45 protein-coding genes (1 of these 45 cut by a window edge) are annotated in these 44,961 nt (G+C 73.6%); 28 read left to right on the top strand and 17 right to left on the bottom strand.

Features of this window, described 5'->3' with window-relative positions; all coding sequences use genetic code 11:
* A partial coding sequence (dnaE, locus tag BDZ31_RS16570) for a DNA polymerase III subunit alpha (protein ID WP_183343446.1) occupies nucleotides 1–1,829 on the top strand: 1,829 nt, incomplete at its 5' end.
* A gap of 57 nt (nucleotides 1,830–1,886) precedes the next feature.
* Here the strand turns inward: dnaE and BDZ31_RS16565 are convergent.
* Nucleotides 1,887–2,744 (bottom strand): deoxyribonuclease IV, encoded by an 858-nt coding sequence (locus BDZ31_RS16565; RefSeq protein ID WP_183343445.1) that lies wholly within the window; start codon nucleotides 2,742–2,744, stop codon nucleotides 1,887–1,889.
* A gap of 9 nt (nucleotides 2,745–2,753) precedes the next feature.
* Between BDZ31_RS16565 and gltX the strand changes: the two genes are divergently transcribed.
* Both gltX and BDZ31_RS16555 read left to right on the top strand, forming a co-directional pair.
* Nucleotides 2,754–4,091, top strand: coding sequence for a glutamate--tRNA ligase (gltX, locus tag BDZ31_RS16560; RefSeq protein WP_183343444.1), 1,338 nt, complete (start codon nucleotides 2,754–2,756; stop codon nucleotides 4,089–4,091).
* A 140-nt stretch (nucleotides 4,092–4,231) separates the two neighbouring features.
* Nucleotides 4,232–5,329 (top strand): HDOD domain-containing protein, encoded by a 1,098-nt coding sequence (locus BDZ31_RS16555; RefSeq protein ID WP_183343443.1) that lies wholly within the window; start codon nucleotides 4,232–4,234, stop codon nucleotides 5,327–5,329.
* On the opposite strand, the gene BDZ31_RS16550 is transcribed toward BDZ31_RS16555, so the two are convergent.
* The 4 genes from BDZ31_RS16550 to BDZ31_RS16535 all read right to left on the bottom strand — a co-directional run bounded on the left by BDZ31_RS16550 (nucleotide 5,326) and on the right by BDZ31_RS16535 (nucleotide 7,649).
* Entirely contained in the window at nucleotides 5,326–5,991 is a 666-nt protein-coding gene (locus BDZ31_RS16550; protein ID WP_183343442.1) for an ABC transporter permease, read from the bottom strand. The genes BDZ31_RS16555 and BDZ31_RS16550 overlap by 4 nt on opposite strands.
* Complete coding sequence (locus BDZ31_RS16545; RefSeq protein ID WP_183343441.1) at nucleotides 5,988–6,818, bottom strand: ATP-binding cassette domain-containing protein; 831 nt, start codon at nucleotides 6,816–6,818, stop codon at nucleotides 5,988–5,990. Before BDZ31_RS16545 ends, BDZ31_RS16550 begins: the two co-directional genes overlap by 4 nt.
* Nucleotides 6,815–7,159, bottom strand: a complete 345-nt coding sequence (locus BDZ31_RS16540) for a PadR family transcriptional regulator (protein ID WP_183343440.1) — start codon at nucleotides 7,157–7,159, stop codon at nucleotides 6,815–6,817. Before BDZ31_RS16540 ends, BDZ31_RS16545 begins: the two co-directional genes overlap by 4 nt.
* Before the next feature lie 94 nt (nucleotides 7,160–7,253).
* Nucleotides 7,254–7,649, bottom strand: coding sequence for a VanZ family protein (locus BDZ31_RS16535; protein WP_221243106.1), 396 nt, complete (start codon nucleotides 7,647–7,649; stop codon nucleotides 7,254–7,256).
* A 27-nt stretch (nucleotides 7,650–7,676) separates the two neighbouring features.
* Between BDZ31_RS16535 and BDZ31_RS16530 the strand changes: the two genes are divergently transcribed.
* Both BDZ31_RS16530 and BDZ31_RS16525 read left to right on the top strand, forming a co-directional pair.
* Nucleotides 7,677–8,069: an RrF2 family transcriptional regulator gene (locus tag BDZ31_RS16530; protein WP_183343439.1), complete on the top strand. Its 393-nt coding sequence runs from the start codon at nucleotides 7,677–7,679 to the stop codon at nucleotides 8,067–8,069.
* A 132-nt stretch (nucleotides 8,070–8,201) separates the two neighbouring features.
* Nucleotides 8,202–9,818, top strand: a complete 1,617-nt coding sequence (locus tag BDZ31_RS16525) for a multicopper oxidase family protein (RefSeq protein ID WP_183343438.1) — start codon at nucleotides 8,202–8,204, stop codon at nucleotides 9,816–9,818.
* Nucleotides 9,819–9,826: 8 nt separating this feature from the next.
* Here BDZ31_RS16525 and BDZ31_RS16520 read toward each other — a convergent pair whose 3' ends face one another.
* Nucleotides 9,827–10,402 (bottom strand): GNAT family N-acetyltransferase, encoded by a 576-nt coding sequence (locus BDZ31_RS16520; protein WP_183343437.1) that lies wholly within the window; start codon nucleotides 10,400–10,402, stop codon nucleotides 9,827–9,829.
* Complete coding sequence (rsgA, locus tag BDZ31_RS16515; protein WP_183343436.1) at nucleotides 10,399–11,448, bottom strand: ribosome small subunit-dependent GTPase A; 1,050 nt, start codon at nucleotides 11,446–11,448, stop codon at nucleotides 10,399–10,401. The genes BDZ31_RS16520 and rsgA overlap by 4 nt, the downstream gene beginning before the upstream one ends.
* Before the next feature lie 63 nt (nucleotides 11,449–11,511).
* Here rsgA and add point away from each other — a divergent pair, with 63 nt between their 5' ends.
* A complete protein-coding gene (gene add / locus BDZ31_RS16510; protein WP_183343435.1) occupies nucleotides 11,512–12,525 on the top strand; it encodes an adenosine deaminase in 1,014 nt (337 codons plus the stop codon).
* Nucleotides 12,526–12,554: 29 nt separating this feature from the next.
* On the opposite strand, the gene BDZ31_RS16505 is transcribed toward add, so the two are convergent.
* Together BDZ31_RS16505 and BDZ31_RS16500 are read right to left on the bottom strand one after the other, a co-directional pair.
* Nucleotides 12,555–13,025 (bottom strand): hypothetical protein, encoded by a 471-nt coding sequence (locus BDZ31_RS16505; protein ID WP_183343434.1) that lies wholly within the window; start codon nucleotides 13,023–13,025, stop codon nucleotides 12,555–12,557.
* Nucleotides 13,026–13,428: 403 nt separating this feature from the next.
* Entirely contained in the window at nucleotides 13,429–14,106 is a 678-nt protein-coding gene (locus BDZ31_RS16500; protein ID WP_183343433.1) for an HAD family acid phosphatase, read from the bottom strand.
* Nucleotides 14,107–14,132: 26 nt separating this feature from the next.
* Between BDZ31_RS16500 and cysK the strand changes: the two genes are divergently transcribed.
* Both cysK and epsC read left to right on the top strand, forming a co-directional pair.
* Nucleotides 14,133–15,062 (top strand): cysteine synthase A, encoded by a 930-nt coding sequence (gene cysK / locus BDZ31_RS16495; protein WP_183343432.1) that lies wholly within the window; start codon nucleotides 14,133–14,135, stop codon nucleotides 15,060–15,062.
* Nucleotides 15,063–15,122: 60 nt separating this feature from the next.
* A complete protein-coding gene (gene epsC / locus BDZ31_RS16490) occupies nucleotides 15,123–15,869 on the top strand; it encodes a serine O-acetyltransferase EpsC (protein WP_183343431.1) in 747 nt (248 codons plus the stop codon).
* A gap of 69 nt (nucleotides 15,870–15,938) precedes the next feature.
* Here epsC and BDZ31_RS16485 read toward each other — a convergent pair whose 3' ends face one another.
* The gene (locus BDZ31_RS16485) at nucleotides 15,939–16,697 is read right to left on the bottom strand and encodes a polyprenol monophosphomannose synthase (RefSeq protein ID WP_183343430.1); all 759 of its coding nucleotides are present in this window, start codon (nucleotides 16,695–16,697) and stop codon (nucleotides 15,939–15,941) included.
* Between the two features lie 76 nt (nucleotides 16,698–16,773).
* On the opposite strand from BDZ31_RS16485, the gene BDZ31_RS16480 reads away from it, so the two are divergent.
* The 12 genes from BDZ31_RS16480 to BDZ31_RS16425 all read left to right on the top strand — a co-directional run bounded on the left by BDZ31_RS16480 (nucleotide 16,774) and on the right by BDZ31_RS16425 (nucleotide 29,311).
* A complete protein-coding gene (locus BDZ31_RS16480) occupies nucleotides 16,774–17,727 on the top strand; it encodes a polysaccharide deacetylase family protein (protein WP_183343429.1) in 954 nt (317 codons plus the stop codon).
* Nucleotides 17,728–17,818: 91 nt separating this feature from the next.
* Complete coding sequence (locus tag BDZ31_RS16475; RefSeq protein WP_183343428.1) at nucleotides 17,819–20,104, top strand: ATP-dependent helicase; 2,286 nt, start codon at nucleotides 17,819–17,821, stop codon at nucleotides 20,102–20,104.
* A 151-nt stretch (nucleotides 20,105–20,255) separates the two neighbouring features.
* Nucleotides 20,256–21,110, top strand: coding sequence for a bifunctional methylenetetrahydrofolate dehydrogenase/methenyltetrahydrofolate cyclohydrolase FolD (gene folD, locus BDZ31_RS16470; protein ID WP_183343427.1), 855 nt, complete (start codon nucleotides 20,256–20,258; stop codon nucleotides 21,108–21,110).
* Between the two features lie 11 nt (nucleotides 21,111–21,121).
* Nucleotides 21,122–21,601, top strand: coding sequence for a hypothetical protein (locus BDZ31_RS16465; protein ID WP_183343426.1), 480 nt, complete (start codon nucleotides 21,122–21,124; stop codon nucleotides 21,599–21,601).
* Between the two features lie 64 nt (nucleotides 21,602–21,665).
* Nucleotides 21,666–21,953 (top strand): Asp-tRNA(Asn)/Glu-tRNA(Gln) amidotransferase subunit GatC, encoded by a 288-nt coding sequence (gene gatC, locus BDZ31_RS16460; protein WP_183343425.1) that lies wholly within the window; start codon nucleotides 21,666–21,668, stop codon nucleotides 21,951–21,953.
* On the top strand, nucleotides 21,953–23,395 hold the full coding sequence (gene gatA, locus BDZ31_RS16455; protein WP_183343424.1) for an Asp-tRNA(Asn)/Glu-tRNA(Gln) amidotransferase subunit GatA: 1,443 nt from the start codon (nucleotides 21,953–21,955) through the stop codon (nucleotides 23,393–23,395). Before gatC ends, gatA begins: the two co-directional genes overlap by 1 nt.
* Nucleotides 23,392–24,819, top strand: coding sequence for an Asp-tRNA(Asn)/Glu-tRNA(Gln) amidotransferase subunit GatB (gatB, locus tag BDZ31_RS16450; RefSeq protein ID WP_183343423.1), 1,428 nt, complete (start codon nucleotides 23,392–23,394; stop codon nucleotides 24,817–24,819). Before gatA ends, gatB begins: the two co-directional genes overlap by 4 nt.
* A 73-nt stretch (nucleotides 24,820–24,892) precedes the next feature.
* Nucleotides 24,893–25,087, top strand: coding sequence for a hypothetical protein (locus BDZ31_RS16445; RefSeq protein ID WP_183343422.1), 195 nt, complete (start codon nucleotides 24,893–24,895; stop codon nucleotides 25,085–25,087).
* Nucleotides 25,088–25,109: 22 nt separating this feature from the next.
* Entirely contained in the window at nucleotides 25,110–25,412 is a 303-nt protein-coding gene (locus BDZ31_RS16440) for a hypothetical protein (RefSeq protein WP_183343421.1), read from the top strand.
* A 122-nt stretch (nucleotides 25,413–25,534) separates the two neighbouring features.
* Nucleotides 25,535–27,211 (top strand): biosynthetic-type acetolactate synthase large subunit, encoded by a 1,677-nt coding sequence (gene ilvB / locus BDZ31_RS16435; protein ID WP_183343420.1) that lies wholly within the window; start codon nucleotides 25,535–25,537, stop codon nucleotides 27,209–27,211.
* 72 nt (nucleotides 27,212–27,283) lie between these two features.
* Nucleotides 27,284–27,778: an acetolactate synthase small subunit gene (gene ilvN / locus BDZ31_RS16430; protein ID WP_183343468.1), complete on the top strand. Its 495-nt coding sequence runs from the start codon at nucleotides 27,284–27,286 to the stop codon at nucleotides 27,776–27,778.
* Between the two features lie 21 nt (nucleotides 27,779–27,799).
* Entirely contained in the window at nucleotides 27,800–29,311 is a 1,512-nt protein-coding gene (locus BDZ31_RS16425) for an isochorismate synthase (RefSeq protein WP_183343419.1), read from the top strand.
* A 51-nt stretch (nucleotides 29,312–29,362) separates the two neighbouring features.
* Here BDZ31_RS16425 and BDZ31_RS16420 read toward each other — a convergent pair whose 3' ends face one another.
* Both BDZ31_RS16420 and menD read right to left on the bottom strand, forming a co-directional pair.
* Nucleotides 29,363–29,659, bottom strand: a complete 297-nt coding sequence (locus BDZ31_RS16420) for a hypothetical protein (protein WP_183343418.1) — start codon at nucleotides 29,657–29,659, stop codon at nucleotides 29,363–29,365.
* 53 nt (nucleotides 29,660–29,712) lie between these two features.
* Nucleotides 29,713–31,605, bottom strand: a complete 1,893-nt coding sequence (gene menD, locus BDZ31_RS16415) for a 2-succinyl-5-enolpyruvyl-6-hydroxy-3-cyclohexene-1-carboxylate synthase (RefSeq protein WP_183343417.1) — start codon at nucleotides 31,603–31,605, stop codon at nucleotides 29,713–29,715.
* A 34-nt stretch (nucleotides 31,606–31,639) separates the two neighbouring features.
* On the opposite strand from menD, the gene menH reads away from it, so the two are divergent.
* The 3 genes from menH to BDZ31_RS16400 all read left to right on the top strand — a co-directional run bounded on the left by menH (nucleotide 31,640) and on the right by BDZ31_RS16400 (nucleotide 35,901).
* Complete coding sequence (gene menH, locus BDZ31_RS16410; protein WP_183343416.1) at nucleotides 31,640–32,377, top strand: 2-succinyl-6-hydroxy-2,4-cyclohexadiene-1-carboxylate synthase; 738 nt, start codon at nucleotides 31,640–31,642, stop codon at nucleotides 32,375–32,377.
* Nucleotides 32,378–32,535: 158 nt separating this feature from the next.
* Nucleotides 32,536–33,636, top strand: a complete 1,101-nt coding sequence (locus BDZ31_RS16405; RefSeq protein WP_183343415.1) for a ScyD/ScyE family protein — start codon at nucleotides 32,536–32,538, stop codon at nucleotides 33,634–33,636.
* A gap of 18 nt (nucleotides 33,637–33,654) precedes the next feature.
* The gene (locus BDZ31_RS16400; protein ID WP_183343414.1) at nucleotides 33,655–35,901 is read left to right on the top strand and encodes an MMPL family transporter; all 2,247 of its coding nucleotides are present in this window, start codon (nucleotides 33,655–33,657) and stop codon (nucleotides 35,899–35,901) included.
* On the opposite strand, the gene BDZ31_RS26060 is transcribed toward BDZ31_RS16400, so the two are convergent.
* Genes BDZ31_RS26060 through menB form a run of 3 tightly spaced genes read right to left on the bottom strand, consistent with a single transcriptional unit; the run spans nucleotide 35,858 to nucleotide 38,658 of the window.
* A complete protein-coding gene (locus BDZ31_RS26060; RefSeq protein ID WP_183343413.1) occupies nucleotides 35,858–36,889 on the bottom strand; it encodes an enolase C-terminal domain-like protein in 1,032 nt (343 codons plus the stop codon). The genes BDZ31_RS16400 and BDZ31_RS26060 overlap by 44 nt on opposite strands.
* A 16-nt stretch (nucleotides 36,890–36,905) precedes the next feature.
* Nucleotides 36,906–37,808, bottom strand: a complete 903-nt coding sequence (locus BDZ31_RS16390) for a 1,4-dihydroxy-2-naphthoate polyprenyltransferase (RefSeq protein ID WP_183343412.1) — start codon at nucleotides 37,806–37,808, stop codon at nucleotides 36,906–36,908.
* A 28-nt stretch (nucleotides 37,809–37,836) separates the two neighbouring features.
* Nucleotides 37,837–38,658, bottom strand: a complete 822-nt coding sequence (menB, locus tag BDZ31_RS16385; RefSeq protein WP_183343411.1) for a 1,4-dihydroxy-2-naphthoyl-CoA synthase — start codon at nucleotides 38,656–38,658, stop codon at nucleotides 37,837–37,839.
* Between the two features lie 207 nt (nucleotides 38,659–38,865).
* On the opposite strand from menB, the gene BDZ31_RS16380 reads away from it, so the two are divergent.
* The 4 genes from BDZ31_RS16380 to BDZ31_RS16365 are packed head-to-tail and all read left to right on the top strand — an operon-like array spanning nucleotide 38,866 to nucleotide 42,611.
* Nucleotides 38,866–39,462 (top strand): DUF1326 domain-containing protein, encoded by a 597-nt coding sequence (locus BDZ31_RS16380; protein ID WP_183343410.1) that lies wholly within the window; start codon nucleotides 38,866–38,868, stop codon nucleotides 39,460–39,462.
* The gene (locus BDZ31_RS16375) at nucleotides 39,459–40,355 is read left to right on the top strand and encodes a DUF2182 domain-containing protein (protein ID WP_183343409.1); all 897 of its coding nucleotides are present in this window, start codon (nucleotides 39,459–39,461) and stop codon (nucleotides 40,353–40,355) included. Before BDZ31_RS16380 ends, BDZ31_RS16375 begins: the two co-directional genes overlap by 4 nt.
* 57 nt (nucleotides 40,356–40,412) lie before the next feature.
* Complete coding sequence (locus BDZ31_RS16370; RefSeq protein ID WP_183343408.1) at nucleotides 40,413–41,732, top strand: AMP-binding protein; 1,320 nt, start codon at nucleotides 40,413–40,415, stop codon at nucleotides 41,730–41,732.
* A gap of 9 nt (nucleotides 41,733–41,741) precedes the next feature.
* Nucleotides 41,742–42,611 (top strand): class I SAM-dependent methyltransferase, encoded by an 870-nt coding sequence (locus tag BDZ31_RS16365; protein ID WP_183343407.1) that lies wholly within the window; start codon nucleotides 41,742–41,744, stop codon nucleotides 42,609–42,611.
* A 10-nt stretch (nucleotides 42,612–42,621) separates the two neighbouring features.
* Here BDZ31_RS16365 and BDZ31_RS16360 read toward each other — a convergent pair whose 3' ends face one another.
* The gene (locus BDZ31_RS16360) at nucleotides 42,622–43,530 is read right to left on the bottom strand and encodes an oxygenase MpaB family protein (protein WP_183343406.1); all 909 of its coding nucleotides are present in this window, start codon (nucleotides 43,528–43,530) and stop codon (nucleotides 42,622–42,624) included.
* Between the two features lie 115 nt (nucleotides 43,531–43,645).
* Between BDZ31_RS16360 and ilvC the strand changes: the two genes are divergently transcribed.
* Nucleotides 43,646–44,638 carry a ketol-acid reductoisomerase gene (gene ilvC / locus BDZ31_RS16355; RefSeq protein WP_183343405.1) on the top strand — a complete coding sequence of 331 codons (993 nt, stop codon included), beginning with the start codon at nucleotides 43,646–43,648 and terminating at the stop codon, nucleotides 44,636–44,638.
* 71 nt (nucleotides 44,639–44,709) lie between these two features.
* Here ilvC and BDZ31_RS16350 read toward each other — a convergent pair whose 3' ends face one another.
* Nucleotides 44,710–44,961, bottom strand: the end of a protein-coding gene (locus tag BDZ31_RS16350; RefSeq protein ID WP_183343404.1) for an MBL fold metallo-hydrolase. It continues 435 nt past the right edge of the window; the window shows 252 of its 687 coding nt (coding positions 436–687); its start codon lies beyond the right edge, outside the window; its stop codon occupies nucleotides 44,710–44,712.

Below are 44,961 nucleotides of genomic sequence, written 5' to 3'. Positions count from 1 at the left end.
GGCTGCGCAACCTCGACGTGATCGAGGACGCGCTCGACATCATCGAGCGCTCGACCGGCACCCGTCCCGACATGACGACGCTGCCGCTCGACGACGCCAAGACCTACGAGATGATGGCCCGCGGCGACTCGGTCGGCGTCTTCCAGTTCGAGTCCGAGGGCATGCGGGAGTCGCTCAAGAAGGTCAGACCGACCGAGCTCGAGGACCTGATCGCGCTCAACGCCCTCTACCGGCCGGGCGCGATGGACCAGATCCCGACGTACGCGCGCGGCAAGCGCAACCCGGACGCGATCTCCTACCCGGATGAGCGGCTGCGGCCGATCCTCGAGTCGACCAAGGGCGTGATCCTGTACCAGGAGCAGGCGATGCAGATCGCCAAGCAGCTGGCCGGCTTCTCGGGCGCCAAGGCAGACGACCTCCGCAAGGCGATCGGCAAGAAGAACCGCGAGGCGATGGCCAAGCTGAAGCCCGAGTTCATCGAGGGCTGCCGCAGATCCGGCACCTCCGAGCAGGTGATCGAGTGGCTGTGGGCGACCAACGAGAAGTCGGCCGACTACTCCTTCAACAAGTCGCACGCCGCCTGCTACGCGCTGATCGCCTACCGCACCGCCTGGCTGAAGGCCAACTTCCCGGCCGAGTACATGGCGGCGCTGATCTCCTCGGTGATGGACACGAAGGACAAGGTCCCGTTCTTCGTCGCGCAGGCCGAGCAGATGGGGATCGAGATCCTGCCGCCGGACGTCAACGAGTCCGATCACGACTTCATGGTCGTCGACGGCAACATCCGCTTCGGCCTCGATGCCGTCAAGGGCGTCGGCTACGCGGCCGTCGAGTCGATAAAGCGCGCCCGCGAGGAGGACGGTCCCTTCACCTCGATCTGGGACTTCTGCGAGCGGGTCGACGGCAAGTCGGTCAACAAGAAGTCGATCGAGGCGCTGATCAAGTGCGGCGCCTTCGAATCGACCGGCGCCTCGCGCAAGGGGATGCTGGAGGTGCTGGAGACCGCCCAGGCGGCCGGCCAGAAGGCGCAGCAGGACGCGTTGATCGGCCAGGGCTCGATCTTCGACCTCGGCGGCGGCACCGACGGCGGTGGCGCCGCGGCCGCCTTCGCGGCTCCGACCCATCCGCCGATCCCGGCCGAGGAGTTCGACCAGAACGAGCTGCTCGCCGCCGAGAAGGAGTCGATCGGCCTCTTCATCTCCGCCCACCCGCTGAAGACCGTCCGCGAGGCGATGCGCGCGAAGGTCGACTGCTCGCTCGCCGACCTGTCGGAGAGAAAGGACGGCGAGTGGGTCACCGTCGGGGGGATCATCACGCAGACGAAGAGGCTGCGCACGAAGAGAGGCGACCACATGATGTTCGCCACCCTCGACGATCTCGAGGGCCAGGTCGAGCTGCTGATCTTCGGCAGAACGCTCGCCGCCTCCGAGGAGGCGTTCGAGATGGACGCCGTCATCACCCTGCGCGGCCGCGTCGACCACAAGGACGCCTCCAAGACGACGGTCGTCGTCCAGGAGGCCGAGATCTTCGCGCCCAGCGAGGAGGAGATCGAGAAGGCGAAGGAGGAGGCGGCGAAGATCCCCGTCGGCCCGCCGCCGGTCCGCCTCCGCCTCGACGCGACGGTGCTGAGAGCGTCGGTGATCGAGGAGCTCAAGTCGGTCTTCGAGACCTTCCCCGGCGAGTCGACGGTCGTGCTGGAGATGCACACCTCCAACGGGCCGCGCGTGCTGCGGCTCGGGCCGAGCTACAGAGTCGCGCGCAACGCCGCGCTGCAGGCCGAGCTCGACCACCTGCTCGGCAGCGCCATGATGGAGACAGCTGCGGCCTGACCGCCGGTCGAGACGGGCGCGGCGCCGATCCGGCCGCCGCGCCCATGCGGCGCAGTCCTACGCGCGCGCCTTCAGCCCTCTGCTGCGCAGCCTCTTCGCGTACGCGATCTCCTCGGCGGTCGTCCCTCTCTTGTCGGGACCGGGCGTCTCGAGCACGACCGCCATCTGCTCGAAGCGCGGCTCCGACAGGAACGCGACGCAGCCCTCCTCGCCGAGCTCGCCCTCGCCGAGGTTGGCGTGGCGGTCGCGGTTGGAGCCCAGCGGCGTCTGCGAGTCGTTGAGGTGGACGGCGCCGAGCCGGTCGAGCCCGACGATCTCGTCGAAGCAGTCGAGCGTCTCCGTCAGGCCCGCGGCCGTGCGCACGTCGTAGCCGGACGCGAGCAGGTGGCAGGAGTCGAGGCAGACGCCGAGCCGGTCGCCGCCGCCGGCCGCCTCCAGCAGCGCCTGCAGCTCCTCGAAGGAGCGCCCCAGCGTGCCGCCGGCGCCGGCCGTGTCCTCCAGCAGCAGCATGCTGCGCTCCGACTCCGCCAGCGCCTCTCTGAAGACCGCGCCGGCCCGTCTGATCGCCTCGCCGACGTGGCCTCTCAGCGCCGAGCCGGGGTGGAGCACGACGTCGGCGCCGATCCCGTCGCCGACGTGCAGCGACTGCTTCAGCGACGCGAGCGACTTGGAGCGGATCTCCGGGTCCTCGCTGGCGCAGTTGATCAGGTAGACGGCGTGGATCAGGACCGCTCTGATCGGCGAGTCGGCCATCGCCGCTCTGAACGCGGCGAAGTCGTCGGGCCCGTATCTCGTCGGTCGCCACATCCGCGGCGACTGGTTGAAGATCTGGATCGACTCGCAGCCTCTCTCGACCCCGCGCCCGATCGCCTTGTCGAGGCCGCCGGCCTGCGACACGTGGGTGCCGATTAGCATGCAGACTCCATGAAAGTTCGCTTCGCTCCTTCTCCGACCGGCGCGCTGCACATCGGCGGCGCGCGCACAGCGCTCTACAACTGGCTGCTCGCACGCGGGAGCGGCGGCAGACTCGTCCTGCGGATCGAAGATACCGACCGCGAACGCTCGACCCCCGAGAACGTCGAGCAGATCCTCGACGCGCTCAGATGGCTCGAGCTCGGCTGGGACGAGGGGCCGATCTTCCAGACGGCGAACACGCCGCGCCACCAGGAGGCGCTCCAGCAGCTGCTCGACTCCGGCCACGCCTACCGCACGACCGCGACCGGCGACGACGTCAGAGCGTGGAAGGCGCAGCACGGCGACGACCGCGGCTTCCGCGGCACGCCGGAAGAGGAGGGCGCGGTCCGCCTGCGCGTCCCCGACGAGGGGGAGACCGTCGTCCACGACGCCGTCCGCGGCGACGCGACCTTCAAGCACGTGCACATGGACGATCCGGTGATCGCCCGCGCCGACGGTTCGGTGCTCTACAACTTCGCGGTCGCCGTCGACGACCTCGACGCCGGCATCACGCACGTCGTGCGCGGCGAGGACCATCTCTCCAACACCCCCAAGCAGCTGCTCGTGTTCGAGGCGCTGGGGGCGAGAGCGCCGGTCTACGCCCACCTGCCGCTGCTGCACGGCCCCGACGGCAAGAAGCTCTCCAAGCGCCACGGCGCCGCCTCGGTCCAGGAGCTGCGCGACCAGGGCTACCTGCCCGAGGCGGTCAACAACTACGTCGCGCTGCTCGGCGCCGGCTTCGACCCGGAGCGCGAGTACTTCAGCGCGGACGAGCTGGCGCAGCGGCTGAGACTGGAGCGGATCTCGAAGTCGCCGGCCGTCTTCGACGAGAGAAAGCTGCGCCACATGAACGGGCACTACCTGCGCGAGCTGCCCGTCGAGGAGCTGACGGCGCGGCTGGAGGCGTTCACCGGCCGCGACGGCCTGCGCGACGCGGTCGAGATCAGCCGCGAGAAGATCCAGACGCTCGCCGACTTCTGGCCGCTCGCCGGCTTCTTCTTCGACGGCCCCGGCGACGACGAGAAGGCGTGGACGAAGACCTTCGGCGTCGAGGGCGCCGTCGAGGGCCTGAGAGCGGCGCGCGAGGCGCTGGGGGCGCTGGAGCCGTTCACGCAGGAGACGGTCGAGGCCGCCCTGCGCGGGCTGCTGGAGGCCAACGACTGGAAGCCCAAGCACGTCTTCCAGCCGGTCCGCGTCGCGATCGCCGGGACGACGATCTCGCCCGGGATCTTCGAGTCGGTCGCGCTGCTCGGGCGCGACGAGACGCTGCGCCGCATCGACGCGGCGCTCGCGCGGTTGAGCGGCTGAGCGACTCGACACCCTGTCGAGTCGCGATTGCCTCAACTCGGGGGCCTGTGGTGCCGATAACCTGAACGGATCGGGACAGCGGGCCTCGCGTCGTCGCTGAAGCGATCCCCTCGTGCGCAGCCGCGGCGAGGATCGATCCAATGACGCCACCGACGCTCACAGCCAGCTTGACTTCATCGGTCCCCTCCGCCGACCCCGCCCTTGGCGGTCGCCACCACAACGAGGGCCACGGCCGTCGCCTGACGGCCGCGTTCGAGGCGCTGGAGGCGTTCCCCGTCCTGGCCGAGTCGCGCAACCGGGTCCTGCGCCTGTTCACGCAGGAGCGCCCGGCGACCGCGGCGGTCGTCGCCGCGGTCGAGTCCGACGTCGCGCTCGCGATCGCGACGCTGCGGCTCGCCAACCGCGTCGACGGCTCCTCGCGCGGCAGAGTCGACAGCGTCGTGAGGGCGGTCAGCGTCCTCTCGCCGGCCGCCGTCCAGGCGCTCGCCAGTCGCGCCCGCACCTTCGACTTCTTCGACCGCAGCGGCATCTGGGAGGGGACGCCCGAGCGGTTCCGCCTCCACGGCGTCGCGACCCAGCGGGCGGCCGACCGGCTCGCCGCCGAGCTCGGCTACGAGGATCGCGACCGCCTGATGGTCACCTCGCTGCTGCACGACGTCGGCAAGCTCGTGCTCTCCCACGCCTACCCGGGCTACCCGCGCCAGGTTCACGGCGAGGCGCGCACGCCGGAGGAGCGGATCCACCGCGAGCGCCGCGAGCTCGGCGTCGACCACGCGCTCGTCGGCGGCGTGCTCGCGCGCCGGTGGGGCCTGCCGAAGGCGGTCGCCTCGACGATCGAGCGCCACCACAGCGACGACGCCGACGGCGAGGCGGCGCTCGTGAGGCTGGCCGACATGCTCGCCCACTACGGCCACGGCGACGCCGTCTCTCCGAACGAGATGCTGACGACGGCGCGCGTGGTCGGGATCGGGCCGGCCGAGCTGCGGGCGGTCATGTACGACCTGCCCAACCCGTCGACCAACGGCCGCCAGCGGGCACTCGACCCGTGCCCGCTGTCGACGCGCGAGACCGAGGTGCTCAGGCGGCTCGGCCAGGGGAAGGTCTACAAGCAGATCGCGCACGAGCTGGAGCTGTCGACCAGCACCGTGCGGACCCACCTGCACAACATCTACGGCAAGCTCGGCGCCGTCGACCGCGCCCAGGCGGTCCTGATCGCCACCGAGCGAGGCTGGATCTAAGCGCCGATCCGCCGCCGGCTCGCGATCGCGGTGACGAGCGCGCAGAGCGCGACCGTCGCGCCGGCGTGCACGAGCGCGGCCGCGAGCGACGCCGAGGACGACGAGCCCTCGATCGCGCGCGTCATCAGCTCGCGCGTCGACCAGAACGGGAGCAGACGCGCAGCGCCGGCCTCGGGGTCGACGACCATCTGCAGGCCGGCGACGATGAACAGCAGCAGCGCGCCCTCCAGCTCGCGCGGGGCGAGCGCGCCGAGCGCCGAGCCGGTCGCGACGCCGGTGATCGCCGTGACCGCCAGCGCCAGCGCCAGCGAGCCGGTCGTCCCGATCGGGCGGTCGACCGCGACGAGCGCGACGTAGCAGCCGGCGAGCACGAGGCCGAGCAGCGCGATCGCGCCGACGCGGCCCGCGACGAGGTCGCGCCACGACCAGCCGCTGACCCGCAGGCGCGGCTCGGTTCCGCGCGCGTCGAGCGCGGCGAACAGCGCGATCGTGCTCGCCGCCCACGCGAGGCCGACGCCGAGGAAGCGGACGGCCTGCCACGGCTGCCCGTGGCGGGCGAGGTAGAAGGCGAGCGGAAGCGCGAACAGCAGCGCCAGCGACGCGCGCCGGCGGGAGAGCCCGCGCAGCGTCATCTCGCCGACGGACAGCAGCGCGGCGCTCATGCGGCGCTCCGCAGCGGCGCGCTGGCGCGGCCGAGCTCGACGACCGCGTCGGCGCGCTCGAGCGCGTCGCGGGCATGGGCGACGACGAGCGCCGCGCGGCCGCGGTCGCGCCAGTCCCACAGCAGCTCCCAGAAGCGCTGGGCGCTGTCGAGGTCGAGGCCCTGATAGGGCTCGTCGAGCAGCAGCAGGTCGGGCTCGCCGAGTGCCGCGAGCACGATGCTCAGCTTCTGCCGCGTGCCGCCGGAGAGGGCGGCGGCGACCGGCGCTCGCGCCGCGTCCCAGGCGAGCTGGTCGGCGAGGCGCACGCCGTCGCGGATCGCCGCCGCGCGCGACAGCCCGCGCGCCCGCCCGAACAGGACGAACTGCTCCGACGGCGTCAGATGCGGGGCGACGCCGCCGTGCTGGGGCGCGTAGCCGACGCTGCCGTCGACCGCGACGCGTCCGCCGTCGGGGCGCTGCAGGCCGGCGAGGATCCGCACCAGCGTCGACTTGCCGCAGCCGTTGGGGCCGATCAACAGCACCGCCTCGCCGTCGCGGACGGTCAGGTCGACGCCGTCGAGCACGGTGCGGCCGCGATAGCGCTTGTGCACGCCGGCGACCCGCGCGCGGACGCGGCCGGCGGCGGGACCGGCCGACGCGGCGGGCGCGAGCGCGTCGGCCATCAGGCGGGCGTAGGCGGCCGGGGCGCCGAAGGCGGCGAGCGGGTCGGCGGCGGCCTCGCCGAGATGGCTCTCGGCTTCGACGACGATCGCGGCGGCGTCGGCGGAGGGGACGTCGAGCGCGGCCAGCTCGTGCGCCAGCTGCTCGATCCACGTCGCGGTCCTCATCGCGCCGCCTCCGCGCCGGCCAGCGCCGCCTCGACGCTGCCGGCGAAGGCGCGCCACGCCGCTCGCTCCTCGGAGAGGGCCGCGCGACCGGCCGGCGTCAGCACGTAGTACTTGCGCCCGGGCCCGCCGTCGCCGGCACGCCACTCGGCGCGCAGGTGGCCGAGCTTCTCGCGTCGCAAGAGCGCTGGGTAGAGCGAGCCGCCGGGGATCGCGCCGAAGCCGAGCTCCTCCAGCCGGCGCGCCAGCTCGTACCCGTACGCCTCGCCCTCGTCGAGCAGCGCGAGCAGGCAGAGGTCGAGCACGCCGCGCAACCATGCAGGCCGTTGGTCGGTTCTCTTCATAGGTAGAAAGACTACATAGTCGGGCGCGGCTGGTTCCGCCGTGCTGTGCGCCGCCGGCCGGCCGTCGCGGCGGGGCGCAGCGGCCGGCCGGGCGCTACGCCGCGACGGCTCTGCGGCGGCGCAGCCGGGGGCGGACGCGGAGCCAGGCGACCGCGGCGAGCGCGACGCCGGCGCTGTCGATCAGCACGTCGCGCACCGAGCCCTGGCGGCCGTCGACGAAGCTCTGGTGGAACTCGTCGCTGATCGCGTAGCCGAACGCGATCGCGGCGGCGGTCCACGGCGCGTGGCCGCGCCAGCCGAGCGCGCGCAGCCACAGGAACCACAGCAGGCCGAACTCGACCATGTGGACGAACTTGCGCCCGACGAGGTCGATCGTGCCGAGATCGGTTCTCAGGTGCGGCTGCGCGGAGAGGTAGAAGATCACGCCCATCAGGAGGAGGGGCGGACCGAGTCGACCGATCCAGTGCGCGAGCCGTCGCGTCGGTGTCATACCATCGAGGATGCCAGGACCGAGCGAATGATCTCGATCACGACCAAATCCCCCTACGCGCTGCGGGCGCTCACCGAGCTCGGCCGCCTTGGCGGCAACGGCCCGGTGCCGATCGCCGAGCTCGCCCGTCGCCGCGACATCCCCGTCCAGTTCCTCGAGCAGCTGTTCGCGGTGCTGCGGCGGGCCGGGGTGCTGAAGTCCCAGCGCGGCGTCAAGGGTGGCTACAGCTTCGCGCGCGAGCCCGGCGAGATCACCGTGCTGGAGGTCGTCGAGCTGCTCGACGGCGCCTTCGGGGCCGACGCCGAGGGCGTCTTCGCCGAGGCGGCCAGCTCCGCGCGCGCCGTGCTCGAGCAGACGACCGTCGCCGACGTGATCGAGCGTGAGGCCCGCGAGGCCGGCGCGACGATGTACTACATCTAGGCGCGCTTAGGGGGACGGCCGTCGAGGCCACCGCCTTCGGGCTGCCCCCACCATCGCGACGCCCGGCAGCTCGACCGCGACCGGCGAGGCAGCGGCAATGCGCCGACGGCCGCGCGGCGCGAGGCTGCGGGAATGCCCGACGAGCCGACACCCGCGAGCGATGCGCCCGCGAGCGACTCGCCCACGCGCGAGGCGACCTCGCGCGACGCGCCCGCGCGCCGGCCGCGGCGCTCCCGCCGGCGGCGGATCGCGATCTGGACCGCGGCGGCGTTCAGCGCGCTCTGTCTCGGCTTCGCCGCCTTCGCGGCGATCGCCTTCCAGCGCGCCCACCTCGACACCGTCGGCGAGGTCGCGTTCGAGCGCCCGCTGCGGATCCCGCCGCTGGCCGACACGCGGATCGACGGCGACGGCCGCCGGGTCTTCGAGCTGGAGCTGCGGAGAGGATCGGCCGAGCTGCGGCCGGGCACGCGCACCGAGACCTACGGGATCGACGGCGACGTGCTCGGGCCGACGCTGCGCGCGCGGCGCGGCGAGCAGGTGCGGGTCGAGGTCCGCAACCGGCTCGGGGAGCCGAGCACGCTCCACTGGCACGGCATGCACCTGCCGGCCGAGATGGACGGCGGGCCGCACCAGCTGATCGGGGACGGCGCGACCTGGGCCCCGGAGTGGCGGATCGACCAGCCGGCCGCGACGCTCTGGTACCACCCGCACCTCCACGGCCGCACCGCCGAGCAGGTCTACCGCGGGATGGCGGGGGTCTTCATCGTCGACGACCCCGGCGGTGCGCCGCGCGGCCTGCCGTCGCGCTACGGCGTCGACGACTTCCCGCTGATCGTGCAGGACAAGCGGATCGGCGACGACGGCGAGCTGGACACGAGCGAGGGGCCGTTCAGCCCGAGCGGAATCGTCGGCGACCAGCTGCTCGTCAACGGCACGCCCGGCCCCTACCTGGAGGTCGCGCACGAGCGGGTGCGGCTGCGGCTGCTGAACGGCTCGAACGCCCGCCCCTACGACCTCGGCTTCGCCGACGGGCGCGCCTTTTATCTCGTCGCGACCGACGGCGGCCTGCTGGAGCGGCCGCACCGCACGACCCGCGTCGCGCTGACGCCGGGCGAGCGCGCAGAGATCGTCGTGGCGCTCAGAGCCGGCGAGCGGGCCGTCCTGCGGAGCTTCCCGAAGGCGCTCGGGATGGACGTCTGGAACCGCCGCTTCAGCGGCGCCGACGACGCGCTCGACCTGCTCGAGCTGCGCGCCGCCCGCACGCTCGAGTCAGCGCCGCCGCCGGCCCGCACGCTCGCGGAGCTGCCCGCGCCGCGCGTCCCGGCCGACGCGCCGACCCGCTCGTTCGAGCTGACCTCGGCGAGCACGATCGACGATCGCTCGATGGAGATGGAGCGGATCGACTTCGCCGTCGAGCGCGACCGCCGCGAGGTGTGGGAGGTGCGCAACAGCCACGGGCTGTTCCACAGCTTCCACGTCCACGGCGTCCAGTTCCGCGTGCTGGAGGTCGACGGCGCGCCGCCGCCGCCCGAGCTGGCCGGGCTGAAGGACACGGTGACGCTCGAGCCCGACCAGGAGATGCGGCTGCTCGTGCGGATGCGCGACCACAGCGACCCGAACCTGCCGCTGATGTTCCACTGCCACCTGCTCTCCCACGAGGACCGCGGGATGATGGGCCAGTTCGTCGTCGTCGAGCCGGGCGGCGAGCCGGGGACGGTCCCCGACCGCGCGCATCGCCACGACGAGTGACGCCGCGCTCAGGTCACCGCCGAGAACGCGTCGGCGTAGCGGACGACGCCGGTCGGCTGGGGCTCGCCCGGCGGCGGGTAGGCCGGCAGGCGGAAGGCCATCCACGCCTCGTCGGGGACGTCGAACGGCGGGCGGACGCCGAGCGGGCGGGCCGGCTCGAAGCCGAAGCGCGGGTAGTACCCGGGGTGTCCGAGCACCGAGACGAGCGGGACGCCGGGCGCCGCGGCCGGCACGCGGCGCAGCAGCTCGCCGATCAGCGCCGCGCCGATCCCCGCGCGTTGGAGGTCGGGCTCGACCGCCATCGGGCCGAGCACGAGCAGCGGGGCGGAGACGGCGACCCCTCCGCCGGCGACCGGCGAGCCGGCCCGCGGCTCGGGCTCCTCGAGCGCCGCGACGGTGGTGAAGAGGTGGCCGACGATCGCGCCGTCGCGCTCCGCGACGAGGCAGAGGTCGGGCACGTGCGCCTCCTCGGCCCGCAGCGCCTCGACGAGGTCGGCCTCGGCCGGCTGCGGGAAGGCGCCCAGCAGCACCGCGCGGATCGCCGGGAAGTCGGCCTCGCGCTCGGGGCGCAGCGCGACGCTCATCGCTCCTCGCCCTTCACCCACCGCGCCTTGCGCTGGATCCGGCCGTAGGAACGGCCCAGTCTCTCCCTCGCGCGGGCCGCCGCGCGTCTGTCGTCGACCCACGCCTGCTCTCTCGCCAGCTTGCGCCACGCCTCCAGCCGCTCGGGCGCGATCTCGCCGCGCACAGCGCAGTCGGGCTCGCTGTCGTGCGCGCAGTCGGAGAAGCGGCAGGCGGCCGCGAGCGCGGCGACGTCGTCGAAGCTGTCGTCGACGCCGCCGTCCCACATGCCGACCTCGCGCATCCCCGGCGTGTCGATCAGCAGGCCGCCGTGGGGGAGGCCGAGCAGCTCGCGCGTGACCGTCGTGTGGCGGCCGCGGCGGTCGGACTCGCGCACGTCGCCGGTCGCCTGGCGCTCCTCGCCGAGCAGCGCGTTGACGAGCGTCGACTTGCCGGCGCCGGACGGGCCGAGCAGGACCGCGGTCGAGCCGGGCGGCAGCAGGCTGCGGACGATGCCGACGCCGTCGCCGCTCTTGGAGCAGACGGCGATCGCGTCCGGCAGCCCGATCTCGCGGCCGAGCCGCAGCGCGGTCGCGTCGGCGTCGGGGTCGAGGTCGGCCTTCGTCAGCACGAGCGCGACCGGCACGTCGCCGGCGCCGGCGATCGACGCCAGCCGCTCGGCGCGGCGGGCGTTCGGGTCCGGCAGCGGCTCGGCGATCAGCGCCAGCTCGACGTTGGCCGCGAGCACCTGCCGCTCGGCCCGTCCCTCGCCGACGGCGCGGCGCACGACCGTCCCACGGCGCGGCAGCACCGCTGCGATCGCGTCGCCGTCGTCGAGCGCGACCCAGTCGCCGGTGACCGGCGGGCCCTCTGCCTCCTCTCTCAGCCGCGCGCGGGCGTGGACCAGCCGCGGCTCCGGCACGTCGGGCTCGGCGACCAGCCAGACGCCGCTGTGCTGGGAGAGCACCCGCGCGGGGGCGAGCGTCGCTTCGCCGAGCTGGTCGCGCAGCTCGCTCAGCTCGGCGTCGAGATCGTCGCGCCGGCCGATTCCGGCGGGGAAGGCGGTCACTGCGGCGAGCGTAGCGAATGTGACGATGGCGAACCTTGACACGACAGCGTTAGGGTTGCGCCCATGACCGCCTCCGGCTATCCGAAGATCGAGCTGCACGTCCACCTCGAAGGGGCGGTCTCGCCGCCGGCGCTGTTCGCCGCCGCCAGACGCAACGGCTTCCCGCTGCCGGTCGCGACGGTCGAGGAGCTGGCCGACTTCATGCGCTTCCGCGACTTCGAGCACTTCATCGAGGCGTGGTTCGCGACGACCCCGGCGCTGCAGACCGAGCAGGACTACCGCGAGCTGGTCGTCGACTACGCGCGCCGCGCGCAGGCGCACGGCGCCGTCTACCTGGAGGCGATCTTCTCGCCATGCGACAAGCTCGACCAGGGGATCTCGCTCGACACCGTCTTCACCGGCTTCACCGACGGCGTGCAGGCGGCGCGCGAGGAGCTCGGGATCGAGGTGCGGCTGACGCCTGACATCACGCGCGGCGTCGACCTCGAGGTCGCGAAGCGGACCGCCGAGCACGCCGTCCGCTACAAGGAGCGCGGGATCGTCGCGCTCGGTCTCGGCGGCCTGGAGGCGCAGTTCCCGCCGGAGCCGTACGCGCCGGCCTTCGAGATCGCGCGCGCCGGCGGCCTCGGCTCCGTCCCGCACGCCGGCGAGGTCGCCGGCCCCGCTTCGATCCGCGGCGCGCTCGACGCGCTCCACGCCGACCGCATCCGCCACGGCGTGCGTGCGGTCGAGGACCCCGGACTCGTGCGCGAGCTGGCCGACCGCGCGATGGTGCTCGACGTCTGCGTCCTCTCCAACGTGCGGCTGTCGGTCGTCGACTCGGTCGCCGCGCATCAGCTGCCGCGGCTGCTCGCCGCCGGCGTGCCGTGCACGGTCAACACCGACGACCCGACCTTCTTCGCGTGCGAGCTCGACGAGGAGCATGCCGCCGCCCGCTCGCTCGGCGCCGACCCGCGCGCGCTGTTCGACGCCGGGGTCGCCGGCGCGCTCTGCGGCGAGGAGACGAAGGCCCGCCTGCGCGCGATCGCCGACGGCTTCGACTGGGCGGCGCTCCCGGCCGAGCCGGCGGCCGGCTGAGCCGCCGGCCGGCTGAGCGGCCGGCCGGCCTACGCCGCGACCGGCGCGAGCTCGGCGGGGATCGCGTCGTGGACCGGCGCGTGCTCGAGCTCCTCCGCAGCGAGCTCGACGCGGAACGCCTCGCGGCGCGCGTGCTCCTCGTCGATCAGCGTCTTTATGGCGTGGAACTCGCTCGTCGGCAGCTCGTGGACCGTCGCCAGCGGGCCCGGGCCCGGGGCGACCGCCGCGGCCTCGGCGGCCGGGCGGCGGTAGCGGACGACGCAGGCCAGCGCGATCGTCGAGAAGGTGCCGGCGAGCACGTTGCCGACCCCGAGCATCACCGCACCGACGCCGGCGAGGTTCACATACCCGGTCATGACGTTGACGGTGATGCCGATCATCCAGCCAGCGGGGGATTGGCCGTTGGAGGACTTGCTGCGGACCATCGTGCGGATGTGGGGCAGGGTGCCGGCGAAGCCGAGCACGATCGCGAAGGATGAGGCGATGGAGATGAGGGACATGGCGATCTGAGAGCTCGAGAGATGGATCAGGGCAGCACGAGACCCGCAGCGCGCAGCCCCATGCGATGGTGGATCGGGCGGCCCGTCTAGACGGCGGCGGTCGCAACCGCCGTCAGGGACTTACGTGGATCCCGCGGGACGGAGCCCGTGGGACGACCGGAGAGAGGTGAAGCGAGGTGCGGACGCCTGGCCGGCGTCCATCCCGTAGAACGCAGTATGCGCAGCGTGGTTGCGCATGGAAAGGGGTCTGTGACCTCACTCACATTCAGAGGCCCCGAAACGGGGAATATGAGCGCGCTCTCAGGGGATCTCAACATGATCTCCACAGGGCGCGCCGGCGCCGGGCGCGCGGTGCGCCGCGCGCGGCGGGGCCGGCCGGTCGCGAGCGGGGAGGCGGCCGCCCCTACGGCAGCGTGTACATCGGGTTCGGCAGCTTGAAGGTCCGCTGCGCGACGCCGCCGGCGAGGTCGCTGCGCTGGTCGCCGATGTTGAGCACGACGCGGCGGCCGCCTCTCTGCAGCGAGCGGCGTGCGCTCGACTTGAACGGGACGACCGAGTGGCGTCTGTCGTCGGAGGGGCGCAGCAGCAGCTGGTATCTGCCGCGGAAGCCGGCTCTGCGCAGCTGCTGCAGCGTGAGCGTTCTGACGTACTCGGGCCGGCCGGTCACGAACGCGACGCGGACTCTGCGCTGCTGCGCGTAGCGGAACAGCTTCAGCACCCCCGCGATCGCCGTGTGCGGCCCGGTCACGACGCAGGCGGTGCGGCGGCCGTCGGTGAAGAAGCCGGCCTTCATGCAGTCGTAGGTCGACAGCGCCGTGTCGTCGACGTCGAAGACGGCGACCAGTCTGCGCGGCTCTCTCGCTCGCCTGACGCTCGCTCTCAACTGCCTGAGCGCGCGGGCGGCGACGGCGTCGGCGTCGCGCTTCCAGGCGCCGGACTCGTAGTAGCGCTCGATCTCTGCGATCCGCTCCGGCGTCGGGTCGGCGGAAGGGGCGTCGGCGGCGGTGGCCGCGGCGGGCGCGGCGGCGAGCCCAAGGGCCAGCAGCGCACCGGTGGCAAGCGTCCGTGCGGTGGTCGGCATCGCGGACCATTATCGTTCCAGCGTCAATGACGCGAATCCCGATCAACATTGCCGAGCACGTCGGCCGCACGCCGATGGTCCAGCTGACCCGCATCCTGCCCGCAGGGGCGCACGGCGAGCTGTTCGGGAAGCTCGAGGCGTTCAACCCCGGCGGCAGCGTCAAGGACCGCATCGGCGTCGCGATGATCGAGGCGGCCGAGGCCGAGGGGCGGATCGAGCCGGGGCGCACGACGATCGTCGAGGCGACCAGCGGCAACACCGGCATCGCGCTCGCCTTCGTCTGCGCAGCGAAGGGCTACGACCTCGTGCTGACGCTGCCGCAGGGGATGAGCCGCGAGCGCGAGGGCCTGCTGAGACTGTACGGCGCCCGCTTCGAGATCACCGAGTCGCTCGGCGGCATGAACGAGGCGGTCGACGCGGCGCGCGCGATGGCGAGAAGCGACGACGTCTTCCTGCCAGACCAGTTCACCAACCCCGCCAACCCGGAGGCCCACCGCCGCACGACCGGGCCGGAGATCTGGGAGGCGATGGACGGCGCGGTCGACGTGCTCGTCGCCGGCGTCGGGACCGGCGGCACGATCACCGGGGCGGGGGAGTTCCTCAAGCAGCGCAACCCGAGACTGCAGGTGATCGCGGTCGAGCCGCGGAGCTCCGCGGTCCTCTCGGGCCACTCTCCCGGCCCGCACAAGATCCAGGGGATCGGCGCCGGCTTCATCCCGGCCGTGCTCAACCGCCGGCTGATCGACGAGGTGATCGCGGTCGACGACGAGGACGCGATCGAGACCGCCCGCCTGCTCGCCAGCCGCGAGGGCGTCCTGTCGGGCATCTCCTGCGGCGCCGCGACGTGGGCGGCGATCGAGGTCGCCAAGCGGCCCGAGTCGAGGGGCAGGCGGATCGTCACGATCCTGCCCGACTCCGGCGAGCGGTACGTCTCGACCCCGTTCTTCGCGCCCTGACGGGCGCGCGGGCGGCGACAGCCACCATCCGGCCGGCATGGCCTCCTCTACGCTTTGGGCATGGTCGGTTTCCGCACGCTGAAGCGGGTCGCCGGTGAGATCCGGCGCGACGTGCGCGCCGCGCAGGAGCGCGATCCGGCCGCGCGCGGCGTCGGCCCCGCCGAGGTGTTCGCGATCTGGCCCGGCGTCCACGCGATCCTCGCCCACCGCGTCGCGCACGCGCTCTACGAGGCGCGGGTGCCGGTCGTGCCGCGCGTGATCGCCGGCTTCTCGCGCGCGCTGACGGGGATCGAGATCCACCCGGCGGCGTGCATCGGCTCGGGCTTCTTCATCGACCACGGGATGGGGGTCGTGATCGGCGAGACGGCGAAGATCGGCGACGACGTCACGCTCTACCAGGGCGTCACGCTCGGCGGCACCGGCTTCGCGACCGGCAAGCGCCATCCGACCGTCGAGGACAACGTCACGATCGGCTCCGGCGCGAAGCTGCTCGGGCCGATCACGATCGGCCACGGCTCGAAGATCGGCGCCAACACCGTCGTCATCCACGACGTGCCGCCGAACTCGACCGTCGTCGGCAACCCCGGCCACCCGGTGCGGATCGACGGCCGCCGCCCCGAGGGTCCCGACGCCGACTGGGTCCACCTGCCCGACCCGGTCGCCGACGCGATAAAGGGGCTCGCCAGCCGCATCGGCGCGCTCGAGCGGGCGCTCGCCGAGCGCGGCGGCGACCCGTCGGAGGTCGGCCCCGAGCCGGAGCTGCCGCAGGTCCGCCCGGCGCGCGGCCCGAACCCCGCCGGCGGCTGACGAAACCGGCGGCCTGCGGCCTTGGTTTCGTCCGGAAGAATTCGCCCGGGCTCGTTCTTCCGGCGCTGCCTAGCGACGGGCCGCCGCGACGCGCGCGAGCGCGGCCGGTGCGCTGCGGCGCAGCTGCGGGACGCGCCACGCCGCCTCGACCGCGATCCGCGCCGACATCTTGCTCGTGCCGATCGTGCGGTCTCTGAAGACGATCGGGACCTCGGTCACGCGGAAGCCGGCGAGCACGGCGCGGTAGGTGATCTCGATCTGGAAGACGTAGCCCTGCGAGCGGACGCTCTCCAGCTCGATCGCCTCGAGCACCTCGCGGCGGATCACCTTGTAGCCGCCGGTCAGGTCGCGCTGCGGGAGGCCGAGCACGAGCCGCGCGTAGACGCAGCCGCCGCGGCTGACCAGCCGCCGCAGCGGCCCCCAGTCGGTGACGCCGCCGCCGCGCACGTAGCGCGAGCCGAGCACGACGTCGGCCTCGGCGGCCGCCGCCAGCAGATCGGGCAGGTGGAGCGGGTCGTGCGAGAGGTCGGCGTCCATCTCGCAGACCAGGTCGGCGCCGCCCGCCAGCGCGTGCGCGAAGCCGGCCAGGTACGCCTGGCCGAGGCCGCCCTTGCCGGGTCGCCGCAGCACCTCGACGACGCCGCCGAGCTCGGCGCCGACCCGCTCGGCGATCGCCGCCGTGCCGTCGGGGGAGTTGTCGTCGACGACCAGGATCCGGTGGCGGCCGGGCGCCGCCAGCGACAGCGCCTGCGCCGCCTCGCGCAGCGTGCGCTCGATGGGGCCGGCCTCGTTGTAGGTCGGCACGATCACCCAGACGACTGGTTCCATGCGGCGCCGAACAGTAGTGGACGGGGATGAGCGGGACGGCGCGCGTCCGTCCGATTCGCCATCCTCTCGGTGCGGGATGAACGTCGACGAGCTGTTGAGGGTGATTCGCGGGCCGGCGCGCCCGACGCAGAGGGAGCTGCGCTACCGGCGCCGCCGCGCGTCCCTGCTCGCCGCCGTCGCGCTCTGCGCGCTGCTGGTCGGCGTGATCGTCGGGGCCGGCAGCCGCGGCGGCGGCTCGCAGGCGCAGGCCGAGCAGACGGAGGTCGGCTGGTTCGGCCACCTCGGCATGCTCGCCGGCGCCGGCAGGGGCTCCTTCTCGCTCGAGCAGCGGTCGCGGGAGAACGCCGCGATCGACGACACGCTGGCGAAGATGCCGCTCGTGCGGATGGGCGGCAGACAGACGAGGGAGGTCGCGCTGACCTTCGACGACGGGCCGGGCGCGGACACCGACGCGCTGCTCGACCTGCTCGAGCGGATGAGGGTCCCGGCGACCTTCTTCATGCTCGGCAAGAACGTGGCGCAGTTCCCGCAGACGGTCCAGCGGCTGATCGACGCGGGCGTGCCGATCGACAACCACACGGTCGACCATCCCAACCTGACGCAGCTGTCGGCCGTCGACCAGCGCGCCCAGATCGCCGGCGCGGCGCAGACGATCGAGGACTCGGGCGCCGCCTATCCGCGCCTCTTCCGCCCGCCGTACGGCGCCTACGACCAGACGACCCACGAGGTGCTGGGGAGGCTGAGAATGCTGTCGGTGCTGTGGTCGGTCGACAGCGAGGACTACACGAAGCCGGGCGTCGACGCGATCGTCGACAAGGTCGTCTCCGGGATACATCCGGGCGCGATCGTGCTGATGCACGACGGCGGCGGCGATCGCACGCAGACGATAGCCGCGGTCGAGCGGATCGTGCCGCTGCTGCGCAGACAGGGCTACAGATTCGTGACCGTCCCGCGGCTGCTGCTCGACAACCCGCCGGAGGCCTCCGAGCAGGGGCTGCCGGAGGGCTTCAACAGCAGCGGCGCAGGCTGACCCGACCCGCGGTCGACGGAGCCGCGCGGGCCGCTCCGCGCGAGCCGGGCCGGGCGGCTCGCCGTCGAGGTCGCGCTCTATCCTCGAAGAGATGTCCGCCAACGCCCACGCCGCCGATCTCGACGCCCTCCTCGCCGGCCTCAACGAGCCCCAGCGGGAGGCGGTCGTCCACGGCGACGGGCCGCTGCTGATCCTCGCTGGCGCCGGCTCGGGCAAGACGCGCGTGCTGACCCACCGGATCGCCTACCTCGTCGGCACCGGGCAGGCGCGGCCGGACGAGATCCTCGCGATCACCTTCACCAACAAGGCGGCGCAGGAGATGCGCGAGCGCGTCGAGCTGCTCGTCGGCCGCCGCACGCGCGCGATGTGGGTGATGACCTTCCACGCCGCCTGCGCGCGGATCCTGCGCGCCGACGCCCACCGGCTCGGCTACACGCGCCAGTTCACGATCTACGACCAGGCCGACGCCCGCCGCCTCGTCAAGCGCGCGATCGACGAGCTCGACGTCGACCCCAAGCGCTTCACGCCCGGCGCGATCCACCACGAGATCTCCGACGCGAAGAACAAGCTGCGCGACGCGGAGGCCTACGCGCAGATGGTCGGCTCGTTCTTCGAGCAGACCGTCGCCGACGTCTACAAGCTCTACGAGGCCGAGCTCCACCGCATGAACGCGATGGACTTCGACGACCTGCTCGTCCGCACCGTCAACGTGCTCGAGCTGTTCCCGGAGGTCAGACGCCGCTACGCCGAGGCGTTCCGCCACGTGCTCGTCGACGAGTACCAGGACACCAACCACGTCCAGTACCGCCTGCTGCAGCTGCTGACCGGCGGCGGCGCCGACGGCAGGCTCGCCGACTACGGCCACCGCAACCTCGTCGTCGTCGGCGACGACAGCCAGTCGATCTACGGCTTCCGCGGCGCCGACATCCGCAACATCCTCGACTTCGAGGACAGCTATCCCGACGCGACGGTCGTGAAGCTGGAGCAGAACTACCGCTCGACGCAGACGGTGCTCGACGCGGCCAACGCCGTGATCCGCAACAACCGCGGGCAGCGCGAGAAGGAGCTGTGGACCGACCTGGGGGTCGGCGACCCGATCAAGGTCCGCGAGCTCGACGACGAGCACGCCGAGGCGCGCTACGTCGCGGGCGAGATCGAGCGGCTCGTCGACGAGGGCGTCTCGCGCAGCGAGATCGCGGTCTTCTACCGCACCAACGCGCAGTCGCGCGTGCTGGAGGACACGCTCGTGCGGGCGCAGATCGGCTACCAGGTGATCGGCGGCACGAAGTTCTACGAGCGGGCCGAGATCAAGGACGCGATCGCCTACCTGACGATGCTCGTCAACCCGCAGGACGTCGTCTCCTTCACGCGGATCGCCAACTCGCCGCGGCGCGGGATCGGCCAGACCTCGCTGTCGCGGGTCATATCGTGGGCGAACACCGCCGGCATCACGATCTGGGACGCGGCGCTCGACCCCGACTCGGTCCCGGGCCTCGGCACCGCCGCCAGAAAGGCCTTCCACCGCTTCATGGGCGCGATGAGGATCCTTGGCGAGCGGGCGGCGGCGAACCCGCCGGTCGGCGAGCTGCTGAGAGAGGTGCTGGCCGAGTCCGGCTACCTCGAGGCGCTCGAGGCCGAGCGGACGATCGAGGCGCAGGGCCGGATCGAGAACCTCGAGGAGCTCGTCAACGTCGCCGCCGAGTACGACCTGTCCGCCGAGAACAGCGACGAGGGCCCGTCGCTCGCCGGCTTCCTGCAGCAGATCGCGCTGGTCGCCGACGCCGACGGCCGCAGGGACGACGAGGGCCTCGTCACGCTGATGACGCTCCACAACGCGAAGGGCCTCGAGTACCCGATCGTCTTCATGATCGGCCTGGAGGAGGGCGTCTTCCCGCATCAGCGCGCGATCGAGGAGGGCGGCCTGGAGGAGGAGCGGCGGCTCGCCTACGTCGGCATCACCCGCGCCCAGCGCGACCTCTACCTCACCTACGCGCGCGCCCGCGCGGTCTTCGGCGCCCGCTCCTACGCCGCCCGCAGCCGCTTCGTCGACGAGGTGCCGATGGGGCTGACCGACCGCAGCGAGCAGCCGGCCCACGGCGTCGGCTCGGTGCGCGCTCGCGCGACGACGTGGGGCTCGCCGTCGCCGAACCTGTCGCCGCTCGGCTCGGGGCCGATCCCCGGCGGCGGCTGGGACGCGAGCGGCGGCTCTGCCGGCGGCGGCACGGAGCTGCGCCTCGGCGACGACGTCTTCCACGCGGCCTTCGGCGACGGCGTCGTGACCGGCGTCGAGGCCGGCGGCATCGTCGTGATCCGCTTCAGCAGAGACGGCTCGGAGCGCAAGCTGGTCGCAGACCTCGCCCCGATCGAGAAGCGCTGACCGGCTTGCGCTCGCCGCGCCTGGCCGCGTCGTCGCTCGCTCATGTGCCGGACGCACACCGCGCTCACTGCGTCCTTGCCAGGCACGACGATCGCTGCGCCGGAGCCGAGCCGCAGGCCGACATGCGCGCCAGGTAGCATCCGCCGCCGCCATGGCAGCCACCCTCATCGACGGCAGAGCAGTCGCCCAGCGCGTGCGCGAGCAGGTCGCGGCCGACGTCGCCGTCTTCACCGCGGAGACCGGCGACCAGCCCGGCCTCGCCACCGTCCTCGTCGGCGACGACCCGGCCTCGGCGGTCTACGTCGCCAACAAGCGCAGAGCGTGCGTCGCGGCCGGCATCGCCGACCTCCACGCGCACCTGCCCGCGGACGTCAGCCAGGACGAGCTCGTCGCCCACATCCAGAAGCTGAACGCCGACCCGCAGGTCAGCGGGATCCTGCTCCAGCTGCCGGTGCCGGCCCACCTCGACGCCAACCTGCTCGTCGAGCTGATCTCACCCGACAAGGATGTCGACGGCCTCACCGCCGTCAGCGCCGGACGGCTGGCGCAGGGCGTGCCGGGGCTGCGGCCGTGCACCCCGTCGGGCGTGATCGAGCTGCTCGACCACCATGACGTCGAGCTGCAGGGCGCCGAGGCGGTGATCGTCGGCCGCTCCGACCTCGTCGGCAAGCCGCTGATCCACCTGCTGCTGCAGCGCAACGCGACCGTCACCGTCTGCCACTCGCGCACGCGCGACCTGCCGGCGGTCGCCAGGCGCGCCGACGTGCTCGTCGCCGCCGTCGGCGTGCCGCGCCTGATCGGCGCCGACGCCGTCAAGCCGGGCGCGACCGTGATCGACGTCGGCATCAACCGCCTCGAGGAGGGGCTGGTCGGCGACGTCGACTTCGACGCCGTGCGCGAGGTCGCCGGGCTGATCACCCCGGTCCCGGGCGGCGTCGGCCCGATGACGATCGCGCTGCTGCTGCGCAACACGCTGACCGCCGCGCGCCTCCAGCGCGGCCTGTAGCCTCGCGGCCCATGAGCTTCGACCCGACCCGGCTGCGGCGCGGCGAGTGGATCGCCGGCGCCGGCGGCGTGCTGCTGCTCGTCTCGCTGTTCCTGTTCGACTGGTACGGCGCGAGCGCCGATCTCGGCAACGGCTTCTCGTTCTCGGTCGGCGCCAACGGCTGGGAGACCCATTCGATCCTGCGCTGGCTGATGCTGCTGACGATCGTCGCCGGCGTCGCGCTGTGGCTGCTGACCGCGACCCAGCCGACCGATGCGATCCCGCTCTCGGCGGCCGTCGTCACCGTCGTCGTCGCCGGGATCACGACGCTCTGCCTCGCCTGGCGGGTGCTCGTGAACGAGCCGGGGCCCAACGCGCTGATCGAGGTCAAGGCCGGCGCCTGGATCGGCCTCGTCGCCGCGGCGCTGGTGGTCGTCGGCGCCTGGCTGTCGATGCGCGACGAGGACAGACGCGGGCCGCTGCCCGACGTCCCCGTCCGTCCGCTCGCCTGAGGCGCGCGCCGCGCCGCTCCGGCCCCGCGCGCGGCCGGTCCGACCATCTAGACTCCGGCGCCGAATGATCGACCGCGCTCAGGTACTCCACGTCGCCCGGCTCGCGCGTCTCGACCTCACCGACGAGGAGGTCGGGACGATGTCCCGCGAGCTGTCGGCCGTCCTCGACCACATCGAGAAGATCGGCGAGCTCGACCTCGACGACGTGCCCGCCACGTCGCACGTCGTCGACGTCGTCAACGCCCTGCGGCCCGACGAGCCGCTTCCGTCGCTGCCGCGCGAGCAGGCGCTCGCGAACGCCCCCGAGGTCGTCGACGACGGCTTCGGCGTCCCCAGCCCGGGAGCGTCGTGATGGCCGCCACCGACCTGATCGCGCTCTCCGCCCGCGACGCGGCCGAGCAGATCCGCCACGGCCACCTCTCCGCGCAGGAGCTGTTCGAGGCATACCGCGAGCGCGCCGCCGCCGACGCGGCCGCCGGCGAGGAGGGCCTCAACGCCTACACGTGGGTCGCCGAGCAGGCGCCCGCCGACGCGCCGTCGAAGGAGGCCCCGCTCGGCGGCGTCCCGCTCGCCGTCAAGGACCTCTTCTGCACCGCCGGGATCCCGAGCCAGTCGGGCTCGAAGATCCTCGCCGGCTACCGCCCGCCGTACACGGCGCACGTCGTCGAGCAGCTCGAGGCGGCCGGCTCGACGATCCTCGGCAAGACCAACCAGGACGAGTTCGCGATGGGCTCCTCCAACGAGAACTCGGCCTTCGGCGCCGCGCGCAACCCGTGGGACCGCACGCGCGTGCCGGGCGGCTCCTCCGGCGGCAGCGCCGCGGCGGTCGCGGCCGGGCTGGCGCCGTGGGCGCTCGGCACCGACACCGGCGGCTCGATCCGCCAGCCGGCGGCGCTGTGCGGGATCGTCGGCCTGAAGCCGACCTACGGCTCGGTCTCCCGCTTCGGGATGATCGCCTTCGCCTCCTCGCTCGACCAGGCCGGCCCGTTCGCGCGCGACGTCTCCGACGCCGCGCTGCTCTACAAGCACATGGTCGGCCGCGACCGCCGCGACTCGACCTCGCTCCAGCATCCGCAGGAGATCGAGCTGCCCAGCGGCGTCGACCTGAAGGGCGTCCGCCTCGGCGTGCCCAAGGAGCTGACCGGCGAGGGCGTCGAGTCGGGCGTGCGCGAGGCGTTCAACGCGACGCTCGCGCTCGCCGAGCAGCTCGGCGCGACGGTCGAGACGACCCACCTGCCGCACGCGCCGCACGCGCTCAGCGCCTACTACCTGATCGCGCCGGCCGAGGCCTCCTCGAACCTCGCCCGCTTCGACGGCGTCCGCTACGGCTTGCGCGCCGAGGCCGACGACCTGCTGGAGATGTACGTCAAGACGCGCGCGGAGGGCTTCGGCCCGGAGGTCAAGCGCCGCATCATGCTCGGCACCTACGCGCTCTCCAGCGGCTACTACGACGCCTACTACGGGCGCGCGCAGAAGGTCCGCACGAAGATCGCCGAGGACTTCCAGCAGGCGTTCGAGCGGTTCGACTTCATCGTCACCCCGACGGCGCCGACGGTCGCCTTCCGCCTCGGCGAGAAGACCGCCGACCCGCTGGAGATGTACCTGCAGGACTTCTGCACGGTCCCGATGTCGCTCGCCGGCATCCCGGCGATCTCGATCCCCAACGGCCTCTCCGACGGCCTCCCGGTCGGCTTCCAGATCGCCGGCCCGGCCTTCAGCGAGAACCGCCTGCTCGACGCCGCCTACGTGCTGGAGCAGGCGTTGGGCTTCGACGGAACGGAGGTGCGTCGATGAGCGCCGCCTACGAGCCCGTGATCGGGCTGGAGATCCACGTCCAGCTGAGCACCCGCACGAAGATGTTCTGCGGCTGCGAGCTGTCGTTCGGCGACCCGCCCAACGTCCACACCTGCCCGGTCTGCCTCGGCCTGCCGGGCGCGCTCCCGGTCGTCAACGCGAGAGCGATCCACTACGCGGTGATGGTCGGCATGGCGCTCGGCTGCGAGCTGGCGCCGCGTTCGATCTTCCACCGCAAGAACTACTTCTATCCCGACCTGCCGAAGGGCTACCAGATCTCCCAGTACGACATCCCGATCTGCTCGGGCGGCCGGCTGGGCGACGTGCGGATCCACCGCGCGCACCTGGAGGAGGACGCGGCGAAGCTCGTCCACGTCGGCGCCTCGGGCCGCATCCACGGCGCCGACGCCTCGGTCGTCGACTACAACCGCGGCGGCACCCCGCTGGTCGAGATCGTGACCGAGCCCGACGTCCGCTCGGCCGCCCAGGCGCGCGAGTGGCTGACGCTGCTGCGCACGACGCTGCGCCAGCTCGGCGTCTCGGACGTGAACATGGAGGAGGGGTCGCTGCGCTGCGACGCCAACGTCTCGATCCGCCCGGTCGGCAGCGACGTGCTCGGCACGAAGACCGAGCTGAAGAACATGAACTCCTTCCGCTTCCTCGAGCGCGGCGTCGAGGCCGAGATCGCGCGCCAGATCGCGATCGTCGAGGGCGGCGGGGAGGTCGTGCAGGAGACGCTCCACTACGACCCGGTGTCGGGCTCGATCTCGTCGCTGCGCTCCAAGGAGGAGGCGCACGACTACCGCTACTTCCCCGAGCCCGACCTCGTCCCGGTCGTCCTGACCGACGAGATGATCGCGGCGGCGAAGGCCGAGCTGCCCGAGCTGCCGGCGCAGCGCGCCGAGCGCTACGAGTCGGAGCTGGGCCTGAGCGCCGACAGCGCGAGACTGCTCGCCTTCCGCTCGGAGCTGGGCGCCTACTTCGAGGCGGCGCTGAAGGCCGACGGCGACTCGCCGCAGGCGCTCGCCAACTGGATCTCCGGCGAGCTGGTCGCGCGGATCGGCGACGAGGACCCGGCGCGGACGAAGGTCTCGCCCGCGGCGATCGCGAAGCTGGTCGGCCTCGTGCGCGGCAAGCAGGTGACGCAGGGCGCCGCCAAGCAGGTGCTCGACAGGCTGGTCGCCGACGGCGGCGACCCGGAGGCGATCGTCGAGGCCGAGGGCCTCGGCGCGATCGGCGGCGGCGACGAGCTGGCGGAGATCGTCAAGCGGGCGCTCGAGTCCGACCCCTCCGCGGTCGAGAAGCTGAAGGGCGGCAACATGAAGGCGATCGGCCCGATCGTCGGCTTCGTGATGCGCGAGACGAAGGGCCGCGCCGACGGCGGCGAGGTCAACCGCCTCGTGCGCGAGCAGCTCGGGCTGTAGCCGCGACGGCGAAGCGGGCACCTGGCGTGGATACGCCAGGTAGCCCCACCGCCGGAGGGAGTACGCTTAGCGCATGTCCACGCAAGGCTATGAAGACAAGCCCGCAGGACCGTCGCTGCTGAAGAAGGGCGTCGCGGCGCTGATCCTGATCGTCGTGCTCGCGTTCGCGCTCAAGGTCGTGATCGGCTTCGTGATGGGGATCTTCTGGATCATCGTCGGCGTCGCCGTGCTGATCGCGCTCCTGTGGGCGCTCAACACGTTGCTCTGACGCGGCTCGACCGGGAGCGGCGATGGCCTTCCTCGTCATCCTCCTCTGCTTCGGGATCGCCGGAGGGATCGTCGGACGGCTGAAGGGCAGCTCGTTCTTCATCTGGTTCCTCGTCTCCTTCTGCGTCCCGTTCATAGGGCTGGCCTGCGCGCTGCTCTACCGCTGGGACAACGCCGAGCTGCGGCGCCAATGCCCCGGCTGCGGCAAGGTCGTGAAGATCCACGACGCCCTCTGCACCCGCTGCGGGACCGAGCTCGACTTCCCCGAGACGGCGATCGCCTCCGAGGTGCAGATGGCGCGGGGGCGCCGCGAAATCCCCCGCTGAGCGGCCGCTTCGCCGCAGCGGTTCCGCGCACGGCCGCTGGTAGACTCGGGCAGATCCTGCGCGCGCCGCCGGTCGGCGCGCGCTTCTGAGTTTCCGAGCCTTGCGAAAGGAGGCGAGCGCTGATGCGTGCAGTCGACGCCCTGATGGAATGCCTGAAGGCGGAGGGTGTCGAGGTCGTATTCGGGCTGCCCGGCGGCGCGAACCTCCCGACCTACGACGCCTTCTACGACGCGGGGATACGCCACATCCTCGTGCGCCACGAGGCCGGCGGCGGCCACGCCGCCGAGGGCTACGCGAAGGCGACCGGCAAGGTCGGCGTCGCCTTCGGCACCAGCGGCCCCGGCGCGACCAACCTGATCACGCCGATCGCCGACGCGATGATGGACTCGGTCCCGGTCGTCTTCATCACCGGCCAGGTGCGGACCGAGCTGATCGGGACCGACGGCTTCCAGGAGGCGGACATGCTCGGCATGACGCTCCCGATCGTGAAGCACTCGTTCATGATCCAGCACCCGCTGGAGATCCCGCGCGCGATCCACGAGGCCTTCCACATCGCCCGCACCGGCCGCCCGGGCCCGGTGCTGGTCGACATCCCGCAGGACCTCTCGCGCGCCGAGATCCCGTACGAGCCGGTCACCGACGTGCGCCTGCCCGGCTACCAGCCGACGACCGAGGGCAACCAGAAGCAGATCCGCCTCGCGGCGAAGGCGCTCGCGAACGCCCGCCGCCCGGTCCTCTACGCTGGCGGCGGCGTCGTCAACGGCAACGCCGCCCAGGAGCTGCGCGACCTCGCGATGAGCGACCGCTTCCCGGTCACCTGCACGCTGATGGCGCTCGGCGCCTTCCCGGCGCCGCACGACCAGTGGCTCGGCATGCTCGGGATGCACGGCACGCGCGCCGCCAACTACGCGATGGACGAGGCCGACCTGATCGTCGCGATCGGCGCCCGCTTCGACGACCGCATCACCGGCAAGCTGTCGGAGTTCGCGCCGCGCGCGAAGTTCATCCACATCGACATCGACCCGGCCGAGATCTCCAAGAACGTCCCGGCCCACATCCCGATCGTCGGCGACGCGAAGAACATCCTCCCGCGGCTGACGAGCGAGTACAGGGCGCTGTCGGCCGACAGAGGGCGGCTGGAGGAGTGGTGGGCGCGGATCCACGGCTGGCAGCGCCAGCACCCGCTCCGGTATGAGGACTCGGCCGACACCGAGGTGACGCCGCAGTTCGCGATCCAGGCGATCCACCAGGCGACGGGCGGCGAGGCGATCGTCACCTCCGACGTCGGCCAGCACCAGATGTGGACGGCGCAGTACTACGACTTCCCGGAGCCGCGCCGCTGGATCAACTCCGGCGGCCTCGGGACGATGGGCTTCGGCGTCCCGGCGGCGATGGGCGCCGCGATCGGCGTCCCGGACCGGACGGTCGTCTGCGTCGCCGGCGACGGCTCGGTGCAGATGAACGCCCAGGAGCTGGCGACCTGCGCCCAGAACAGAATCCCGATCAAGGTGATCATCCTCAACAACGGCTTCCTCGGCATGGTCCGCCAGTGGCAGGAGCTGTTCTGGGACAACCGCTACTCGCAGGTCGACCTCGGCCAGTACCCCGACTTCGTCAAGCTCGCCGAGGCGTACGGCTGCACCGGCGTCCGCCTCACCGACAAGACGACGCTCGTCGAGGACCTGAGAGCGGCGATCGCGACCGACGGCCCGGTCGTGGTCGACGTCCGCGTGACGAGAGAGGCGAACGTGTACCCGATGATCGCGCCCGGGCAGGCCGCGCGCGACATGGTCGGCTAGGTGACTGTCATGGGAGAGCCCGGAACGAAGGACATGATCAGCCTCGACGAGCTCGAGGCGGCCGGCGGCCTGATGACCGGCCGCAAGCACATCCTCTCGATCCTCGTCGAGAACAAGCCGGGCGTGCTGACGCGCGTCGCCGGCCTGTTCGCGCGGCGCGCGTTCAACATCGACACGCTCGCCGTCGGCCCGACCGACGACCCGACCGTCTCGCGCATCACGCTGACGCTCGACGGCGCGGTCCACCCGATCGACCAGGTCACCAAGCAGCTGCACAAGCTCGTCAACGTGCTGAAGATCCGCGACCTGGAGCCGGAGGAGACGCTCGCGCGCGAGCTGGCGCTCTTCAAGCTCTCGGCCGACGGCGCCGCGCGCGCCGAAGTGATGCAGATCTGCGAGATCTTCCGCGCGAAGATCGTCGACGTGGCGAAGCGCTCGGTCGTCGTCGAGATCACCGGCACGACCGACAAGATCGAGGCGTTCGAGCGCCTCGTCCGCCCGTTCGGCCTGATCGAGATGGCCCGCACCGGCGAGATCGCGATCTCGCGCGGGCGCAACGAGACCTGAGCGGCGGGTAGAGCCGCACCCATGAGCACCGGCATCCGCGCGCGCCCGTCGAGCCCCGGCTGGCTCGACGACCGCACGCGCGAGCTGCTGCGCGACCGCCTCGCCGAGGCGGTCCGCCGCGCGCGGGCCGGCGCCGGCGCCGGCGCGCGCGGGCTGCGCGTGCCCGGCCGCCCGGCCGAGCCGCGCGAGCGGACCGGCGAGGCGCTCGCGGCGGTCACCGTCAGGCTGGCCGCCCCGGCGCCCGACCCGACCGCCGTCGTCGTCGCCTCGCGCCGGCCCGGCGAGCCGTGGTTCGCGCTGGAGCAGCCCGACCGTGACGGCACCGCGCTCGCCGCGCTCGGCTGCGTGCGGGCGGTCGAGGCGACCGGCGCCGAGCGCTTCGCCGCCGTCTCGCAGGCGTGGCAGACGCTCGCGCGCGAGGCGGTCGCCGACCCGCCCGACGGCCCCGCCGGCAGCGGCCTCGTCGCCGTCGGCGGCTTCGCCTTCGCGCCGCGCGGCGGCGAGTCGCCGACGTGGACCGGCTTCGCGCCGGCGTCGCTACAGGTCCCGGAGGTCGCGCTCGCCCGTCGCGGCGACGACGTGCGGCTGACGGTCGCCGCGCTCGCCACCCCCGACGACGACCCGGCGCAGCTGCTGGCGCGGATCGAGGCGCGGCTGGAGGAGCTGCGGCCGGCGCGCGAGCTGCCGCTGCTCGACCCGGCCCCGGCCGGCCGCTACCGCGTCGTCAGCGCGATGCCGCCCGAGCACTACGAAAGCGCCGTCACGCGCGCCGTCGAGCGGATCAGAGCGGGGGAGGTGCAGAAGGTCGTGCTCGCGCGCGAGGTGCAGGTGCACGCGCCGGTCGATCACGACCCGGGCGCCGTCTTCGGCGCGCTGCGCAGCGCCTTCCCCGGCTGCTTCGTCTACGCCGTCGGACGGGGCGAGCGGACCTTCGTCGGCGCGACGCCGGAGCTGCTGGTGCGCCGCGACGGCGAGCGGGCCTCGACCGTCGCGCTCGCCGGCTCGACCCGCCGCAGCGCCGACCCGGCCGTCGACGACCACCTTGGCGAGGCGCTGCTGCGCAGCAACAAGAACCGCGAGGAGCAGGCGATCGTCACGCGCCGGATCGCGCGGGCGCTCCACCCGCACAGCCTGTGGGTGACCGCGGCGCCCGAGCCGGTCGTCGTCCGCGTCGCGAACATCCAGCACCTCGCGACGCCGATCCGCGCGCAGCTGTCGCGTCCGCTCGGCGCGATGCAGCTCGCCGACGTGCTGCACCCGACGCCGGCGGTCGGCGGCGAGCCGTTCGAGACGGCCGAGCGGCTGATCCCGCAGCTGGAGGGCTTCGACCGCGGCTGGTACGCGGGACCGGTCGGCTGGACCGACACCAGCGGTGACGGCGAGCTGTGCGTGGCGCTCCGCTGCGCGCTGCTGAACGGCCCCGTCGCGCACTGCTACGCGGGCGTCGGCGTCGTGCGCGACTCCGACCCGGCCGCCGAGCTGGCCGAGACCGAGGTCAAGCTGCAGGCGCTGCTGCCGGTGCTGGCCGGCTGAGCTGCTGCGCGCAGCGGGTCGCCGGACGGCCCGCCCGCAGCGGGGCGGCGGTCAGTCGCGCTGCGGCAGCACCGCTCTGCGCCACAGGCCCACGACCTCGCGGACGGTCGCGGAGCGGTAGGAGATGCGGTTGTCGAGCGGCCGCAGCGACAGCTCGAAGCGGCCGCTGTCGCGCTGCTCGAGCGAGACGACGAGCGCGTGGAAGCGGCGGCCCTTCTTGTCGACCTCGACGAGGTCGCCGGGCGCGATCCCCTTCGAGCTGAGCCGCTGCGGACGCGCCGGCTCGGGCGGCGCGGCCGGCGGCTCGTCGAGACCGAGCAGGCTGATCTGGGCGGGCGCGTCGGACATCGCCGTGAACGGTAGCCCGCGCCGCGGCGGCGCGCGGGCCGCCCGCCCGCGCGCTACCGCGCCAGCTCGGCCGCGACCGCCGCCCACACGCGGCGGTGGAGGGCGACGTTTTCGGCGCGGTCGGTCGCGGCGGCGACGATCGTCACGCCGGCGCCCGGCCGGGTCGCCTCCGCGAGCGCGGCGCGCAGCTCGGCGGCGGTCGCGACCGGGACGTGGCGGGCGCCGTAGAGCCGCGCGGCGAGGGCGAAGTCGAGCCCGTGCGGCGTCGCGACGTGCTGCTCGAAGTGGTCGGTCTGGGTGGCGACGGGGAGGAAGTCGAAGATCCCGCCGCCGCCGTTGTCGACCAGCACGATCGCGAGGTCGAGGCCGAGCCGCATCGCCGACAGCAGCGCCGAGAGGTCGTAGGCGAGCGTCACGTCGCCGACCAGCAGCGCGGTCGGGCCCCTCTCGGCAGCGGCGAGGCCGAGCGCGGTCGCGACCGTGCCGTCGATCCCGTTCGCGCCGCGGTTGGCGAGCACGAGCGGGCCGTCGTCGCGGGCCGCCGCGAACGTCTCGACGTCGCGGATCGGCATCGAGGCGGCGACGAGCAGCGCCGCGTCGGCGGGCAGCGCGGCGGCGACCTCGGCGGCGATCCGCGGCTCGTTCAGCGGCTCGTCGTCGCCCGTGCCGATCGTCGCGGCGATCGCGCGGGCCGTGGCGGCGTCGGCGTCGCGCCATGCGGCCGGCCATGCGGGGTCGCCGGCGCCGCGGCTCGCCTCCAGCCGTGAGAGCGCCTCCTCCAGCGGCAGCTCGACCCGCTCGCCGACGACGGCGTCGGGATCGTGCCACGTCCGCTCCGGGTCGAGCGCGATCTGCGGGACCGCGGGGTCGAGGCCCGCCAGCCACGCGCGCAGCGGCTTGGAGGTCGGCACGTCGCCGATCCGCAGCACGACGTCGGGCCGCGCCGCCGGACCCGCGAGGAAGCCGGGGTCGCGCAGCAGCGCGTCGTAGCGGGCGATCGCCGCCGGGCCGCGGCGGGCGCCGGAGAGCGGGTCCGCGAGCAGGACGCTGCCGGTGTCGCGAGCGAAGGCGGCGATGCGGGCGCCGAGCGCGCGCCCCCGCTCGACCCGCCCGGCGATGACGACCGCGCGGCCCGTCGCCCAGACGTCCCCGCTCGCCGTGGCCGCCGCGAGCCCGCGTCCGGCCGCCGCGCCGCGTCCGCCGGCATTGCCGCGCCCGCCGGCATCGCCGCGGCCGCCAGCCGCGATGCGCCCGGCGGCCGCGACGCCTCCGCCGACCGTGCCGCCGCCGTCGCGCGTCGTGCCTGGCGCGCTCGCCGCATCCGGCTCCGGCTCCCACGCCGTCCGCGCGACCCACGGCCGCCCGTCCGGCCGGCCCGGCAGCGGGTCGGGCGGCATCGGGCCGTCAAGCACGAGCGGCTCGCGCAGCGGGAAGTTGAGGTGGACGACGCCGGCTCGGCCCTCCTGCGCCGTCCAGACGGCGCGGCAGGCGAGCGTGCGGATCCAGCGCAGCCGCTCCGGCGTCGCCTCGCCGACGACGCCAACCTCGACGAACCGCTTCGCCGCGCCGCCGTACAGCTTCAGCTGGTCGATCGTCTGGCCGGCGCCGACGTCGCGCAGCTCCGGCGGGCGGTCGGCGGTCAGCACGATCAGCGGCAGGCGCGCCTCGGCCGCCTCGATCACCGCCGGCGCCAGCTCGGCCGCCGCGGTGCCGGAGGTGACGGCGACCGCGACCGCCCGGCCGGTCCGCTTCGCGAGCCCGAGCGCGAAGAAGCCCGCGACCCGCTCGTCGACGTGCGACCAGGAGCGCAGCCCCGGCTCGCGCGCCAGCGACAGCACCAGCGGCGTCGAGCGGGAGCCGGGGGAGGTGCACGCGTCGGTCATGCCGCAGCGGGCGAGCTCGTCGCAGAAGGCGCGCAGCAGGAGGTAGGTGTCGGTGGCAGTCATCGTGGGGCGGGGGCTTCCTGTATTCAGTACCGGGATGGCGCCCCCGACGATCGTCCTGCTGCACGGCTTCACGCAGAGCGGGCGCAGCTGGGCGGAGACGGTCGCGGCGCTGGGCGAACGCTATCGCGCCCTGGCGCCGGACCTCCGCGGCCACGGCGCCGCGGCGGCGCTGCGGCCCGTCACCTTCGGGACGATCGGCGCCGACGTGCTCGGACTGGCGAGCGCCGAGCGGGCCGAGCGGTTCACGCTCGCCGGCTATTCGATGGGCGGCCGGATCGCGCTCGACCTCGCGCTGCGCGACGGCGGCGCGGCGCAGGCGCGGATCGAGCGGCTCGTCCTGATCGGCGCCAGCCCCGGCATCGCCGGCGACGGCGAGCGCGCGGCGCGGCGGGTCGCCGACGAGGCGCTCGCGCAGGAGCTTGAGCGCGACGGGATCGAGGCGTTCGCGCGCCGCTGGGCGGCGCAGCCGCTGTTCGCCGACCAGCCGCCCGCGGTCGCGGCGCGAGCCCACGCCGAGCGGCTGCGCGCCAGCCCGGCCGGCCTCGCGGCGTCGCTGCGCGGCGTCGGGACCGGCGCGATGGAGCCGCTGTGGGAGCGGCTCGGCGAGCTGACGGTTCCGGTCGCGCTGATCGTCGGCGAGCGCGACGCGAAGTTCCGCGCGATCGCAGAACGGATGGCCGTCGATATCCCGGACGTGACCGTCCACGTCGTCCCCGGCGCCGGCCACGCGGTCCAGCTCGAGCGCCCCGAGGCGGTCGCGGCGCTGCTCTGAGCGGTGCCCCCGCGCGCCGCCCGCCGTGCGCCGCCCGCCGTGCGCCCGCCCGGCCTGCCGTGCGCCCCGCCTTCCGCAGAGCCCCCGCGCGCCGCCAGCTTCGTCCGTTCATCCCGAATTCCGTCAACCGGGCGGACGCCAGGGCGTAGCGTGCGCCAATGACCACCACCGGCTTTCGGCCGGGTCGCAGCAGATCCGGTCTCATCCTCGCCGCCGCGGCGGTGCTCGCCGTCCCCGGCGCCGCGGCCGCCGCGCCGAGCATGTCCGTGCTCGCCAGAGGGCTCGACAACCCGCGCCACGTCGCGCTCGCCGACGACGGCACACTCTACGTCGCCGCCGCCGGCAGAGGCGGCAGAGCCTGTCAGGGACGTCGGGACGAGCGCATCTGCTTCGGCTTCAGCGGCCGGATCGTCGCGCTCTCGCCGAGAGGCGCCAAGCGGACCGTGCAGGGCGACCTGCTGTCGATCGCCGGCCCCGACGGCACCTTCGCGACCGGCCCCGACGGCGTCGGCGTCGGCCCCGACGGGCGCGTCGTGACCGTCATCACCTCCGGCCCGCCGAGAGACGTCCGCGCGACGCCGAGGCGCGTGCGGGCGCAGGCCGGCGACCTGCTGCGCGTGCTGCCGCGGCCGCTGACCACGCTCGCCTCGATCGACACGTTCGAGTGGAGGCACAACTCAGACGGCGTCAGAGGCGATCGCAACTCCAACCCGTACGCCGTGCTCGCGCTCGAAGGTCGCGAGGTGGTCGCCGACGCCGGCGCGAACGCGATCCTCGAGGTGAGCGGCAGAGCGGTCTCGCTGCTGGCCGTCATCAGAGGCCCGGGCAGATCGCAGCGCGTGCCCAGCTCGCTCGCGCAGGGGCCGGACGGCTCGATCTACGTCGGCGAGCTGGCCGAGGGCGCCGGCACCGGCAGAGCGCGGGTGCTGCGGCTCGGACCGGCCGGCACGAGACCGACCGTCGTCGCGACCGGCTTCACCGCGATCACCGGTCTGGATTTCGGTCCCGACGGCTCGATGTACGTGACCGAGCTGACGACCAACTTCAGATCGCAGTCCGCGCCCGGCCGCGTCACGCGGATCGCGCCCGACGGCAGACGGACCCGCTTCACGCGAGGGCTGATCTTCCCGCAGGGCGCCGCGGTCGCGCCCAACGGCGACCTCTACGTGTCGAACTTCTCGGTGCTGCCGGGGAGAACGCCGAGAAGAAGCCCGTTCAGAGGGATGGGCGGAGAGGTCGTCCGGATCACGGGGCTGTAGGAGAGCGACGGCGCGAAGATGACCGCGGCGCTCTACCGCCTCGGCCGGTTCTGCGTCAGGCATCGCCTCGTCGTCCTGCTCGCCTGGCTGGCGCTGGCCGTCGCGCTCGTCGTGGCGGCCGGCTCGCTCGGCTCGCAGGCGAGCGACAACATCTCGCTGCCGGGCACCGGCAGCCAGCGCGTCACCGACCTGCTCGCGAGAGGGTTCCCCGACCAGGCCAACGGCCCGAGCCCGATCGTGCTGGAGGCGCCGCCCGGCGCGAAGGTCACCGACGGCAGATACCAGCAGCCGATCGAGGACTCGGTCGACGCGCTGAAGCGCGACCAGTTCGTCGCCAAGGTCGTCAGCCCGCTCGACAGCGCGGGCGCCGGCCAGGTCTCCAGAGACGGCACCGTCGCCTACATCTCGGTCTTCCCGAACCGCAGCCTCGGCGACGTCACGATCGACGACGGACAGGAGATCCTCGACAAGGCCGACCCGGCGAAGGCGAGCGGGCTGGAGGTGTCGGCCGGCGGGCCGCTCGGCTCGAAGCTGTCCAAGAGCGAGTCGGAGTCCTCCGAGGTGATCGGGCTCGCCTGCGCACTGGTGATCCTCGCCTTCACCTTCGGCTCGCTCGTCGCGATGGGGCTGCCGATCGCCTCCGCGCTCGTCGGCGTCATCGCAGGGATCGCGGGGATCACGCTGCTCAGCCACCTGACGGAGGTGCCGACCTCGGCGCCGACGCTCGCGATCATGCTCGGCCTCGGCGTCGGGATCGACTACGCGCTGTTCATCGTCACCGCCCATCGCGCGACGCTGGCGCGGGGAATGGACGCCCGCGAGTCGGTCGCGCGCGCCGTCGCGACCTCCGGCGGCGCGGTGCTGTTCGCCGGCTCGACCGTCGTCGTCGCCGTCTGCTCGCTGGCGGTCGCCGGCATCCCGCTCGTGACCGCGCTCGGCTTCACGACCGGGCTGATGGTCGCCGTCGCGATCCTCTGCGCGCTGACGCTGCTGCCGGCGATCCTCGCGCTCGTCGGGAACCGCATCAACCACCTGCCGCTGCCGGGGCGCAGACCGGATCGCCCGATCGACGTCGAGCACGGCGGCTGGGCCCGCTTCGCCCGCTGGATCATGCGCAACCGACTGGTCGCCGTCGTGCTCGCGCTGGCGGTCCTGATCCCGCTGTCGATCCCCGCCTTCTCGCTCACCTTCGGGCAGAACGACGTCGGCGCGCTGCCGACCGACGAGACCGCGCGCCAGGCCTACGACGCGCTCACGCGCGGCTTCGGGGTCGGCGCCAACGGGCCGATCGTGATCGCCGCCTCGGCGGCGAGACCGGTCCAGGCCGACGACGACGCGGTGACCAGACTGCAGCAGGCGGTCGCCAGAGAGGCGGGCGTGGCGACGGTCACGCCGGTCTCGGTCGACCAGCAGGGCACGGTCCTGACCTTCAACGCGATCCCGAGAACGGCGCCCTCCGACGACGCGACCGAGACGCTCGTCGACACGCTGCGCGACACGACGATCCCGCAGGCCCAGCGCGGCAGCGGGCTCGATGCCTCGGTCGGCGGCTCGACCGCCGGCTTCATCGACCTCGGCGAGGAGATCTCCGACACGCTCGTCGAGACGATCCTCGTGATCATCGCGCTCAGCTTCGTGCTGCTGACGATCGCCTTCCGCTCGCTGCTGGTGCCGGCGAAGGCGGCGGTGATGAACCTGCTGTCGATCGGCGCCGCCTACGGCGTCGTGGTGATGGTCTTCCAGTACGGCTGGTTCGCCGGCCTCGTCGGCCTCGACGGCGCCGTCCCGATCGTCAGCTACCTGCCGCTGCTGATGTTCGCCGGCCTGTTCGGGCTGTCGATGGACTACGAGGTCTTCCTGATGAGCCACGTGCAGGAGCACTACCGCGAGAGCGGCGACGCGCGCGGGGCGATCGTCGTCGGGCTGGCCGAGAGCGCGCGTGTGATCACCGCCGCGGCGCTGATCATGGTCTCGGTCTTCGCCAGCTTCATCCTCAACGGCGACCCGGTCGTGAAGCAGTTCGGGGTCGGGCTGTCGGTCGCGGTGATCGTCGACGCGACGCTCGTGCGCTGCCTGCTCGTGCCGGCGGTGATGGCGCTGCTGGGCAGAGCGGCGTGGTGGCTGCCCGGCTGGCTCGACCGGATCCTGCCGCGCATCAGCATCGAGGGCCGCGGCTACTTCGACGAGCGCGACGGCTCCGACCGCGACAAGCCAGCTCCGCCTACGCCCGGACCCCCAGCCCCGGCCCCGTCGGGACCCGCATGAGGCCGGCGGCGACGGAGAGCGCCGGGTCGGGGTCGAGGTCGGCGAAGGCGTCGAGCGTCGCGAGCCCGCTCGGGCGCTCGGGCGCGATCGCGGCCGCGGCGTGGAGCGCGCCGGCGATCCCGAGCGGCCCATCGAAGGTGGAGGCGAGGTAGACCTCGCTGCCGGCGGCGCGGGCGCGCTCGGCCTGCTCCAGCAGCCCGGCGATCCCGCCGCAGCGGCTGAGCTTGAGGCAGACCGCGCGGGTCGCGCCGGAGTCGACGGCGCCCGGCGCCGCGGCCGACTCGTCGATCGCGATCGCCAGCTCGCCGGCGCCCTCCTGCACCGCGCGCAGCGCCTCGACGCCGTGGACCGGCTCCTCACACAGCTCGATCGCGCTCGGCTCCAGCGCCCGCAGGTTGGCGAGCGCCTCCTCCGGCGTCGCCCAGGCGCCGTTGGCGTCGATCCGCAGCGCCACCTCCGGCCCGACGGCGGCCCGCACCGCGGCGAGCCGGCCGGCGTCGTCGCCGATCCCGACCTTCAGCTTCAGGCAGCGGAAGCCGGCGCCGACCGCCGCGCTCGCCTCGGCGGCCGCACCGGCGCGGTCGGCCGCGCCGATCAGCGCGTTGACGGCGACGGCCGCGCCGCGCCGCACGCCGAGCAGCTCCGCGACCGGCAGGCCGGTCCGCCGCCCCTCGCGGTCCCACAGCGCGAGGTCGATCGCCGCGACCGCCTGGGGCAGGACGGCCGCCTCGCGGCAGAGCGCGATCGCTTGCAGCGGCGGAAGGCCGTCGGCGTCGCGCAGGACCGGGCGGCAGTCCTCCAGCGCCGCCCGCACGTCGTCGAGCGTCACGCCGTCGTAGGAGGGCAGCGGCGCCGCCTCGCCGGCGCCGGCGTGGCCGTCGGCGCCGATCACGACGACGTCGAGCAGCTGCCGGTCGGCGACATCGCCGTGGGTGGTCCGCAGCGGCTCGCGCAGGCGCAGGCGGCGGGGCGCGATCGCGAGCTGCACCGATCGGCCCCGGTCGCTAGCTGAGCAGGACGCCGGCCGACAGCAGGACGCAGAAGAGCAGCTCGAGCATGCCGGTCTTCGCGAGCGCCTCGTTGAGCGTCGGGCCGTCGGTGCGGTTGCGGACGATCCGCACCACGGGAGCCGCCAGCGGCACCGTCAGCAGCGGCAGCAGGACCCACGGCGACAGCTGCCCGAAGAGCCAGGTGACCGGGGTGAGCAGGTAGGAGCCGTAGACCATCGCCGCGTAGAGGACGCGCGTCTTCTCGCGGCCGAGCCGCACCGCGAGCGTCCTCTTGCCGGCCCTGCGGTCGGTGTCCATGTCGCGGTAGTTGTTGACGACCAGGACCGCGGAGGCGAGCAGGCCGACCGGGACGGCGAGCGCGAACGCCTCCCACTCGAGCGTCTCGGTCTGCACGAAGTACGAGCCGGCGACCGCGACGATCCCGAAGAAGAGGAAGACGAAGACCTCGCCCAGGCCGTCGTAGCCGTACGGCCGCGGGCCGCCGGTGTAGAGCACGCCGGCGATGATCGAGGCGACGCCGACGAGCAGCAGCTCCCAGCCTGCGACGGCGATCAGGTAGGCGCCGCAGAGGACGGCCAGCCCGAAGGTCACGTAGGTCGCGATCAGCACCTGGCGCGGCGGCACGAGGCCGCCGGCGGTGACGCGGACGGGGCCGAGGCGGTCCTCGGTGTCGGCGCCGCGGCGGGCGTCGGAGTAGTCGTTGCTGAGGTTGGCGCCGACCTGGATGAACAGCGCGCCGAGCACCGCCGCGACGAACCGCAACGGGTGGAAGGAGTCCTCGACGCCGGCGAGCGCGGTGCCGACCAGCACCGGCGCGAGGCCGACCGGCAGCGTGCGCAGCCGGGCGGCCATCAGCCAGATGCGGACGACGTTGGGCGAGGCGGTGTCGGCGCTCATCTCCGTTGCAGCCTACGGCCTGCGGCCGCTACGGGCGCCGCGGGAACTTCGAGAAGTCCGGCTTGCGCTTCTCCAGGAAGGCGGTGCGACCCTCTCTCGCCTCCTCGCTGCCGTACAGCAGCAGGTTGGTGTCGTGGGCGAGCTGCTGGATGCCGGCGTAGCCGTCCTCCTGCGCGTTGAAGCTCGACTTCACCAGCCGCAGCGCGAAGGGGGAGAGGGCGAGCATCTCGCGGCACCACTGGACGGTCACCTCCTCGACCTCGGCGAGCGGCGCGACGGCGTTGACGAGGCCCATCTCCAGCGCCTCCTGCGCGTCGTACTGGCGGCACAGCAGCCAGATCTCCTTCGCCTTCTTCGTGCCGACGAGGTCGCGCAGGACCGAGGCGCCGAAGCCGCCGTCCCACGAGCCGACCCTGGGGCCGGTCTGGCCGAAGCGGGCGTTGTCGGCCGCGATCGTCAGGTCGCAGATGACGTGCAGGACGTGGCCGCCGCCGACCGCGAACCCTCTCACCATCGCGACGACCGGCTTCGGCAGGCGGCGGATCTGGACATGCAGGTCGGTGACGTGGAAGCGGCCGACCGCCGCGTTGCCGCCGACTCTGTAGCCGGACTCGCCGCGGACGCGCTGGTCGCCGCCGGAGCAGAACGCCTTGTCGCCCTCGCCGGCGAGGATGATCGCGCCGACCGAGGTGTCCTCGCGCGCCCGCTCGAAGGCGTCCATCAGCTCGATCACGGTCTCCGGCCGGAAGGCGTTGCGGACCTCGGGCCGGTCGATCGTGATCTTCGCGATCCCGTCGCCGGACAACTCGTAGCGGATGTCCTCGTACTCTCCTGCGGAAGTCCAGTTCACGGGCACGTCGGGCGCTCCTACACGGTCGGGGGCCGCCAGGACAGTAGTGGTTCGCGCCGCCGCGATGCCCCATGAGCGGCGCCCGCCGCAGCGGCGCGCCACAAGCCGCCGGAATCCATTGCGACGGGGTGGGGCGGGGAGTAGCGTCGGTGGCGGCGCCGGCGCGCCCGTCGGCGCAGCGTCTTCCGCGCCAGGAGGTGGTCGCGAATGGCTTGGCAGCTCACCGGCACCTACTTCGAGAACTGCAACTGCGAGGTCGCCTGCCCCTGCACGGTCTCCTCGCTGCAGCTCCCGGCGACCTACGACCGCTGCAACGCGATGCTCGCCTTCCACGTCGACTCCGGCGAGGTCGAGGGCGTCGCCGTCGACGACCTGACGCTCGTGCTGGTCGGCGACACGCCGAAGCAGATGACCGACGGCGGCTGGCGCGTCGCGCTCTACGTCGACGAGCGGGCGAGCGAGGAGCAGGCGGCGAAGCTCGCCGCGGTCTTCGGCGGACAGGTCGGCGGGCCGATGGCGGAGCTGGCGCCGCTGATCGGCGAGCTGCTCGGCGTCGAGCAGGCGCCGATCGAGTACGTCGACGACGCGCGCCTGCACCGTCTGAAGGTCGGCGACGCGATCGAGGTCGAGATCGAGGACCTGCAGGGCGAGCACCTCGACGAGCCGACGCGGCTGGTCAACGTCGAGCACCCGTCGAACACGACGCTGACGCTGTCGCAGGCGCGCAGATCGCGCGTCTCCGCGCGCGGGATCGAGTTCGCCGGGAAGGCCGGCGCCTCGGCGCCGTTCTCCTGGGCGGCATGAGCGCCTCGGGTCCGCGGCCGCTCGCGCTCGGCGCGCGGCCGCGCCGCCGGCAGGCGATCGCCTCCGCGCTCGTCGCGCTGGCGCTCGCCGGCTGGATCGTCACCGCCGTGCGGATGGAGGGGATGGACGAGGGCCCCGGCACGGCGCTCGGCGGGCTCGGCTGGTTCGTCGGCGTCTGGGTGACGATGATGGCGGCGATGATGCTGCCAGCCGTCGTGCCGATGGCGTCGGCCTTCGACCGCGTCGCGCGGGCGCGCCCGGAGGGAGGAGCGCTCGCCTGGTTCCTCGCCGGCTACGGGCTCGTGTGGGCCGCCTTCGGCGTCGCCGCCTTCGCGCTCGACGCGCTCGTGCGCGCGGCCGATCCGGGCTTCCTCGCCTGGGACCGTCAGGGGCCGCTGGTGACCGGCGCGGCGGTCGCGGTCGCCGGGCTGTACGAGCTGACGCCGCTGAAGCTGCGCTGCCTGCGCCACTGCCGCACGCCGCTGCATTTCCTGCTGGGCCGCTGGCGCGAGGGGCGCGTCGGCGCGGTGCGGATGGGCGTCGAGCACGGCGCCTGGTGCGTCGGCTGCTGTTGGGCGCTGATGGCGGCGCTGGTGGCGCTCGGGATCATGAGCCTCTTCTGGATGGTCGTCGTCGCGGCGGTGATCTTCGTCGAGAAGGCGCTGCCGTTCGGCGAGCGCTCGACGCGCTGGTTCGCGCTCGCGCTCGTCGCGCTCGGGCTGTGGATCGCCCTCGCGCCCGGAAGCGCGCCCGAGGTGACCGAGCCCGGATCGCCGATGCCGATGGGCGAGCCGGGCGGCGGGGCGCCGATGGAGGCGCCGGGCGACGCGGCGCCGATGGAGGCGCCGGGCGGCGGGACGCCGATGGACGAGCGCGGCGGCACGATGCCGTGACCGCCGGCGGCGGCCGCCTCGCCGCCGTCGGTCGCCGGGGCGTAGCCTTCCGGCGCGATGGACCTCGACGCCTGGCTCCCGCGCGCCGCCGCGCTGCGCCCCGACCATCCGGCGCTCGTGACCGGCGACCGCGACGTGACGACCTACGCCGAGCTGCACGCCGCCGCCCGGCGCGCGGCCGCGGCGCTCGCCGCGAGCGGGGTCGGTCCGGGCGATCGGGTGGCGGTGAGCCTCCCGCCGGACGTTCCGTTCGTCGCGACGCTCCACGCCGTGCTCGGCCTCGGCGCGACCTTCGTGCCGCTCGACGCGCGGCTCTCCGACGCCGAGCGGGCGCAGCGGGCCGCCGGCGCCGCGGCGACGGTCGCCGAGCCGCTCGACGCCGGCCGCGCCGAGCGCCCGCTCGCGGCGCGCCTCGACCCGGACGCGGTCGCCACGCTGCTGCACACCTCCGGCACGACCGCCGCGCCGAAGCCGGTCGCGCTGACCGTCTCCAACTGGCAGTGGAACGCGCTCGGCTCGGCGCTCGCGCTCGGGCTCGACCGCGACGAGCGCTGGCTCTGCACGCTGCCGCTCAGCCACGTCGGCGGGCTCTCGATCCTGATCCGCAGCGCGATCTACGGCACGACCGTCGTCCTGCACGAACGCTTCGACGCCGACCGCGCCGCCCGCGCGCTGGCCGCGGACGGCATCACGCTCGTCTCGCTCGTCGCGACGACGCTGCGGCGGACGCTCGACGCGGGGCTCGACCGCCCGCCGCGCCTCCGCTGCGCCCTGATCGGCGGCGGCCCGCTGCCGCCGACGCTCGCCGCCCGCGCCGCCGACGCCGGCATCCCCGCCGCCCAGACCTACGGCATGACCGAGGCCTGCTCGCAGGTCACCACCTCGCTTCCCGGCGAGCCGGAGACCGCCGGCCGGGCGCTCGTCGGCCAGCGCGTCGCGCTCGCCGACGACGGCGAGATCCTCGTCGCCGGCGAGACGGTCGCGCCCGGCGCGCCGGCGGCCGACGGCTGGCTGCACACCGGCGACCTCGGCCGCCTCGACGCGCGCGGCCGCCTGACGGTCACCGGCCGCAAGGCCGACACGATCGTCTCCGGCGGCGAGAACGTCGCGCCGCAGGAGGTCGAGGCGGCGCTGCTGGAGCACCGCGCCGTCGCCGACGCCGGCGTCCACGCCCGGCCCGATCCGGAGTGGGGGGAGGCGGTCGTCGCGACGGTCGTCGTGCGCGACGGCCATGCCGCGGGCGAGCCGCTCGCGGCCGAGCTGCGCGAGCACGTCGCCGCGCGGCTGGCCCGCTTCAAGGTGCCCAAGCGGATCGACTTCGCCGCCGAGCTGCCGCGCACCGCCTCGGGCAAGCTGCTGCGCCGGCAGCTGAGATAGCCTCGGCCGATGACCGGCCCCGAGCAGGACGCCCCCGACCCCGACGAGCTGCGCGCCGCGCAGCGCGACCGCTGGGAGCGCTCCGCCGACGGCTGGCAGGAGACCGCCGACCGCTTCAACCGCGCGACGATGCCGGTCTCGCAGTGGCTCGTCGACGCGATCGACCCGCAGCCCGGCCAGCGCGTGCTGGAGCTGGCGGCGGGGATCGGCGAGACCGGCTTCCTCGCCGCCGAGCTGCTGCAGCCGGGCGGGACGCTCGTCTCCAGCGACGGCGCCGAGGCGATGCTCGCGCACGCGAGAGCGCGCGCCGAGCAGCTGGGCCTGCGCAACGTCGAGTTCAAGCCGATCGACCTCGAGTGGATCGACGCCGGGACGGCCGAGTTCGACGCGGTCATCTGCCGCTGGGGCTACATGTTCGCGCTCGACCGCGAGGCCGCCCTGCGCGAGACCCGCCGCGTCCTGCGGCCCGGCGGCCGCGTCGCGCTCGCGACCTGGACCGAGAGCGGCCGCAACCCGTGGGCGATGACGACGCGCGCAGCGCTCTACGACGCCGGCCTCGTCGACCAGCTCGAGCTGCCGTCGCCGAGCCCGTTCGACCTCGCCACGCCGGCGGTCGTCACCGAGCTGCTGGAGGACGCCGGCTTCGCCGACGTGCGCTGCGACGAGGTCGAGCTGCGCTTCCCCGCCAACGACCCCGACGATCTCTTCCACCAGACGGTCGCGCGCTCGCGCCAGTTCGCCGATCTCGTCGCGACGCTCGACCAGCGCCAGCTCGACGACCTGAGAGCCCGGATCGCCGAGCAGGCCGCCCCGTACGCGAAGCCCGACGGCAGCTATCTGCTGCCCGGCGTCGCCCTCGTCGCCGCAGCCGACGCGTAGCGCCCGCCCGCTACTCGGCCGCGACCCCCGCCGACAGCTCGCCGGCGGCGGGGACCTGGGGCGTCGGGCGGCCGTTCCGGAGGCGCTTGCGCTCGATCGCCGCGACCAGCTCGTAGTTGCGCCGGCAGCTGCCGCGCGCGACCCGCGTGGGCGCGAGGCGGCGGCCGGCGCGCATCGCGGCGACGACGGCCCGCCAGCGCCGCGCCTGGGACGGCGCCCACGGGAGCCCGTACAGCTCGCGCACGCGCGGCGGCAGCGAGCCGAGCATCACGAGGTCGTGGAGGCGCTTCGCGGCGCCGTGCATGTTCGGCATCGGGATCTCGAAGGCGATGGCGCGCCCGGTGTAGCGCGCCTCCGGCGTCAGGTGCATGCGGTCGGAGGCGAGCCGCCGCTCCCACCAGGCGCGGAAGTCGCCGTAGGTCGCCGGCGCGCTCCCGAGCGGCATCCCGAAGAGGGCGCCGAAGCGGCGGTAGTCCTGCCACAGCGCCTCGCGCTCGTCGTCGGTGAGCTCGCGCACGAACAGCTCGTAGAAGCGCTGGCCCGAGTCGGCGATCACCGCGACCGTCCACAGCATCAGCTCGGGGTCGAACGCCGAGTAGTGGGTGCCGGCGGGGAAGGGGCCGGAGTCGACCGGCAGCTCGCCGTCGACGCGCTGGTGCATGCGGTCGACGCGCTCCAGCAGGCGGTCGGCCTCCGCGCGCGTGCCGAAGAAGACCGTCTCGAACGCGGCCGCGGTGCGCGACAGCCGTCTGAACGGCGCCAGCCGGCCGCTGGAGGACTGGATCGTGCCGACGAAGTTGCGCGGGTCGAGCGCGCCGATCGCGAGCGCCCGCTGGCCGTAGTGGAGCCCGACGAGGCGCTCCTCGTGGACCGCTCGCAGCAGCGATCGTCCGCGCGGGAAGTACCCGTCGTCGGTCATCGGCCCCCTCCGATCTGACTACGCACGTCGTCAGTCTGGCGCGTGCCGGTCCGGCCTGTCAACGCCGGCGTTCCAGAAGCCGGCGCCACGGGCGCTTCCGCTACCCTGCCGCGTCATGTACTACGACGACGACGCTGATCTCAGCCAGCTCGACGGCAAGACCGTCGCGATCATCGGCTACGGCTCCCAGGGCCATGCCCACGCCCTCAACCTGAAGGACTCGGGCGTCCAGGTCGTCGTAGGCCTTCGTCCCGGCTCGTCGAGCATCGCCAAGGCCAAGGAGCACGGCCTCGAGGTGCTGGACCCGGTCGATGCCGCCAGCAAGGGCGACATCATCATGATCCTCGTCCCCGACGAGCTGCATCACGACGTCTACGCCGAGCTCAAGGACGGCGTCGCCAGCGGCAACCTGCTGCTGTTCGGCCACGGCTTCTCGATCCACTACGGCGAGATCGAGCCGCCGGAGGACGTCGACGTCGCGCTCGTCGCCCCGAAGGGTCCCGGCCACCTCGTCCGCCGCCAGTACCTCGAGGGCTCCGGCGTCCCGGGCCTGATCGCGATCCACCAGAACGCGACCGGCAAGGCGAAGGAGCTCGCGCTCGCGTACGCGAAGGGCATCGGCTGCACCCGCGGCGGCGTGATCGAGACCTCGTTCAAGGACGAGACCGAGACCGACCTCTTCGGCGAGCAGGCCGTCCTCTGCGGCGGCACCTCCGAGCTGGTGCGCGCGGGCTTCGACACGCTCGTCGAGGCCGGCTACGACCCGCGCATGGCCTACTTCGAGGTCCTGCACGAGCTGAAGCTGATCGTCGACCTGATGTACGAGAAGGGCATCGCGGGCATGCGGTATTCGATCTCGAACACCGCCGAGTACGGCGACATCACGCGCGGCCCGCGGATCGTCACCGACGAGACGCGCGCGGCAATGAAGCAGATCCTGGCGGAGATCCAGTCGGGCGAGTTCGCGCGCGAGTGGATCGCCGAGAACCGCGCCGGCCAGGAGAACTTCAACCGTCTCCGCAAGGAGCAGGCCGGCCACGCCGTCGAGACGACCGGCAAGGAGCTGCGCGCCAGCATGGACTGGATCGACTCGGCCTTCCACGAGTAGCCGATCGCGCCAGGCGACGCCTCGGCGCGCCTGCGGTTTCACGGGCGCCCCGCGGGGCGCCCGTCGTCGTTCTAGGCTCCGGCCGCCGCCAGCGCGCGGTCCATCGCGGCGCCCGGCGACTCGACGACCGGGCCGTGGCCGACCGCCAGCCGCGCGGGATCGAGCCCGCGCAGCTCGCGCGCCGTCGCCAGCGCCGTCGGCCGGTGCCAGCTCGCCATCGTCGGGAACGGGAACGGCCACTTCGCCTTGCCGGTCGCCTGCATGCCGCCGAGCGTGACCCACGCGTCGCCGGCGATCAGCGTCCGCTCGCGCGGGTCCAGCAG

The organism is Conexibacter arvalis (assembly GCF_014199525.1).
GTDB classification, from domain to species: domain Bacteria; phylum Actinomycetota; class Thermoleophilia; order Solirubrobacterales; family Solirubrobacteraceae; genus Conexibacter; species Conexibacter arvalis.
Note: the sequence above shows the minus strand (reverse complement) of the source record. Positions and strands in the feature narration are given on the sequence as shown.

Excerpts from the sequence above, each read along its gene's own strand:
- BDZ31_RS16545 (WP_183343441.1), bottom strand. The coding sequence starts at position 6,818 with ATGAGGACCGCGACGTGGATCGAGCAGCTGGCGCACGAGCTGGCCGCG.
- BDZ31_RS16440 (WP_183343421.1), top strand. The coding sequence starts at position 25,110 with ATGGCCTTCCTCGTCATCCTCCTCTGCTTCGGGATCGCCGGAGGGATC.
- cysK (WP_183343432.1), top strand. The coding sequence starts at position 14,133 with ATGACGCGAATCCCGATCAACATTGCCGAGCACGTCGGCCGCACGCCG.
- ilvB (WP_183343420.1), top strand. The coding sequence starts at position 25,535 with ATGCGTGCAGTCGACGCCCTGATGGAATGCCTGAAGGCGGAGGGTGTC.
- BDZ31_RS16360 (WP_183343406.1), bottom strand. The coding sequence starts at position 43,530 with ATGACCGACGACGGGTACTTCCCGCGCGGACGATCGCTGCTGCGAGCG.
- add (WP_183343435.1), top strand. The coding sequence starts at position 11,512 with ATGACCGCCTCCGGCTATCCGAAGATCGAGCTGCACGTCCACCTCGAA.
- BDZ31_RS16400 (WP_183343414.1), top strand. The coding sequence starts at position 33,655 with ATGACCGCGGCGCTCTACCGCCTCGGCCGGTTCTGCGTCAGGCATCGC.
- BDZ31_RS16520 (WP_183343437.1), bottom strand. The coding sequence starts at position 10,402 with ATGAGCGTCGCGCTGCGCCCCGAGCGCGAGGCCGACTTCCCGGCGATC.
- BDZ31_RS16370 (WP_183343408.1), top strand. The coding sequence starts at position 40,413 with ATGGACCTCGACGCCTGGCTCCCGCGCGCCGCCGCGCTGCGCCCCGAC.
- folD (WP_183343427.1), top strand. The coding sequence starts at position 20,256 with ATGGCAGCCACCCTCATCGACGGCAGAGCAGTCGCCCAGCGCGTGCGC.
- BDZ31_RS16540 (WP_183343440.1), bottom strand. The coding sequence starts at position 7,159 with ATGAAGAGAACCGACCAACGGCCTGCATGGTTGCGCGGCGTGCTCGAC.
- BDZ31_RS16425 (WP_183343419.1), top strand. The coding sequence starts at position 27,800 with ATGAGCACCGGCATCCGCGCGCGCCCGTCGAGCCCCGGCTGGCTCGAC.
- BDZ31_RS16365 (WP_183343407.1), top strand. The coding sequence starts at position 41,742 with ATGACCGGCCCCGAGCAGGACGCCCCCGACCCCGACGAGCTGCGCGCC.
- BDZ31_RS16480 (WP_183343429.1), top strand. The coding sequence starts at position 16,774 with ATGAACGTCGACGAGCTGTTGAGGGTGATTCGCGGGCCGGCGCGCCCG.
- epsC (WP_183343431.1), top strand. The coding sequence starts at position 15,123 with ATGGTCGGTTTCCGCACGCTGAAGCGGGTCGCCGGTGAGATCCGGCGC.
- BDZ31_RS16405 (WP_183343415.1), top strand. The coding sequence starts at position 32,536 with ATGACCACCACCGGCTTTCGGCCGGGTCGCAGCAGATCCGGTCTCATC.
- BDZ31_RS16380 (WP_183343410.1), top strand. The coding sequence starts at position 38,866 with ATGGCTTGGCAGCTCACCGGCACCTACTTCGAGAACTGCAACTGCGAG.
- ilvC (WP_183343405.1), top strand. The coding sequence starts at position 43,646 with ATGTACTACGACGACGACGCTGATCTCAGCCAGCTCGACGGCAAGACC.
- BDZ31_RS16550 (WP_183343442.1), bottom strand. The coding sequence starts at position 5,991 with ATGAGCGCCGCGCTGCTGTCCGTCGGCGAGATGACGCTGCGCGGGCTC.
- ilvN (WP_183343468.1), top strand. The coding sequence starts at position 27,284 with ATGACCGGCCGCAAGCACATCCTCTCGATCCTCGTCGAGAACAAGCCG.
- BDZ31_RS16445 (WP_183343422.1), top strand. The coding sequence starts at position 24,893 with ATGTCCACGCAAGGCTATGAAGACAAGCCCGCAGGACCGTCGCTGCTG.
- BDZ31_RS16530 (WP_183343439.1), top strand. The coding sequence starts at position 7,677 with ATGATCTCGATCACGACCAAATCCCCCTACGCGCTGCGGGCGCTCACC.
- BDZ31_RS16525 (WP_183343438.1), top strand. The coding sequence starts at position 8,202 with ATGCCCGACGAGCCGACACCCGCGAGCGATGCGCCCGCGAGCGACTCG.
- BDZ31_RS16485 (WP_183343430.1), bottom strand. The coding sequence starts at position 16,697 with ATGGAACCAGTCGTCTGGGTGATCGTGCCGACCTACAACGAGGCCGGC.
- BDZ31_RS16505 (WP_183343434.1), bottom strand. The coding sequence starts at position 13,025 with ATGTCCCTCATCTCCATCGCCTCATCCTTCGCGATCGTGCTCGGCTTC.
- menD (WP_183343417.1), bottom strand. The coding sequence starts at position 31,605 with ATGACTGCCACCGACACCTACCTCCTGCTGCGCGCCTTCTGCGACGAG.
- gatB (WP_183343423.1), top strand. The coding sequence starts at position 23,392 with ATGAGCGCCGCCTACGAGCCCGTGATCGGGCTGGAGATCCACGTCCAG.
- BDZ31_RS16555 (WP_183343443.1), top strand. The coding sequence starts at position 4,232 with ATGACGCCACCGACGCTCACAGCCAGCTTGACTTCATCGGTCCCCTCC.
- menH (WP_183343416.1), top strand. The coding sequence starts at position 31,640 with ATGGCGCCCCCGACGATCGTCCTGCTGCACGGCTTCACGCAGAGCGGG.
- BDZ31_RS16535 (WP_221243106.1), bottom strand. The coding sequence starts at position 7,649 with ATGACACCGACGCGACGGCTCGCGCACTGGATCGGTCGACTCGGTCCG.
- BDZ31_RS16390 (WP_183343412.1), bottom strand. The coding sequence starts at position 37,808 with ATGAGCGCCGACACCGCCTCGCCCAACGTCGTCCGCATCTGGCTGATG.
- BDZ31_RS16500 (WP_183343433.1), bottom strand. The coding sequence starts at position 14,106 with ATGCCGACCACCGCACGGACGCTTGCCACCGGTGCGCTGCTGGCCCTT.
- BDZ31_RS16420 (WP_183343418.1), bottom strand. The coding sequence starts at position 29,659 with ATGTCCGACGCGCCCGCCCAGATCAGCCTGCTCGGTCTCGACGAGCCG.
- gatC (WP_183343425.1), top strand. The coding sequence starts at position 21,666 with ATGATCGACCGCGCTCAGGTACTCCACGTCGCCCGGCTCGCGCGTCTC.
- BDZ31_RS16565 (WP_183343445.1), bottom strand. The coding sequence starts at position 2,744 with ATGCTAATCGGCACCCACGTGTCGCAGGCCGGCGGCCTCGACAAGGCG.
- BDZ31_RS16375 (WP_183343409.1), top strand. The coding sequence starts at position 39,459 with ATGAGCGCCTCGGGTCCGCGGCCGCTCGCGCTCGGCGCGCGGCCGCGC.
- gltX (WP_183343444.1), top strand. The coding sequence starts at position 2,754 with ATGAAAGTTCGCTTCGCTCCTTCTCCGACCGGCGCGCTGCACATCGGC.
- gatA (WP_183343424.1), top strand. The coding sequence starts at position 21,953 with ATGGCCGCCACCGACCTGATCGCGCTCTCCGCCCGCGACGCGGCCGAG.
- BDZ31_RS16465 (WP_183343426.1), top strand. The coding sequence starts at position 21,122 with ATGAGCTTCGACCCGACCCGGCTGCGGCGCGGCGAGTGGATCGCCGGC.
- BDZ31_RS16475 (WP_183343428.1), top strand. The coding sequence starts at position 17,819 with ATGTCCGCCAACGCCCACGCCGCCGATCTCGACGCCCTCCTCGCCGGC.